The organism is Arenibacter echinorum (assembly GCF_003259375.1).
GTDB classification, from domain to species: Bacteria; Bacteroidota; Bacteroidia; order Flavobacteriales; family Flavobacteriaceae; genus Arenibacter; species Arenibacter echinorum.
Genome location: NZ_QLLN01000012.1, coordinates 1 through 57671 on the forward strand (window position 1 = coordinate 1; position 57671 = coordinate 57671).

The 57671-nt window shown below is 39.0% G+C and carries 61 protein-coding genes and 2 tRNA genes (1 of these 63 running past the window's edge); 31 read left to right on the top strand and 32 right to left on the bottom strand.

The features are described from left to right. Positions 1 to 474 precede the first annotated feature (474 nt). The 4 genes from thrS (at position 475) to rplT (ending at position 3802) form a co-directional block, all read left to right on the top strand. On the top strand, positions 475 to 2415 hold the full coding sequence (gene thrS, locus LV92_RS20990) for a threonine--tRNA ligase (protein ID WP_111625561.1): 1941 nt from the start codon (positions 475 to 477) through the stop codon (positions 2413 to 2415). Between the two features lie 106 nt (positions 2416 to 2521). Continuing rightward, entirely contained in the window at positions 2522 to 3076 is a 555-nt protein-coding gene (gene infC / locus LV92_RS20995; RefSeq protein WP_111625562.1) for a translation initiation factor IF-3, read from the top strand. A 94-nt stretch (positions 3077 to 3170) separates the two neighbouring features. Beyond that, positions 3171 to 3368 carry a 50S ribosomal protein L35 gene (rpmI, locus tag LV92_RS21000; protein WP_031444751.1) on the top strand — a complete coding sequence of 66 codons (198 nt, stop codon included), beginning with the start codon at positions 3171 to 3173 and terminating at the stop codon, positions 3366 to 3368. Positions 3369 to 3457: 89 nt separating this feature from the next. Further along, a complete protein-coding gene (gene rplT / locus LV92_RS21005; protein ID WP_031444752.1) occupies positions 3458 to 3802 on the top strand; it encodes a 50S ribosomal protein L20 in 345 nt (114 codons plus the stop codon). An 82-nt stretch (positions 3803 to 3884) separates the two neighbouring features. On the opposite strand, the gene LV92_RS21010 is transcribed toward rplT, so the two are convergent. Together LV92_RS21010 and LV92_RS21015 are read right to left on the bottom strand one after the other, a co-directional pair. Beyond that, on the bottom strand, positions 3885 to 4157 hold the full coding sequence (locus LV92_RS21010; RefSeq protein WP_111625563.1) for an EF-hand domain-containing protein: 273 nt from the start codon (positions 4155 to 4157) through the stop codon (positions 3885 to 3887). 54 nt (positions 4158 to 4211) lie between these two features. Further along, entirely contained in the window at positions 4212 to 4634 is a 423-nt protein-coding gene (locus LV92_RS21015) for a secondary thiamine-phosphate synthase enzyme YjbQ (RefSeq protein ID WP_111625564.1), read from the bottom strand. 118 nt (positions 4635 to 4752) lie between these two features. Between LV92_RS21015 and LV92_RS21020 the strand changes: the two genes are divergently transcribed. Next, complete coding sequence (locus LV92_RS21020; RefSeq protein WP_111625565.1) at positions 4753 to 5550, top strand: HAD family hydrolase; 798 nt, start codon at positions 4753 to 4755, stop codon at positions 5548 to 5550. Positions 5551 to 5646: 96 nt separating this feature from the next. Here the strand turns inward: LV92_RS21020 and LV92_RS21025 are convergent, their stop codons facing one another. From LV92_RS21025 to tgt, 6 genes are all read right to left on the bottom strand, one after another. Next, positions 5647 to 6912: an asparagine synthetase B gene (locus LV92_RS21025; protein WP_111625566.1), complete on the bottom strand. Its 1266-nt coding sequence runs from the start codon at positions 6910 to 6912 to the stop codon at positions 5647 to 5649. A 179-nt stretch (positions 6913 to 7091) separates the two neighbouring features. Beyond that, positions 7092 to 8639: a replicative DNA helicase gene (dnaB, locus tag LV92_RS21030; RefSeq protein WP_111625567.1), complete on the bottom strand. Its 1548-nt coding sequence runs from the start codon at positions 8637 to 8639 to the stop codon at positions 7092 to 7094. A gap of 156 nt (positions 8640 to 8795) precedes the next feature. Beyond that, the gene (locus tag LV92_RS21035; RefSeq protein ID WP_111625568.1) at positions 8796 to 9749 is read right to left on the bottom strand and encodes an acetyl-CoA carboxylase carboxyltransferase subunit alpha; all 954 of its coding nucleotides are present in this window, start codon (positions 9747 to 9749) and stop codon (positions 8796 to 8798) included. Between the two features lie 43 nt (positions 9750 to 9792). After that, complete coding sequence (locus tag LV92_RS21040) at positions 9793 to 10701, bottom strand: DMT family transporter (protein ID WP_111625569.1); 909 nt, start codon at positions 10699 to 10701, stop codon at positions 9793 to 9795. Further along, positions 10688 to 11767, bottom strand: a complete 1080-nt coding sequence (locus tag LV92_RS21045; protein WP_111625620.1) for an LptF/LptG family permease — start codon at positions 11765 to 11767, stop codon at positions 10688 to 10690. The genes LV92_RS21040 and LV92_RS21045 overlap by 14 nt, the downstream gene beginning before the upstream one ends. Positions 11768 to 11770: 3 nt before the next feature. Beyond that, entirely contained in the window at positions 11771 to 12901 is a 1131-nt protein-coding gene (gene tgt, locus LV92_RS21050) for a tRNA guanosine(34) transglycosylase Tgt (protein WP_111625570.1), read from the bottom strand. 158 nt (positions 12902 to 13059) lie between these two features. Here tgt and LV92_RS21055 point away from each other — a divergent pair, with 158 nt between their 5' ends. From LV92_RS21055 to LV92_RS21065, 3 genes are all read left to right on the top strand, one after another. Continuing rightward, positions 13060 to 13914, top strand: a complete 855-nt coding sequence (locus LV92_RS21055; RefSeq protein ID WP_262511309.1) for a transketolase — start codon at positions 13060 to 13062, stop codon at positions 13912 to 13914. 38 nt (positions 13915 to 13952) lie between these two features. After that, positions 13953 to 14906, top strand: coding sequence for a transketolase family protein (locus LV92_RS21060; RefSeq protein ID WP_111625572.1), 954 nt, complete (start codon positions 13953 to 13955; stop codon positions 14904 to 14906). A 233-nt stretch (positions 14907 to 15139) separates the two neighbouring features. Then, positions 15140 to 15724 carry an outer membrane beta-barrel protein gene (locus LV92_RS21065; RefSeq protein WP_111625573.1) on the top strand — a complete coding sequence of 195 codons (585 nt, stop codon included), beginning with the start codon at positions 15140 to 15142 and terminating at the stop codon, positions 15722 to 15724. Between the two features lie 78 nt (positions 15725 to 15802). Here LV92_RS21065 and LV92_RS21070 read toward each other — a convergent pair whose 3' ends face one another. Beyond that, complete coding sequence (locus LV92_RS21070; protein ID WP_111625574.1) at positions 15803 to 16720, bottom strand: FKBP-type peptidyl-prolyl cis-trans isomerase; 918 nt, start codon at positions 16718 to 16720, stop codon at positions 15803 to 15805. Between the two features lie 151 nt (positions 16721 to 16871). Between LV92_RS21070 and LV92_RS21075 the strand changes: the two genes are divergently transcribed. From LV92_RS21075 to LV92_RS21085, 3 genes are read left to right on the top strand one after another with little or no spacing between them, the layout of a single operon-like run. Further along, positions 16872 to 17246 (top strand): RNA-binding S4 domain-containing protein, encoded by a 375-nt coding sequence (locus LV92_RS21075; RefSeq protein WP_111625575.1) that lies wholly within the window; start codon positions 16872 to 16874, stop codon positions 17244 to 17246. Then, positions 17233 to 17817, top strand: a complete 585-nt coding sequence (locus tag LV92_RS21080; RefSeq protein WP_111625576.1) for a methyltransferase domain-containing protein — start codon at positions 17233 to 17235, stop codon at positions 17815 to 17817. Before LV92_RS21075 ends, LV92_RS21080 begins: the two co-directional genes overlap by 14 nt. Positions 17818 to 17825: 8 nt before the next feature. Further along, positions 17826 to 18326 (top strand): phosphoribosyltransferase family protein, encoded by a 501-nt coding sequence (locus tag LV92_RS21085; protein WP_111625577.1) that lies wholly within the window; start codon positions 17826 to 17828, stop codon positions 18324 to 18326. Here LV92_RS21085 and LV92_RS21090 read toward each other — a convergent pair. Further along, the gene (locus LV92_RS21090; RefSeq protein ID WP_111625578.1) at positions 18315 to 18830 is read right to left on the bottom strand and encodes a shikimate kinase; all 516 of its coding nucleotides are present in this window, start codon (positions 18828 to 18830) and stop codon (positions 18315 to 18317) included. The genes LV92_RS21085 and LV92_RS21090 overlap by 12 nt on opposite strands. Positions 18831 to 18966: 136 nt before the next feature. On the opposite strand from LV92_RS21090, the gene LV92_RS21095 reads away from it, so the two are divergent. From LV92_RS21095 to LV92_RS21115, 5 genes are all read left to right on the top strand, one after another. Next, positions 18967 to 19039: transfer RNA gene (locus LV92_RS21095), tRNA-Lys, on the top strand. A gap of 110 nt (positions 19040 to 19149) precedes the next feature. Continuing rightward, a tRNA-Leu gene (locus tag LV92_RS21100) sits at positions 19150 to 19236 on the top strand. 201 nt (positions 19237 to 19437) lie between these two features. Beyond that, on the top strand, positions 19438 to 20901 hold the full coding sequence (locus LV92_RS21105) for a phytoene desaturase family protein (protein WP_111625579.1): 1464 nt from the start codon (positions 19438 to 19440) through the stop codon (positions 20899 to 20901). Between the two features lie 2 nt (positions 20902 to 20903). Then, entirely contained in the window at positions 20904 to 21743 is an 840-nt protein-coding gene (locus LV92_RS21110) for a phytoene/squalene synthase family protein (protein ID WP_111625580.1), read from the top strand. Between the two features lies 1 nt (position 21744). Then, a complete protein-coding gene (locus LV92_RS21115) occupies positions 21745 to 22203 on the top strand; it encodes a sterol desaturase family protein (RefSeq protein WP_111625581.1) in 459 nt (152 codons plus the stop codon). Between the two features lie 18 nt (positions 22204 to 22221). Here LV92_RS21115 and LV92_RS21120 read toward each other — a convergent pair whose 3' ends face one another. The 6 genes from LV92_RS21120 to LV92_RS21145 all read right to left on the bottom strand — a co-directional run bounded on the left by LV92_RS21120 (position 22222) and on the right by LV92_RS21145 (position 29187). After that, complete coding sequence (locus LV92_RS21120; RefSeq protein ID WP_111625582.1) at positions 22222 to 22785, bottom strand: TlpA family protein disulfide reductase; 564 nt, start codon at positions 22783 to 22785, stop codon at positions 22222 to 22224. A gap of 7 nt (positions 22786 to 22792) precedes the next feature. Further along, positions 22793 to 23353 (bottom strand): TlpA family protein disulfide reductase, encoded by a 561-nt coding sequence (locus tag LV92_RS21125; RefSeq protein WP_111625583.1) that lies wholly within the window; start codon positions 23351 to 23353, stop codon positions 22793 to 22795. Between the two features lie 77 nt (positions 23354 to 23430). Further along, positions 23431 to 25698, bottom strand: a complete 2268-nt coding sequence (locus LV92_RS21130) for an aconitate hydratase (protein ID WP_111625584.1) — start codon at positions 25696 to 25698, stop codon at positions 23431 to 23433. 202 nt (positions 25699 to 25900) lie between these two features. Continuing rightward, entirely contained in the window at positions 25901 to 26854 is a 954-nt protein-coding gene (locus LV92_RS21135) for an AAA family ATPase (RefSeq protein ID WP_111625585.1), read from the bottom strand. Between the two features lie 4 nt (positions 26855 to 26858). Further along, positions 26859 to 28310 carry a peptidylprolyl isomerase gene (locus tag LV92_RS21140; protein WP_111625621.1) on the bottom strand — a complete coding sequence of 484 codons (1452 nt, stop codon included), beginning with the start codon at positions 28308 to 28310 and terminating at the stop codon, positions 26859 to 26861. Beyond that, positions 28294 to 29187, bottom strand: a complete 894-nt coding sequence (locus LV92_RS21145; RefSeq protein WP_111625586.1) for a peptidyl-prolyl cis-trans isomerase — start codon at positions 29185 to 29187, stop codon at positions 28294 to 28296. Before LV92_RS21145 ends, LV92_RS21140 begins: the two co-directional genes overlap by 17 nt. Positions 29188 to 29304: 117 nt before the next feature. On the opposite strand from LV92_RS21145, the gene LV92_RS21150 reads away from it, so the two are divergent. From LV92_RS21150 to LV92_RS21165, 4 genes are all read left to right on the top strand, one after another. Beyond that, complete coding sequence (locus LV92_RS21150) at positions 29305 to 29553, top strand: hypothetical protein (protein WP_111625587.1); 249 nt, start codon at positions 29305 to 29307, stop codon at positions 29551 to 29553. 23 nt (positions 29554 to 29576) lie between these two features. Next, positions 29577 to 30725: a serine hydrolase gene (locus LV92_RS21155; RefSeq protein ID WP_111625588.1), complete on the top strand. Its 1149-nt coding sequence runs from the start codon at positions 29577 to 29579 to the stop codon at positions 30723 to 30725. Beyond that, positions 30722 to 31237: an SRPBCC family protein gene (locus LV92_RS21160; RefSeq protein ID WP_111625589.1), complete on the top strand. Its 516-nt coding sequence runs from the start codon at positions 30722 to 30724 to the stop codon at positions 31235 to 31237. The genes LV92_RS21155 and LV92_RS21160 overlap by 4 nt, the downstream gene beginning before the upstream one ends. Before the next feature lie 86 nt (positions 31238 to 31323). Further along, positions 31324 to 32220, top strand: a complete 897-nt coding sequence (locus LV92_RS21165) for a DMT family transporter (RefSeq protein WP_111625590.1) — start codon at positions 31324 to 31326, stop codon at positions 32218 to 32220. Here the strand turns inward: LV92_RS21165 and LV92_RS21170 are convergent. Both LV92_RS21170 and rimO read right to left on the bottom strand, forming a co-directional pair. Beyond that, entirely contained in the window at positions 32201 to 33145 is a 945-nt protein-coding gene (locus LV92_RS21170) for a sugar phosphate isomerase/epimerase family protein (protein ID WP_111625591.1), read from the bottom strand. The two genes, LV92_RS21165 and LV92_RS21170, sit on opposite strands and share 20 nt — an antisense overlap. A 161-nt stretch (positions 33146 to 33306) precedes the next feature. Further along, positions 33307 to 34614, bottom strand: a complete 1308-nt coding sequence (gene rimO, locus LV92_RS21175; RefSeq protein ID WP_111625592.1) for a 30S ribosomal protein S12 methylthiotransferase RimO — start codon at positions 34612 to 34614, stop codon at positions 33307 to 33309. Between the two features lie 118 nt (positions 34615 to 34732). On the opposite strand from rimO, the gene LV92_RS21180 reads away from it, so the two are divergent. After that, entirely contained in the window at positions 34733 to 35821 is a 1089-nt protein-coding gene (locus tag LV92_RS21180; RefSeq protein WP_111625593.1) for a serine hydrolase domain-containing protein, read from the top strand. Positions 35822 to 35842: 21 nt separating this feature from the next. Here LV92_RS21180 and LV92_RS21185 read toward each other — a convergent pair whose 3' ends face one another. The 12 genes from LV92_RS21185 to LV92_RS21240 all read right to left on the bottom strand — a co-directional run bounded on the left by LV92_RS21185 (position 35843) and on the right by LV92_RS21240 (position 45796). After that, positions 35843 to 36850: an alpha/beta hydrolase gene (locus tag LV92_RS21185; RefSeq protein ID WP_111625594.1), complete on the bottom strand. Its 1008-nt coding sequence runs from the start codon at positions 36848 to 36850 to the stop codon at positions 35843 to 35845. Continuing rightward, complete coding sequence (gene ftsY / locus LV92_RS21190; protein ID WP_111625595.1) at positions 36847 to 37809, bottom strand: signal recognition particle-docking protein FtsY; 963 nt, start codon at positions 37807 to 37809, stop codon at positions 36847 to 36849. Before ftsY ends, LV92_RS21185 begins: the two co-directional genes overlap by 4 nt. Before the next feature lie 90 nt (positions 37810 to 37899). Continuing rightward, positions 37900 to 38052, bottom strand: coding sequence for a DUF4295 domain-containing protein (locus LV92_RS21195; RefSeq protein WP_069859169.1), 153 nt, complete (start codon positions 38050 to 38052; stop codon positions 37900 to 37902). 6 nt (positions 38053 to 38058) lie between these two features. After that, positions 38059 to 38241, bottom strand: coding sequence for a 50S ribosomal protein L33 (gene rpmG / locus LV92_RS21200; protein ID WP_031444791.1), 183 nt, complete (start codon positions 38239 to 38241; stop codon positions 38059 to 38061). A 21-nt stretch (positions 38242 to 38262) separates the two neighbouring features. Then, positions 38263 to 38499 (bottom strand): 50S ribosomal protein L28, encoded by a 237-nt coding sequence (gene rpmB, locus LV92_RS21205; protein ID WP_031444792.1) that lies wholly within the window; start codon positions 38497 to 38499, stop codon positions 38263 to 38265. A gap of 72 nt (positions 38500 to 38571) precedes the next feature. Continuing rightward, positions 38572 to 39819 (bottom strand): competence/damage-inducible protein A, encoded by a 1248-nt coding sequence (locus LV92_RS21210; RefSeq protein ID WP_111625596.1) that lies wholly within the window; start codon positions 39817 to 39819, stop codon positions 38572 to 38574. Next, a complete protein-coding gene (locus tag LV92_RS21215; protein ID WP_111625597.1) occupies positions 39819 to 40157 on the bottom strand; it encodes an Hpt domain-containing protein in 339 nt (112 codons plus the stop codon). Before LV92_RS21215 ends, LV92_RS21210 begins: the two co-directional genes overlap by 1 nt. Further along, positions 40158 to 40769, bottom strand: coding sequence for a fumarylacetoacetate hydrolase family protein (locus LV92_RS21220; protein ID WP_111625598.1), 612 nt, complete (start codon positions 40767 to 40769; stop codon positions 40158 to 40160). 99 nt (positions 40770 to 40868) lie between these two features. Continuing rightward, positions 40869 to 41645 (bottom strand): 3'-5' exonuclease, encoded by a 777-nt coding sequence (locus tag LV92_RS21225; RefSeq protein ID WP_111625599.1) that lies wholly within the window; start codon positions 41643 to 41645, stop codon positions 40869 to 40871. Between the two features lie 205 nt (positions 41646 to 41850). Further along, positions 41851 to 43245: a dihydrolipoamide acetyltransferase family protein gene (locus LV92_RS21230; protein ID WP_111625600.1), complete on the bottom strand. Its 1395-nt coding sequence runs from the start codon at positions 43243 to 43245 to the stop codon at positions 41851 to 41853. 98 nt (positions 43246 to 43343) lie between these two features. Further along, positions 43344 to 43961 carry a recombination mediator RecR gene (gene recR / locus LV92_RS21235; RefSeq protein WP_111625601.1) on the bottom strand — a complete coding sequence of 206 codons (618 nt, stop codon included), beginning with the start codon at positions 43959 to 43961 and terminating at the stop codon, positions 43344 to 43346. Between the two features lie 824 nt (positions 43962 to 44785). Beyond that, entirely contained in the window at positions 44786 to 45796 is a 1011-nt protein-coding gene (locus LV92_RS21240) for a 3-oxoacyl-ACP synthase III family protein (RefSeq protein WP_111625602.1), read from the bottom strand. Positions 45797 to 46067: 271 nt separating this feature from the next. Between LV92_RS21240 and htpG the strand changes: the two genes are divergently transcribed. From htpG to LV92_RS21255, 3 genes are all read left to right on the top strand, one after another. Continuing rightward, positions 46068 to 47954 (top strand): molecular chaperone HtpG, encoded by a 1887-nt coding sequence (gene htpG / locus LV92_RS21245; protein ID WP_111625603.1) that lies wholly within the window; start codon positions 46068 to 46070, stop codon positions 47952 to 47954. Between the two features lie 72 nt (positions 47955 to 48026). Then, positions 48027 to 48386 carry a DoxX family protein gene (locus LV92_RS21250; RefSeq protein WP_111625604.1) on the top strand — a complete coding sequence of 120 codons (360 nt, stop codon included), beginning with the start codon at positions 48027 to 48029 and terminating at the stop codon, positions 48384 to 48386. Positions 48387 to 48516: 130 nt separating this feature from the next. Then, positions 48517 to 49149, top strand: coding sequence for an MOSC domain-containing protein (locus LV92_RS21255; protein ID WP_111625605.1), 633 nt, complete (start codon positions 48517 to 48519; stop codon positions 49147 to 49149). 67 nt (positions 49150 to 49216) lie between these two features. On the opposite strand, the gene LV92_RS21260 is transcribed toward LV92_RS21255, so the two are convergent. Continuing rightward, positions 49217 to 49804 (bottom strand): hypothetical protein, encoded by a 588-nt coding sequence (locus LV92_RS21260; protein ID WP_111625606.1) that lies wholly within the window; start codon positions 49802 to 49804, stop codon positions 49217 to 49219. A gap of 219 nt (positions 49805 to 50023) precedes the next feature. Between LV92_RS21260 and LV92_RS21265 the strand changes: the two genes are divergently transcribed. Both LV92_RS21265 and LV92_RS21270 read left to right on the top strand, forming a co-directional pair. After that, entirely contained in the window at positions 50024 to 50896 is an 873-nt protein-coding gene (locus tag LV92_RS21265; protein WP_111625607.1) for an AraC family transcriptional regulator, read from the top strand. Further along, positions 50893 to 51492, top strand: coding sequence for an alpha-ketoglutarate-dependent dioxygenase AlkB family protein (locus LV92_RS21270; protein ID WP_111625608.1), 600 nt, complete (start codon positions 50893 to 50895; stop codon positions 51490 to 51492). Before LV92_RS21265 ends, LV92_RS21270 begins: the two co-directional genes overlap by 4 nt. Positions 51493 to 51789: 297 nt before the next feature. Here the strand turns inward: LV92_RS21270 and LV92_RS21275 are convergent, their stop codons facing one another. Further along, the gene (locus tag LV92_RS21275; RefSeq protein WP_111625609.1) at positions 51790 to 52563 is read right to left on the bottom strand and encodes a S1/P1 nuclease; all 774 of its coding nucleotides are present in this window, start codon (positions 52561 to 52563) and stop codon (positions 51790 to 51792) included. Between the two features lie 213 nt (positions 52564 to 52776). Here LV92_RS21275 and LV92_RS21280 point away from each other — a divergent pair, with 213 nt between their 5' ends. From LV92_RS21280 to LV92_RS21300, 5 genes are all read left to right on the top strand, one after another. Further along, positions 52777 to 55035, top strand: a complete 2259-nt coding sequence (locus LV92_RS21280) for a penicillin-binding protein 1A (protein WP_111625610.1) — start codon at positions 52777 to 52779, stop codon at positions 55033 to 55035. 87 nt (positions 55036 to 55122) lie between these two features. Further along, positions 55123 to 55980, top strand: a complete 858-nt coding sequence (locus LV92_RS21285) for an SPFH domain-containing protein (RefSeq protein WP_111625611.1) — start codon at positions 55123 to 55125, stop codon at positions 55978 to 55980. A 266-nt stretch (positions 55981 to 56246) separates the two neighbouring features. Continuing rightward, positions 56247 to 56411, top strand: coding sequence for an Arc family DNA-binding protein (locus LV92_RS21290; protein WP_072865552.1), 165 nt, complete (start codon positions 56247 to 56249; stop codon positions 56409 to 56411). A gap of 122 nt (positions 56412 to 56533) precedes the next feature. Continuing rightward, positions 56534 to 57337, top strand: a complete 804-nt coding sequence (locus LV92_RS21295) for a Cof-type HAD-IIB family hydrolase (RefSeq protein WP_111625612.1) — start codon at positions 56534 to 56536, stop codon at positions 57335 to 57337. Positions 57338 to 57381: 44 nt separating this feature from the next. Further along, positions 57382 to 57671 carry the 5' portion of a DUF819 family protein gene (locus tag LV92_RS21300; RefSeq protein ID WP_111625613.1) on the top strand. Its footprint extends 973 nt past the window's final position, so 290 of the gene's 1263 nt are visible here — the first part of the coding sequence; its start codon is at positions 57382 to 57384; the stop codon falls past the right edge of the window.

Here is a 57671-nt window from a genome sequence, read left to right on the forward strand (position 1 = left end):
AAAATATTTTTTCTTTTTTGCCGGACGATATCGGATACAGAACCTTAATGAACGCAGTGCTCCGAACACCCTTTCCGCCGATTCCCGAATTGCTTCGTTAGCGGGGTGCAAATCTACCACCCTTTTTTAAATCCACAAGGATTTTTCAAAACTTTTTTCGCCTTTTTTTTAGGCCCCCGCACAACCCGCTGTCAACAAGCACCTTGCGCACGGAAATTTACCCGAAAAAGGGAAAACAATTTAATACTTTTTCCCATAACCGCAAAACAATGCAACGTTAAAATTGAAGCCCCCCGCGTTAGTGGGCGCAGCGGCATCCCCGAAGCAAAGCAAGGGATACAGCACAGCACACGGCCCGACACAAGGAGGGAACGCCAAACAACTATACTATATATATAAATAAAATCGTACCTATATATATTGCCAACATAAATACTAGATGTTATCTTTGCACACTTATTACGACAAAAAAGCATGATCAAAATAACTTTACCCGACGGGAGCATTAGAGAATATGCCAAAGGAACAACGCCTTTAGAGGTAGCCAAAAGCATAAGTGAAGGTTTAGCACGAAATATTATTTCCGCAAAATTTAATGGCGTCACCGTTGAAACCATAACACCATTAAAGGAAGACGGGTCTCTTATCCTATATAGCTGGAACGACAAAGAAGGAAAAACCGCATTCTGGCATTCTACCTCCCACGTTGTGGCCCAAGCTCTGGAAGAATTATACCCCGGTGTAAAACTAACCATAGGACCAGCCATTGATAACGGATTTTATTATGATGTAGATCTACCTGACGGTACCATTTCCGAAAAGGACTTTCCCGAAATTGAAAAAAAAGCCCTGGAAATTGCCAGGGGAAAACACGATTTTAAGATGCGCTCCGCCACCAAGGCAGAGGCATTGGAACTGTACCAATCCCAAGGGAACCAATATAAGGTAGAACTTATAGAAAATCTTGAAGACGGCACCATTACCTTCTGTGACCATGACACTTTCACCGATCTATGCAGAGGAGGACACATACCTAATACCGGTATTATAAAGGCCATTAAAATATTGAGCGTAGCCGGTGCCTATTGGAGAGGGAACGAAAAAAACAATCAGTTGACCAGGGTTTATGGTATTTCCTTTCCAAAACAGAAAGAACTTACCGAGTACCTGGAACTATTGGAAGAGGCCAAGAAAAGGGACCACAGGAAACTGGGCAAGGAATTGGAACTGTTTACCTTCTCTCAAAAAGTAGGACAAGGCCTCCCCTTATGGCTTCCAAAAGGAGCTGCTTTACGGGAGCGCTTGGAGAATTTCTTAAAGAAAGCACAGAAAAAAGCCGGATACGAGATGGTGGTTACCCCACATATTGGACAAAAGGAACTTTATGTTACCTCTGGCCATTATGAAAAGTATGGAGCAGACAGCTTTCAACCAATAAAAACTCCAAAAGAAGATGAGGAGTTCCTGTTGAAGCCAATGAACTGTCCACATCACTGTGAAATATACAATACCAAGCCCTTTAGCTACAGGGAGCTTCCAAAAAGATATGCGGAGTTCGGAACAGTTTACCGTTATGAACAGAGTGGAGAACTACATGGTCTTACCAGAGTACGTGGCTTTACGCAAGATGATGCCCACATTTTCTGTACCCCTGATCAGTTGGCAGATGAGTTTAAAAACGTAATCGACCTAACCTTATATGTATTGGGATCGTTGGGTTTTGGCAATTTTACGGCCCAAGTATCCGTTAGGGATTTGGAAAAACCCGAGAAATATATTGGCTCCGTAGAAAACTGGGAAAAGGCTGAAAACGCAATAATCAATGCTGCTAAGGAAAAAGGTCTGAATTTTGTGATAGAAAGTGGTGAAGCTGCATTTTATGGCCCAAAGTTAGATTTTATGGTAAAAGATGCACTTGGCAGGAACTGGCAGTTGGGAACTATACAGGTGGATTACAATTTACCAGAGCGATTTGACCTTACCTATAAAGGCAGTGACAATGAACTGCACAGGCCGGTTATGATCCATAGGGCACCTTTCGGAAGTATGGAGCGTTTTATAGCCTTATTACTGGAACACACCGGTGGGAATTTTCCGCTTTGGCTGATGCCGGAGCAGGCTATAATCCTCCCTGTCAGTGAAAAACATGAAATATATGCCCAAAACGTTTTAAATTCCTTAGAAAATAACGATATTCGCGCCCTCATTGACAACCGAAATGAAACGGTAGGCAAGAAAATACGTGAAGCAGAAATGAATAAAATCCCATTTATGCTGATTGTAGGGGAGAATGAAGAAAAAGAGGAAACCATTTCCATTAGGAGACACGGTGGCGAAGATTTAGGAGCCATCTCCGTAAAAGCCTTTACCGACTTGGTAGTAAATGAAATAAACAGTACCTTAAAGTCGTTTTAAAATTGCCTCGCCCGGATTTGTTCAAAAAGCAAATCTAACCTCTCCCAAGGAGCGGAAAATCGGAAAGAGGTTTAAGTAGTAAATGTTTAACTAAAAAGATTACGTCATAGCAATTAGAAAAAGATTTAGACCCCAACCTAGGAGGGAAAATAAAAACCCTCACAACATTAATGAAAGTATTTCATCGCCCAAGGTTAGGTTGGTTGGCGACAATGTCGAAGTAGGTGTATATAGCACCCGTGAAGCCTTGGCCAAAGCGGAAGAACTGGAATTGGACTTAGTGGAGATTTCCCCTAAAGCTGATCCCCCAGTGTGTAAAATTATAGATTACAAGAAATTCCTTTACGAGCAAAAGAAAAGGGAAAAGGTCATGAAGTCCAAAGCCACCAAAGTAATCGTAAAAGAAATAAGGTTTGGCCCTCAAACGGATGACCATGACTACGAGTTTAAGAAGAAACACGCAGAAAAATTCTTAAAAGATGGTGCAAAGCTAAAGGCCTATGTGTTTTTCAAAGGTCGTTCTATTGTTTATAAAGACCAAGGAGAGATATTATTGCTTAAGTTGGCCTCCGAATTGGAAGATTTGGGCAAAGTGGAACAAATGCCTAAACTCGAGGGTAAGCGTATGACAATGTTCATTGCCCCAAAAACTAAAAAATAAACCTAGGCCGTATGGCTATGGTTACCAAAATAAAATGCTAAAAATGTTTTAGCATAAAAATAGTAAGCGAGATAAATTAATAAATAGGAAGAAAATGCCTAAACAGAAAACAAAATCCAGTGCCAAAAAGCGATTTAAGCTTACCGGTAGTGGTAAAATTAAAAGAAAGCACGCCTTTAAGAGCCATATTCTAACGAAGAAGTCTAAAAAGCGTAAGCTAGCGTTAACCCACTCTGGATTAGTTCACGAGGCGGACGTTAACAGTATTAAGGAACAATTGCGTTTAAAGTAATCGTTCCAACGGTAATTATTAACCCTGGAGTTAGGCCATAAAAGTATTCTGCATTAAAGGATCGCCTACTACAAAAAACAATTTAAATTATGCCAAGATCAGTAAATTCAGTTGCTTCCAGAGCCAGAAGAAAAAAGGTAATGAAGCAGGCCAAAGGGTACTTTGGAAGACGTAAAAACGTTTGGACAGTAGCCAAAAATGCGGTTGAAAAAGCAATGTTATATGCTTACAGAGATCGTAGAAACAAGAAAAGAAATTTCCGTTCCTTATGGATTACCCGTATCAATGCTGGTGCCAGATTGCACGGAATGTCCTATTCCCAGTTTATGGGCAAGGTAAAAGCCAACAATATAGAGCTAAACCGTAAGGTATTGGCGGATTTGGCCATGAACCACCCAGAAGCTTTCAAAGCTATTGTGAACAAAGTAAAATAAATTAATAAACTTATCTCGTTTATAAAAACCTGTTCCCTATGGAACAGGTTTTTTTTGTGGCCTATACAAAAGCTAAAATTTGTCAGGTCGTTTTTATTTTGCTGATAGCCTGCTTAAATTCTTCCCAGTCTATCAACTCATCGCCAGATTTATCATAACCTTCAATTAGCTTGGAAGAAACAATTCCCCGCAAAAATCCACTTATTTCCGCCTTTTTCAACAATTCAACAATCTCACTTTTTTTAAGTTTACCATCGCCATCGTGATCAAAAAAGTTATAGGCCTCCTCCGGTGTTTCAAATTTGTTGGTGATCAGGATCTGTATTTTATCCAAAATCATATCTTTTGTAGCCATATCCTATTCTTTAAAATGCATAATACACTAATTTACTAAATAAAACACAGTTGGCTAAACCCCAAAATAGCTTACAACCAAATTCCTGCCACTGGCATTATTCCTGTGTTCGCACAAATAGATACCTTGCCAAATTCCCATATTCAATTTTCCATTGCTAATGGGTATCTGTACAGAGGCCCCCATTAAGGAGGATTTTATATGCGCAGGCATATCGTCCGAACCTTCATAATCATGAAGGTAATAGGTCGCATTTTCCGGAACCATGACATTCATATGACTTTCTAAATCGGACCTAACGGTGGAATCCGCATTTTCATTTATGGTCAAGCTTGCTGAAGTATGCTTTATGAACACCTGTAACATACCTGTTTGAATCCTTTTTATATGTGGAAGGTGTTCAATAATGGTGTCCGTAATTAAATGAAAACCCCTGCTATAAGCTCTTAAACGTAATTCTTTCTGGTAAAACAACATAACTATTGGTATTTGGAATTTATTCAAATTTCGATAAATATTAAGAAATGTGAAACTTTATGTAAGAAGGCCATTAATTAGGTCAATATCAAATACCTTTGCAGCTTAATTTATTTGAATGGATTTATCAAAGGTAAAAATGGTGGTCACCGATATGGATGGCACCCTATTGAACTCCAAGCATGAAGTAAGTAGCAAATTCTTCAAATTATTTGAAGAATTAAAAAAAAGGGACATAAAGTTTGTTGCAGCCAGTGGGCGGCAATATAACAGTATAGTAGACAAATTGGACACCATTAAGGATGATATTATAGTTGTGGCAGAAAATGGAGCTTTTGTAAAAAAGCAGGAGCAGGAATTGCTGGCTACCCCATTGAACCATACTACCATTAAAAGTACTATAGAACTATTAAAGAATGTTGAAGGCATTCATCCTGTGCTATGCGGAAAGAACAATGCCTATATCAATGGAAATTCCGATGATTTTGTAAGCAAATTAAGGGAGTACTATTCCCAGTTTAGCATCTTAAACGACATTGCCTCCTTTGATGGCGAGGTATTAAAAATAGCCATTTACCATTTTGAAAGTTCTGAAAAGTATATTTATCCATTGGTAAATCATTTGGAGTCCGAATTAAAAGTCAAAGTTTCTGGAGAGAATTGGTTGGATATTTCCCATATGAACGCCAATAAAGGTTATGCGCTTCAACATATTCAAGAAAAGTACGGTATTAGCAGACAGGAAACCATGGTGTTTGGGGATTACAATAACGACCTGGAAATGTTGGCAATGGCCGATTTTAGTTTTGCAATGGCCAATGCACATCCCAATGTAACCGCAGCGGCAAATTTTAAGACGAAGAGCAATGACGAATATGGAGTGGAGACTGTTTTGGAACAGTTATTGAGACTATAGATAGCATACTATTTTATGAAGGCGGGTAAGCTACATTAGGGTTCAAAGAGTTTAATTTTCCTAAGACCACAATGTGGTCTTGATCCCTACCTTATATTAGGTTTTTTGTTTCTTTTTCTGGGCAGCAGGAAACAATACATTGTTTAGAATAAGACGATAACCTGGAGATGTAGGATGCAGTTCCAATTCTGTCTTTGGATCCCCTACCCTATGCTGATAGTCTTCCGGATCGTGACCCCCATAAAAAGTAAAGAATCCCTTTCCTTTAATTCCATGAATATATCTGGCCTCCCCATTAATTTTATTTTCCCCCAAAACCAAGACCGTAGGTTTAATCTCTTCCCTGGCGAAAGCGGTAGTCTGCCCCATAAATCCTTTGACCAGGGCAGTATGGTTCTGACATAGCATTGTAGGCACTGGATCCCATTTTGCAGAGAAATCCATCAACGAAAAATAATCCGATTCATTGGGCACATTACCCCGTTTCATCGTCATATCTATGGAAGAAAATTCGTATTGCAACGGATTACGCTCCAAGATAAAATTGGTAAAGGCAAAAGTTTTACTATAATCCAACTTAGCTTGATAATTGGCGTCCGATGGGTCTCCATCGAACATTGGTTCGCATATATCCACCTCGTCCGCAGCCAAGGCTATATCAAAACTATCAGTGGCAGAGCACATAGCAAACATAAACCCTCCCCCTATAACGTAATTTCTTATTTTAAGTGCTACAGCCCGCTTTTCCTCTGAAACTTTATTGAACCCTAATTTTAGGGCCAATGCTTCTGCCTGCTGTTTTCCTTCTATATACCAGGGAGCAGCCCTATAAGCCCCATAAAATTTCCCGTATTGCCCTGTGAAGTCTTCATGGTGCAAATGCAGCCAATCATAGAGCACCAATTTGTCCTCCAAAACTTCCTCGTCATAAATTTTATCATAAGGAATCTCGGCATAGGTAAGTACCATGGTAACAGCATCGTCCCAAGGCGAATTATCCTTAGGTGAATAAACGGCTATTTTTGGGGCTTTCTCCAAAATTACCGCTTCTTGGTTCTGTGAAGGACTTGCAATTTCTTCTAAAATAAGTTGGGTCTGGGAATCCGATACAATCTCAAAAGACACTCCCCTAATCTGACATTCCCGACGGATATTCTCGCCATCCGGCAATAAAAAAGATCCGCCCCTATAATTTAAAAGCCACTGTACTTTTTGCTGTTTGGTCAATACCCAATAGGTGATGCCATAAGCCTTTAAATGGTTTTTCTGACTGTCAGCATCCATAGGAATAAGAATGGACGTAGCTGAAATTTCCAATATAGAAAATAGAATAAAGAAAAGGGAGAAAAAACAATTTCGCATGTACCGATATCTTATGAGCATCTTCCCAAAGATACTGGAAAATTGATGTTTCAGTTTTGAAATAGGGTTAAAATTTTCAAAATGACCTATTGCTTAGAGCATAGCACAAGCAACTATTTGAAAGCCAATTACCAAAAAAACCAAAAGAAAAATCTGTAAGATAAACCAATTTACCCTTGTTAAAAAGGTACATCGCTATCATCCTGCATGGAATCATCATTCATGGAACTGCCAAAGGCTTCGTTGGCATTCGGAAGGTTTTTCGTGATGAAGGGATTATCATCAACCGCATTCATTTTCGATTGAAATTCAAAGGGGGAATCAAAATCATCCAAATTGTCAAATTTACCTAAATGTCCAACGAACTTGAGTCGGATATTCTCCAAACCACCATTTCTATGCTTCGCCACAATAAATTCGGCTTGTCCGGCAGTTGGTGAGCGTTCTTCATCATCCCATTCATCAATCTTATAATACTCCGGTCTATAGATAAAGGAAACAATATCCGCATCCTGCTCAATTGCCCCGGATTCCCTCAAATCCGATAAAATTGGTCGTTTACTACCACCCCTGGTTTCTACAGCTCGTGATAACTGGGAAAGTGCTATTACAGGAACGTTCAATTCTTTGGCCAAGGCCTTTAAGTTCCTGGATATAGTTGATATCTCCTGTTCACGGTTTCCTCCTTTTTGACTTCCTCCCGCTGTCATCAACTGCAAATAATCTATAATGATCATCTTGATATCATGTTGTGAAGCCAAACGCCTAGCCTTTGCCCTAAGGTCGAAAATAGAAAGTGATGGGGTATCGTCAATAAATAAGGGTGCAGTCTCCAAGGCCTTTACCTTAACGTTCAACTGTTCCCATTCATGTTTCTCCAATCTTCCAGTTCTTAATTTTTCGGAAGACAGGCCGGTCTCCGAGGAAATCAACCTTGTAATCAACTGCACGGATGACATTTCCAGGGAAAAGAAGGCCACTCCAATATTGGAATTTACTGCAATATTTCTAGCCATGGACAGGGTAAGGGCTGTTTTACCCATACCTGGACGGGCTGCCACAATAACCAAGTCACTAGGCTGCCATCCAGAAGTTAATTTGTCCAATTTGTCGAAACCTGATGGGATACCACTAAGTCCTTCCTTACCAGCAATTTCCTCTATCCTTTTCTTGGCCTGTATCACCAAATTCTGGGCAGTTTCAGCAGAACGCTTCAAGTTGCCCTGTGTAACATCGTACAATTTGGATTCAGCGGTGTCCAACAAGTCGAACACATCGGTAGAATCCTCATAGGCTTCTTCAATTATTTCATTTGAAATTTTTATAAGACTCCGTTGGATAAATTTCTGAAGGATAATACGTGCATGAAACTCAATATGCGCCGAAGAAGCTACTTTTTGCGTTAATTTTATCAGGTAAAAATCGCCTCCGGCACTCTCCAACCGACCATCCTTCTTCAATTGGGACGAAACGGTTAATAAATCCACCGGTTCAGAATTTTCAAACAACTTAAAAATGGCTTCGTAGATATATCTATGGGCATCCTTATAAAAGGCTTCAGGATGTAGGATATCTATTACTTCATCGACCCCCTTCTTGTCGATCATCATTGCACCGAGCACAACTTCCTCTAAATCAACAGCTTGAGGAGGTATTTTTCCCTTCTCAAGGCTAATGATGGTCGACTTGTCTATTCGATGACCAATAATGGGGTTCGTTTTTTCCATGAGTGCTAAATTATACAAATAAGAATTAAAAAGAGATTTGGGATATTAACAGTTGTTCAACAATATGCCTGTTGATAAGTTACGAAATTTGTTCATAAGCAAAAAAAAACCGGAGAATTTCCGCTCCAGTTTTTTTCACCTTGTCAAAAAGGGATATTATCCATTAAATACACCCATATTGGCATATTTATCCATTCGGTTTTTAACCAATTCTTTTGGTGATAACTTTTTTAATTGCTCATAATGCGAAGAAATTTTATTTTTTACTATCTCAAAAGTCTTATCTCTATTGGCATGGGCTCCCCCTACCGGTTCACGAACAATCTCGTCTATCAACTTCATTTTCTTCATGTCCGTTGCTGTAAGCTTTAAGGCCTCTGCCGCAATTTCTTTGTATTCCCAACTTCTCCAAAGGATGGAAGAACAGGATTCAGGTGAAATAACGGAGTACCAGGTATTTTCCAACATCAATACCTTATCCCCTACACCAATACCCAATGCACCTCCTGAAGCACCTTCACCAATAATTACAACGATAATGGGAACTTTTAGGCGGGTCATTTCCAAGATATTCCTTGCAATTGCCTCCCCTTGGCCTCTTTCTTCTGCCTCAATTCCGGGATATGCCCCTGGAGTGTCTATTAAGCATACTACCGGGATACCGAACTTTTCGGCAGACTTCATTAAGCGCAATGCTTTTCTGTACCCTTCAGGGTTGGCCATTCCAAAATTGCGCAACTGTCTTGTCTTAGTATTATAGCCCTTCTGTTGACCAACAAACATATAACTTTGATCACCAATTTTGCCTAGACCACCGATCATTGCCTTATCATCCTTAACATTGCGATCGCCATGCAGTTCCAAAAAGGTTTCCCCACAAATGGCCCTTATATAATCTAGGGTATAAGGTCTATTAGGATGCCTTGACAATTGCACCCTTTGCCACGCGGTAAGGTTCTTATATATCTCCTTACGCGTCTCAACGAGTTTTTTCTCTATTTGTTTACAAGTCTCAGAAACATCAACTTCACTTTCTTCACCGATAATCATGCACTTATCCAATTGCTCTTCCAGCTCTTTAATTGGCAGTTCAAAATCTAAATACTCCATAGGTTTATTGGTTTAGTCCTTTTCAACCAGCAAATATAAAACTTTAATGGGAAGGTACCCTATTAGTCTTTTTTTTTAATTTTTTTCGATTCTTCAAAATCCCGTTGGCAACCACTGTAGTCAATATCAACAGTGCTCCTACATAAAAAAGCGGATTCATTTTTTCACTTTCGCCCAGAAGGAGAAAGGCCAATATTATTCCATATACGGGTTCCAAGTTAATAGTCAACATTACGGTATAAGGGGAAATATATTTTAGGATCTTAACCGAGGCAATGAAAGCATAAGCCGTACAGACCGATGCAAGGATAAATATATACAACCAATCATTAAAGGACAGCTGAAAAAACTTTTGGTCAAAACTATGGGAAAACGCCAGATAAATAGACAAAAACAGGACACCACTACCTAATTCATAAAACGAAATTATTGACGGTCTTTGCTCCTGAGTTAATTTACCATTGATCAATGAAAAAGTGGCAGATAACAAGGAGGACACCAATGCCAGTAGTATTCCATTTAGGTAACCTGTCTCCACCCTAAACATTATATATAGGCCCAGCATAACAATTAGTCCGAATACCACTTCATAACCAACCATTTTCCGGCCATACCAAAACGGTTCCAACAAGGCTGTAAAAAATGCGCCCGTAGACATCGTTGCCAGGGCAATAGACACATTGGAAACTTTGATGGCCATAAAAAAGGTGACCCAATGCAAGGATACCACGATTCCACCTAAAATTAGCATCAACAGTGTTTTTCGAGATACCTTCAACTTAAATTTCCGTATAAGGATATAGGCCAAAATGATCAAGGAAGCCATCAACATACGATACCAAACCAAAGGAAGAGCATCAATAGTTATCAACTTGCCAAGGACCGCCGTAAAGCCCCAGATAAAAACTATAAAATGTAGGTGAAGATAATTATTGAGCTTAACGTTTGGCATTCTGCAACAAGTAAAAAGCTATGGCCCCAAACATAACATTGGGAATAATCACTGCCCATAAGGGTGAAAATCCAGATTGTTCTGCCAGGGTCCCGAAAACTTTGTCAAAAAAGATGTATATAAATGCCACCCCTATACCGAAGGCCAGATTGACCCCCATACCTCCACGGCGTTTTACAGAGGATACCGCAACCGCTATAACAGTAAGGATAAATGCCGCAATGGGCAGAGCCCATCGCTTATACTTGACCAAGATATAACTATTGATATTGGAGGCACCTTTTCTTTTTTGCGTCTCAATAAATTTATTTAGCTCAAACATATTCTTGGTTTCAGCTATATAGGAAACCGGGGTTAGGTCGTCGATCTTAAAATCGAAAATAGTATCCAATCTTCTTTTTGTTTCCACAATTTCTTGATTATTAACCAGTTTTCGCTTCTCATAGGAAGTAAGCCTATAAATCGTATCCTTCTCTATCCAACGTATGTTGGCCGCCGATATCTTAAAGTCCAAGGTGTTCTCCTCATTAAAACGCTCCATGGTGAAGTTATATCCTATCTGTCTGGCAGGATCAAAACTGCTCACATAGATATAGTCGTTCTCATTAAGTTGATTAAATATATTGGTAGTAACCCTATCCTGTTTTCCCTTTTTTAAATATTTAAAAATAAACTCATTGTATCCCACACTTGCATTGGGTACTATAAACATGCCCATAAAGAACATGATAACGGCAATTATGGAAGCCCCGATTAAATAGGGACGTAGAAATCGCCCATAGGATACTCCAGAACTAAGAATAGCTACAATTTCGGTATTGTTGGCCAATTTAGAGGTAAAGAAAATTACAGATAGAAATAGAAAAATTGGAAATAAGAGATTCCCGATCACAAAAGTGAAATTCAAATAATACATGGCAATTTCTGGGAAAGGGACCTCGTTATCGATCATTTTTCCTACCTGCTCGGCCAAATTTGCCATAATTCCAATGGGAACGAACAGCAGAAGCATCACAAAAAAGGTTGCCAGATAGCGCTTAAGTATGTATTTATCTATTATGGTCAGCACCTATAGTCGTTTATCCATTTGTTTTACCATTACAGATTTCCACTCATAGAAATCCCCTGCTAAAATATGTTTTCTTGCCTCACGAACCAACCACATATAAAATCCTAAATTATGAATGGTGGCGATTTGTTTTCCCAAATACTCGTTCGCGGCGAACAAATGTCTTAGGTAGGCCTTGGAATATTCATGGTCTACAAAAGTAGTCCCCATCTCGTCCAAAGGGGAAAAATCGTCTTCCCACTTCTTATTTTTTATATTGATAGTGCCATGTGCCGTAAACAACATCCCATTTCTAGCATTTCTGGTAGGCATCACACAATCGAACATATCAATCCCCAAGGCAATATTCTCCAAAATATTGATAGGGGTACCGACTCCCATTAAATATCTGGGCTTATCCTCTGGCAGTATTTCACAGACCACCTCTGTCATTGCATACATTTCCTCGGCAGGTTCGCCTACGGAAAGTCCGCCAATGGCATTACCTTCTGCTCCTACCCCTGCAATATATTCGGCCGACTGTTGCCTAAGGTCCTTATAAGTAGAGCCTTGAACGATAGGAAAAAAAGTTTGTTCAAAATCATAGGTAAAAGGAGTTTTTTCCAAATGCTTAATACATCGGTCCAACCACCTATGAGTCATGTGCATGGATCTCTTGGCGTAATTATAATCGCACGGATATGGAGTACATTCATCAAAAGCCATAATGATATCAGCACCGATGACACGCTGAATTTCCATAACGTTCTCTGGGGTAAACACATGATAAGAACCATCTATATGGGACTTGAACTTAACACCTTCTTCCTTTATCTTTCTGTTATCCGATAAGGAATAGACTTGGTAACCCCCACTATCCGTTAAAATATTGCGGTCCCAGTTCATAAACTTATGAAGTCCTCCAGCTTGTTTGAGTATTTCGGTTTTAGGCCTTAAATACAAATGATAGGTATTCCCTAAAATAATGTCCGGATTTATCTCCTCCCTCAATTCCTTTTGGTGCACCCCTTTTACCGAAGCCACTGTACCTACAGGCATAAAAATGGGAGTTTCTATCTTACCGTGGTCCGTAATAAGCTCTGCCGCCCTGGCTTTAGTCCTTGAGTCTGAATGTTGTAAGGTAAATTTCAAAAAAATCTATTTAAAGCCGCAAATATAGTCAACTCAAAGCCATTAAATCCTTAACAAAAAAATAAAGTTCTGTTATTGGCTATGATAGTTGATAAAATATTGTAATTCCTGCTTGTGTACCCAAAAGATTGCCATTACTTTTGAAAAGTTTAAAAAATATAGATAAAATGCCAAAACTTCAAGAATTACAAGATTTGACCGTTCAGGTTCGCAGGGACATTCTAAGAATGGTTCATAAGGTAAACTCCGGGCATCCAGGAGGTTCCCTGGGCTGTACAGAATTTATTGTTGCCCTTTACAATGAAATCATGGAGCTTAAGGACAAATTTGAAATGAACGGAAAAGGAGAAGATCTTTTCTTTTTGTCCAATGGTCACATATCCCCTGTTTTCTACAGTGTTCTGGCTAGAAAAGGTTATTTTCCGATTAAGGAATTAAATACCTTTAGATTAATAGATTCACGTTTGCAGGGTCATCCTACCACTCATGAAGGTTTGCCAGGTGTTCGTATCGCATCAGGTTCATTGGGGCAGGGCATGTCCGTGGCCTTGGGTGCGGCGCAGGCCAAAAAACTCAACAAAGATTCCAAACTGGTCTATACCCTTCACGGTGATGGCGAGTTACAGGAAGGTCAAAATTGGGAGGCCATTATGTATGCTGCAGGCAAGAAAGTGGACAACATTATTGCCACCATAGATTATAACGGCCAACAGATAGACGGGGCTACGGAAGATGTACTTCCTATGGGGGACCTAAAGAAAAAATTTGAAGCTTTTGGATGGGATGTTTTGGATATCAAGGAAGGAAATGATCTGGAAGCCATTTTAAAAGGGATGAAAGAGGCCAAAAGTAGGACCGGAAAAGGAAAACCGGTATGCGTACTATTGCATACCGTAATGGGACACGGGGTAGATTTTATGATGTACACCCACGCATGGCACGGCAAAGCTCCCAACGACGAGCAATTGGCGACCGCTTTGGCGCAGAACCCTGAAACATTAGGGGATTATTAATCCATAACCTTTTCCAACAAAAATTAAAGAAAATACAGATGAAAAAATATATAGATCAAGGTAAAAATGACACAAGGAGTGGTTTTGGTGCGGGATTGGCCGAATTGGGCAGGACCAACCCAAATGTAGTTGCTTTGTGCGCTGATTTGGTAGGTTCCCTTAAGATGGAGAAATTTATAGAGGAAAACCCGGAACGTTTCTTCCAAATAGGTATTGCCGAGGCCAATATGATGGGTATTGCCGCCGGACTCACCATAGGTGGAAAAATTCCCTTTACCGGAACTTTTGCCAACTTTTCCACTGGAAGGGTCTATGATCAAATAAGACAATCTATCGCCTATTCCGATAAGAACGTAAAAATCTGTGCTTCCCATGCAGGCGTTACCTTAGGGGAAGACGGTGCTACACACCAAATATTGGAAGATTTGGGATTGATGAAGATGTTGCCTGGAATGACCGTCATCAACACTTGTGACTACAACCAGACAAAGGCTGCTACCATTGCAATAGCAGAACATCACGGCCCTGTTTACCTAAGGTTTGGGCGACCAAAAGTGGCTAATTTTACTCCTGTTGACCAAAAATTTGAAATAGGCAAAGCCGTAATGCTCAGCGAAGGAACCGATGTTACTATAGTAGCTACAGGGCACTTGGTATGGGAGGCATTGATAGCAGCCGAAAATTTAGAAAAACAAGGTATATCTGCCGAAGTAATAAACATACATACCATTAAGCCCCTTGACGGGGAAGCAGTGTTAAAATCTGTTAAAAAAACAGGTTGTATAGTTACTGCGGAAGAGCACAATTATCTAGGCGGACTTGGCGAAAGTATCTCTGGATTCCTTGCTACCACGCTGCCTACTCCACAGGAGTTTGTTGCCACCAAAGATACTTTTGGCGAAAGTGGCACACCTGAGCAATTAATGGATAAATACGGATTAAACAATAAAGCTATAGTGAACGCCGTTGTGAGTGTGTTAAAAAGAAAATAATCAGATCCCCTTTAGGGAGATGAGGATTCTTAACATGGAAAATGGCGAAAACTATGGAACAGAACTCAATTAAACTGCTAAAACTACCCACTAAATAAAGGTAGAATTTAGTGGTTTTTTTATGCCATTCCCTCACCTTTTCGTGTCAAGATAAATTCTTTTTAGGTTAAACAATTAAAGACGTTGTGCTTAATATTGCACAATGTATTCTAATTTTAAAAGAACACATTATGATGAAGAAAACAGTTTTATTAGCAGCTATAGCCCTAATGGGTATTACTGCACATGCGCAAAAAGGTTCAGGATTCGGAATCAAAGGCGGACTTAACTATGGCGCCAATGGCGATTATTTCGAATCTGCCGAAAACGCCTACAAAAACCCTAAAGGAAATGTGGGATACCACATTGGAATCTTTGGCATAATCGGGGATAAAATCTACCTTAGGCCTGAATTGGTCTATACCAAAACAAAATCAGACTACGACAACAACAGTCTGAACATGAGTAAATTGGACATGCCTATTCTGCTTGGCGTAAATTTGATTGGCCCTTTAAACCTATTTGCAGGACCTGCCTTCCAATATATTTTGGACACGGATTATGAAGGAATTACCTTAAGTGACGCTGAAAATGATTTTACAGTAGGACTAAACATCGGTGCCGGACTTTCTTTTGGCAAGTTTGGAATAGACCTAAGATATGAAAGAGGTTTTAGTGAAAATGAAGTAACGGTTATTTCAAACAATGGGGTAACTCCAGGTGACAGAATTGACACCAGGCCCGACCAATTAATTTTGAGCTTGGCCCTAAAACTTTAATAGCATTTTAAATACAGAAACTAAAAATGCCCCCGCAATTGCGGGGGCATTTTTTATTTATTGGACTAAATTTAAACTTTAAATATTTTTGTCCAAATAATCGGGAACACCATCGTTATTGGAATCCCCTAATTCGTCTTCGGTAAGTATACCATCCCCATCGTCATCAGTGTCCAAATAATTTGGAAGGCCATCCTCATCGGTATCATCATTATAAAGATTACCGTCCCCATCCAAATCTTCAAGAATGGTATTTACCCCATCCCCATCATGATCGGCAGTATTGGCAGCCAATAAGTTTACTTCAAACATTAAAGGCGCATAGGTTGCCCCAGGGGCACTTCCGCTGAAATAAGCAATACCAGATGGCATAAAAATTAAACCTACCCCACTTCCGGTGACGGTAAATGTACCATCGCCATTTTCAATTATATCACCCCCCGATTTAAATTTGGGCATTCCTTCCTTAAATCCTTTTATAACGCCAGAATTACCGGAAACTCCGGATCCCTGCATATCGAACCAGACAGGAGATCCTAGTCTGCTGTCGAAAATAGTTCCATCCAAACGCATACCCTGGTACTTTAAATATACAGAATCTACGGGGGTAGGGTTTTCACCTACTCCTTCCCTAGCCACTATATAGTATAAAGTATGTGGAATATCAACTTCTTCCGCATCCAGTCCCAAATCACTTGAAGATACGTTTATCACCTGTGTTAAGGCATCTTCGAACAGGGATTTCTTGTCTGCATTGGCCCCGGCAATGGTATCGATCCTAATCCTTAGGTCGAAACTTTCATCTATTGGTTCCTCAAAATCTTCATAGTTATAAAAATGAGTTTTTAAATAAGCCTGAATTTCAGCATCATTTTCAACTATAACCTCACTTAGCAGTCTGGGGGGTATCACTTCAAAGTCATCCCCATCGTCCTTTTTACAGGACCAGATAGTCAAAAAAATTAAAGCAAGTAAAAGAAATCTCTTTATATTCATCAGTTTATTTTTATTGTCTTTTAATTACAGGATGCAACCCAGTGATTATTATAATAACCATTTTGGCTTCATTGATTTCTTAATTAAAGGGCGCAAGATACAATTTTCAACTATTTTTGTGGAGGACGTTAACAAAGATTTTCAATAGTTTATGCGAATTGACAAATACCTATGGAGCACCCGCTATTTCAAAACGCGAAACATAGCTACGGAGGCGTGTAAAAAGGGACATATAAGAATCAATGAACAAGTAGTAAAACCATCAAGGGAAGTATACCCCTTGGATAAAGTTGTGGTAAGGAAAAACCAGATCAATTATGAATTTACCGTACTGGATGTTCCCGAGAGCAGGGTAGGCGCCAAATTAGTGGACATCTACCGTAAGGATACCACTCCAAAAGAAGCCTTTGAACACAATGAGCTGTTAAAATTTTCCAAGGACTATTATCGGAAAAAGGGCGCTGGAAGACCTACAAAAAAAGACCGAAGGGATATAGATGGATACTTGGATGATGAAGCTGAATAAAGAATTTTGGGAACAAAAGTATGAGAATGGAGAAATGGGATGGGACATAGGTTACATTTCCAGCCCATTAAAGGAATACATTGACCAGCTTATAGATAAGAGCTTAAAAATCCTAATTCCAGGTGCAGGCAATGCGCACGAGCTCCTTTATCTAGTGGAGAAGGGGTTTTCCAATGTTTTTGTTATAGACATCGCTAGACAGCCATTGGAGAACATAAAAAAAAGGATTCCAAATTTTCCGGAGCATCAACTCCTGGAGGGCAATTTTTTTGATTTGGCATTAAATAATTTTGATTTGATCCTGGAACAAACTTTTTTTTGTGCCTTGGACCCAAGCTTAAGGAAGGATTATGTAACAAAAATGAAACAACTGCTAAAACCCTATGGCAAACTGACCGGGCTGCTGTTTAATTTCCCCTTAACGGATTCAGGACCGCCTTTTGGAGGTAGCCTAGGCGAATATATGTCCCTCTTTAAAGAGCATTTTAAAATCAAAACTCTGGAAACCGCATACAATTCCATAAAACCGAGAGCGGATAAGGAACTCTTTTTTATATTTGAATCTAAATAAAAACAACTATGTCCAATAGAATTTTATCCCATGAGCAAATACAGCATAAAATAAAGCGCATTGCTTACCAGATATACGAGACCAACGTTGATGAACCCGAAATTATTATTGCCGGGATTGAAGGAGGGGGATTAAACTTTGCCAAAAAAATACAGGCCGTACTTCAGAAGATCACCGAAGCCAACATTGTTTTGTGCAAAGTAATCATGGACAAGTCCAACCCTTTGGCCAGTGGCGTCAAAACCTCCCTTCCAGAATCTGAATACACCAATAAATCCGTGGTCTTGGTAGACGATGTGCTCAATTCCGGGACCACATTGATCTACGGAGTACATCATTTTCTACGCGTCCCATTAAAACAACTTAAAACTGCCGTATTGGTGAACAGGAATCACAAGAAATATCCTGTTAAGGCAGATTATAAAGGAATCTCCCTTTCCACATCACTTCAAGAACACATCAATGTTGAATTTAAGGCCAAAAGCGATTCGGTGTATCTAAGCGAGTAATTGCTCTATTTCCGCAACTAAGGATTCGGGGTCCTTATCATCGCAATCGATAATATGATTCGCTTTAAGGTAGAAATTATTGCGCTCGAACAAATGCTTGCCGATAAACTCCGGCAGGTCTTCATCCTCTATGTTTTTGATCAAGGGTCTATGTTCTTTTTCCAATAATAACCTTTTTACGAGTCCAGGAATGGAAACTTTTAAATAGAAAACATGATCAGCTAGGGTCAACATCGTCTCCATATTTCCAGAATAACACGGAGTTCCTCCACCCGTGGATAGTATAAAGTTGTTTTTTTTGGACAAAACATTATTTAAATATTCATGTTCTTTTTTCCGAAAAAAAATTTCGCCCTTCCCCATAAAAATGTTGGGAATGGAATCTTCCAAACCTTCCTCAATAACTTCATCCAAGTCTAAAAAACTAATTTTCAATTTCTTAGCCAACAATTTACCTAAGGTGGACTTACCACTTCCCATATACCCTACCAATACTATTTTCACGCTGTAATTTTTTGTAAAATTGGTCTAATTTAATGGTAAATCAAAAAAAATTAAAAAATTCTCAAAAAGGCCTTGCAAAACAAACAAATGATATTATATTTGCACCCGCAAACAGCAATAGTTTGTAACACATTTTGACCTGGTAGCTCAGTTGGTAGAGCATCTCCCTTTTAAGGAGAGGGTCCTGGGTTCGAGCCCCAGCCCGGTCACAAAAAAGTTAAGTCTCGTACTTAACTTTTTTTGTTTAAAATAGTTTTCATTTCCTTAAATTTAGAGACTATTTAAACATCCCTAAAAGTCCTTTAACAAGACTTTTTAAGCCCACGTGGTGAAATTGGTAGACACGCCACCTTGAGGGGGTGGTGTTCGCAAGGACGTGCTAGTTCGAATCTAGTCGTGGGCACCAAAAACCGCTAACTTCTTGAATGAGGTTGGCGGTTTTTTTATTCCTTTATCTTATTCTTTTTCAGTCAATAATAAAACCGGAAAAGAAATCCCTATAAATGGTTAATTAAAATAATTGCCTTACATATTTAGAAAATAAGCCTTATTTTCATAATCGGGCATTTCGTAAAATTGAAGTGCCACAAATTATATATAAATACCTATGGGCAATAGAGTTATTATCATCGGATCTGGGTTTGCATCCCTTTCTGCGTCCTGTTATTTGGCAAAACAGGGATACGATGTGTCTATTTACGAGAAAAATAAGACCGTTGGGGGCCGAGCAAGGCAATTTGTCCGGGATGGTTTCACTTTTGACATGGGGCCAAGTTGGTATTGGATGCCCGACATATTTGAAAGTTTTTTCAATGATTTCGGAAAAAAAACATCCGATTACTATCAACTGGATAAATTGGATCCTGCCTATAACATTTTCTTTTCCGACGATGTTATTACCATAGGGGATAGTATGGACAAAATTTGCAAAGAATTTGAACGAATTGAAAAAGGCAGTGCAGAACCTTTGCGCAAATTCATTAAAAAAGCACAAGACAATTATGAAATCGCCATTCACAAGATAGTACTTCGCCCGGGCCTTTCCCCTTTGGAATTGGTAAGCAAAGATACCATAGTACGTCTGGACCAGTTCTTTAAATCTATAAGTGACGAGGTCCGCAAACGTTTTAAAAACCCAAAACTAATTTCTACTTTAGAATTTCCTGTACTTTTCTTAGGGGCCAAACCTAGCAAAACCCCATCCTTTTATAGCTTTATGAATTTTGCCGATTTTGGACTGGGCACTTGGCACCCCAAAGGCGGAATGTACCAAGTAATTAGGGCCATGGAGCTTTTGGCATTGGAATTGGGAGTCAAAATTCACACAGATCACTCAGTAACTAAGATTGAAGTATCCAAAGGCATGGCCACCGGTATTAAAGTTAATGGAAACACCATTAAAGCAGATTTTGTCCTGAGCGGTGCCGATTATCACCATTCAGAAACATTGTTGGACCAGCAATTTCGCCAATATTCCGAGGCATATTGGGACAAAAAGACCTTTGCCCCCTCGTCCTTATTATTTTATGTGGGGTTTGATAAAAAATTACAGAACGTATCCCACCATAACTTATTTTTCGACACCAGTTTTGAGCAACACGCCAAAGAGATATATGATGACCCCAAATGGCCGGAAGCTCCGCTCTTCTATGCCAACTTTCCGTCCATTACAGATTCCAGTATGGCCCCCGAAGGTTGTGAAACAGGCTTTTTCTTAATTCCCATTGCCCCGGATTTAGAAGACACCCAACAACTGCGAAATAAGTATTTTGAAATTATTATAAACAGGTTTCAAAAACTTACCGGTCAAAAAGTAGAAAATAGTATTCTTTTCAAGGAGGACTTCTGTGTAAATGATTTTATTGACCAATACAATTCCTATAAGGGAAATGCATATGGCATGGCCAATACCCTTTTGCAAACAGCCTTTCTTAGACCCAAATTACACAGTAAAAAAGTAGATAATCTATTTTTTACCGGCCAGCTTACCGTTCCTGGTCCCGGGGTACCACCGGCCCTAATTTCTGGGAAATTGGTTTCAGAACTTATTGTTAAACATCAAAAAACTTAATTATGAAGTCAATTTTTGATACAGTTTCCCTAGATTGCAGTAGGCTCGTTACCCAACACTATAGCACCTCCTTTTCCTTGGCCACCAAAATGTTGGCTCCTTCCATTAGAGGGGATATATACAATATTTATGGCTTTGTCCGATTTGCCGATGAAATTGTGGACAGTTTTCACGATTATGATAAGTTGTTTTTATTGAATAAATTTGAGAAGGATTTGCAGGACGCTTTGGAACAAAAAATAAGTCTTAATCCCATTCTAAATTCTTTTCAACATACGTTCCACAAATATGACATTCCACGGCATTTGGTAACTTCATTCTTGAAGAGTATGCGGATGGACTTGGAAAAAAGGATCCGTCTTACGGATAGCCAGTATAAGGAGTACATTTATGGCTCCGCTGATGTAGTCGGTTTAATGTGCCTAAGGGTATTTGTAAAGGGAGACGAAATAGCGTACGAAAAGCTGAAACCCTCCGCTATGGCCTTGGGATCTGCTTTTCAAAAAGTGAATTTTTTAAGGGACTTAAAAAACGATTTTGAAGATTTGAACAGAACTTATTTCCCCAACACCAATCTCCAGAATCTGACAGAGGAAGACAAAAATAAAATTGTTGATGAAATAAAAGCGGATTTTAAATTGGGATATTCCGGGATATTACAATTGCCCCGAGAAGCTAAATTTGGGGTATATACAGCATATAGGTATTATTTTAAGTTGCTGAAAAAATTACAGGACACGCCTTCAGCGAAGATTATGATTACTAGAATACGGGTTTCCAATCTACACAAATTTAGATTATTGGTTAAATCGTATATTAACTATAAATTAAAACTGGTTTAGAATGAAAATGTTGATTTGGATTTTAATTTTCTTCGCTACTTTTTCCTTTATGGAGTTTATGGCCTGGTTTACCCATAAATACATTATGCATGGTTTATTATGGTCACTGCACAAGGATCACCATAAAAAGGACCACGATTCATGGTTTGAAAGAAACGATGCATTTTTTTTGTTCTACGCTGCGGTCAGCATGACTTTCTTTTGGCTGGGTTCCCAAACCGACTTTTGGTACGGATGGCCTTTAGGGTTCGGTATATTGGCTTATGGAGCCGCTTACTTCTTGGTTCATGATATTTTTATACACCAAAGGTTTAAATTGTTCAGAAATGCAAATAATTGGTATGCCAAAGGGGTAAGGAGAGCGCACAAAATGCATCATAAACATTTGGGAAAAGAGGACGGGGAATGCTTTGGTATGTTAATGGTACCCTTTAAGTATTTCCAAAAAAAAGAAAAATAGCAATAGGGCTTTTTAATATTACTGACTCAAAAGGCCATCTATAAGCGTCCTTGTTTTGTTACTGTTCCAATCTGCAGCACCAGTCTCCGCTACAACAATTTTACCTTCCTTGTCAATAATATATGTAGTTGGAAGGAGTTTGGATTTAAGTGTTTCAGGTGTTTCGGAAGCAGGATAATAAACGGGAAGATCGAAATTCTTTTTTTTTAAAAAGTTCTCCACTTTTTGACGGTCGTCGGAAGTAACGAACATAAACGTAACCTTATCACCATAATCATTATAAAGATCCTGCATACTTGGCATTTCAGCTACACACGGAGGACACCAAGTAGCCCAAAAATTCACAAGTATTACCCTTCCTCTCTGATTTTCAAAATCGAAGGATCGATTTTCCAAATCGGTCAATTTCCATTGATAGGAACCCAAAGGAACCTGCATCCCCTCCTTTACCATAGCTGCGCTAGTGGATAACAATTTACTGGCTAAAACCTTTACTTTAAATCCTACCGGAGTAAATATCAACACCAGCACAGCTAGTATAAAAACACCGTTAAGAATCCACTTCTTGTTAGGTACTATCATATTGCATCTATTTACTAATAAGATCGTCCAAAATGGCTTTTACCTTGTCATTGTCCCAATCGGCCACCCCTTCCTTACTAATCACGATCCTTCCCTCCTTATCCAACAAATAGGATCTAGGCGGTTTAGAACCGTCCACAGGCATGGGATCACCTACTATGGAATAAGTTACCGGAAAGGTAAAACCATGATCCGCCATAAATTTCTCTACAGGTTCCCTTTCCTCATTGGTAATGATATAAAAATCTATTTTATCCTTATAATCGTCATATAACTTTTGGATACTTTCCACTTCAGCCTCACTTGGAATATTCCAAGACCTCCAAAAATTGATAAAGACAACACGACCTTTTGACTTCTTAAAACTGAAAAAATTCCAATTGGCATCTTTTAGCTTCCAATCGTAATCCTTAATCTGTCCCCTATTGATTTCTTTGGTCACTTCTGGCGAAAAGGAGAACCATTTATTTAACAAAACCTTGCTATAATCGCCCAAGGGCGTCACAAAAAAAGATAGAATTAAAGCCATTAAGGCGATGTTCAAAACAGTTTTTTTACGAATTTTCATTTAATTTATCCTTTTGTCAAAACTAAAAAACTCCTGATGAATATCAGGAGTTTTTGTAAAGTATTTACAGCACAAAATTAAGCCGCGTTCTCCCTTTTTATAACGTTAAGGGCAGAACCTTCATTAAACCATTCAATCTGCGATTGGTTATAGGTATGGTTCAATTTAATAGTGTCCTTAGTTCCATCTTTATGCACCAATTCCAAGGTAATTTGCTTTTCTGGTGCAAAATCTTTTATATCAACAAAGTTGAAGGTATCATCCTCTTGAATCAAGTCATAATCACTTTCATTTGCGAAGGTTAGCCCCAACATACCTTGTTTCTTAAGGTTGGTTTCATGGATACGTGCAAAAGACTTAACGATTACCACTGCAACACCCAAATGTCTTGGCTGCATAGCGGCGTGCTCACGAGACGATCCTTCTCCATAGTTATGATCTCCCACAACTACTGTTTTTATTCCTGCCGCCTTATAAGCCCTTTGTGCATCAGGAACACCACCATACTCTCCAGTAAGCTGATTCTTTACAAAATTTGTCTTTTTATTGAAGGCATTTACCGCTCCAATCAGGGTATTATTGGCAATGTTGTCCAAATGACCTCTAAAACGCAACCAAGGACCAGCCATGGAAATGTGGTCTGTAGTACATTTTCCAAAGGCTTTGATCAATAATTTAGCTCCTTGAAGACTTTCTGGCTTAATAGGAGTAAAGGGTTCCAACAATTGCAAACGCTCTGATTTGGGATCTACCTTTACCTCAACACCTGAACCATCTTCCATTGGCGCCAAGTAACCTGCATCTTCCACTTCAAATCCCTTTGGAGGCAATTCAATCCCCAACGGCTCGTCCAATTTAACTTCTTGTCCGTCTTCATTCAGAAGGGTATCGTTCATTGGATCAAAATCCAATCTACCAGATATTGCTATGGCCGCTACCATTTCCGGGGAACCTACAAAAGCGTGGGTATTTGGATTTCCATCCGCCCTTTTGGAAAAGTTACGGTTAAAAGAATGTACTATGGTATTCTTCTCATCGCCTTTTAGATCACTACGATCCCATTGTCCTATACAGGGACCACAGGCATTGGTAAATACCGTTGCCCCTAAATTTTCGAATATCTGCAACAAACCATCACGTTCCGCTGTAAATCTGATCTGTTCAGACCCAGGGTTGATACCAAAATCTGATTTTGGTTTTATGTTTTTATCAACGGCCTGTTTAGCAATAGAGGCAGCCCTGGTCAAATCCTCATAAGAAGAATTGGTACAGGACCCTATTAGGCCCCAATCCACTTTTAAAGGCCATCCGTTAGCTTTCGCCTTCTCTCCCAACTGCCCTACTGGAGTAGCTAAATCAGGGGTAAACGGACCATTAAGATGTGGCTTAAGGGTGTTCAAATCTATTTCTATAATTTCATCAAAATATCTCTCAGGGTTGGCATACACCTCAGGGTCTGCCGTTAAGTAATCCTTAACTGCATTTGCTGCATCCGCAACATCATTTCTATCCGTAGCCCTTAAGTATCTTTCCATAGAAGCATCATAACCGAAGGTAGATGTGGTAGCACCAACTTCAGCACCCATATTACATATGGTTCCTTTACCGGTACAGGAAAGATTTTTAGCCCCTTCGCCAAAATATTCTATAATGGCCCCTGTACCACCTTTTACAGTCAATATACCAGCCACTTTAAGAATAACATCCTTGGCAGATGTCCAGCCAGAGATATTACCCGTTAATTTTACTCCTATCAATTTTGGAAACTTAAGTTCCCAGGCCATTCCGGCCATAACATCCACAGCATCGGCACCACCAACACCTATGGCAACCATTCCAAGACCCCCGGCGTTTACCGTATGGGAATCGGTCCCTATCATCATTCCTCCAGGAAAGGCATAGTTTTCCAAAACCACTTGGTGAATAATACCTGCACCTGGTTTCCAAAAACCAATTCCGTACTTATTGGAAACGGATTCCAAAAAATTAAAGACTTCGGCACTAGAAGTATTGGCCACTTTCAAATCTGCCACAGCTCCACTTTTTGCCTGTATAAGGTGATCGCAATGAACTGTAGTTGGTACAGCTACTTTTGGTTTTCCAGCCTGCATAAATTGCAACAATGCCATTTGCGCAGTAGCATCTTGACAAGCGATTCGATCGGGTGCAAAATCAACATAGTCCTTACCTCTTTTAAATGCCTTGTTGGGTGTGCCGTCCCACAAGTGGGAATACAAAATTTTCTCTGAAAGGGTTAAAGGTTTTCCAACAATTTCACGTGCCTTATCAACACGTTCGGACATGTTGGCATACACCTTTTTAATCATATCAATATCGAATGCCATTATCTATAAATTTTTAGTTTAAGTTATTCTCCAAAATTAAGAAAATACCTTACGTTTATAAAACTTTTAAACTAAGAATACGGCAAGAATACGCCAATTTTATGTAATTATAAAAAAGATTACCATTATAGGAATGTAAATGCAATAAATTTCATTTTTTTAAGCCTATAAAAATCGAGCAGTTCTTGTTCATTATTCCCTACTATAAAAGCTTTTGAATAATATCCTCTACGGAAATTCCTTCGGCCTCAGCCTTATAATTTTTAATAATCCGATGTCTCAGGATTCCCAAGGACACCGCTTTGACATCTTCAATATCAGGAGAAAATTTACCGTTCACGGCGGCATGGGCCTTAGCTCCCAATATTAGATTTTGGGAAGCCCTAGGTCCTGCTCCCCAATCTATGAACTGTTTTACAAATTCCGAAGCATTTTCTTGATTCGGTCTTGTGCTGTTCACTAATTTCACTGCATATTCCACCACATTGTCGGGAACTGGAATTCTACGTACCAAATGTTGTATATCCATTATTTCCCCAGGGGTAAACAAGGGAACAATTTCATGCTTAAAATCGGAAGTGGTTTCCTTTACTACCTTAATCTCCTCTGCGATAGATGGATATTTCAATTCTATGGCGAACATAAACCTATCTAACTGCGCCTCGGGCAATGGGTAAGTACCTTCTTGCTCTATTGGGTTCTGGGTTGCCAAAACATAATAGGGAAGATCCAATTTATATTGATTGCCAGCTATGGTCACAGCTCGTTCCTGCATGGCCTCCAACAGTGCCGCTTGGGTTTTGGGCGGGGTACGGTTTATTTCGTCGGCCAGTATAATATTCGAAAAAATGGGCCCTTTTATGAACTTGAAGTTCCTATTTTGATCCAACACTTCACTACCTAAAATATCACTTGGCATGAGATCAGGTGTAAACTGAATCCTTTTAAAGCCCAATCCCAAAGCAGAGGCAATTGTATTTACCATGAGGGTCTTGGCCAAACCAGGTACTCCAATAAGTAAGGAGTGCCCTCCTGTATAAATAGAAAGTAGTATTTGATCTACCACTTCCTCCTGCCCAATAATAATTTTGGCTATTTCTTGTTTAAGAACTTTATTTTTTTCAACTAGAGCCTTAATTGCAGCTACGTCTGACATGCATTTATTCCTTTACCCAATTATTTGCAAAATCACAATCTTTATTCGCGGAATTAACACTCACATAAGTATCTTCGATATGCTCGTCCATCCATTTTTTAATGGCATTATACTGCTTTTCCCTAAGTGCTAATTCCTGAATCTTTATGTAATCCTTTGCAAAATCGGCAACATGTTCGTCATAACGATTGGTGATTTTCATGATTTTGTACTTGGGGGCACCTCCCCTGGGATCATTCTCCAGAATAGGCATGGAAATCTCATTGTCCTTTATGTCCCTCACTTGGTTATAAAGCGATGGTTCCATTTTGGTAAGCTCAAATCGGGAGCTATAATCCTGTGGGTTTCTTAACAAACCTCCATCAAATTTGGTTTCCTTTTCATCGGAAAAATTCAAAGCTGCAGCGGCAAAGGTAAATTTACTATCCAATACCCCTTTTCTTATGCTATCCAATTCCTTCTTTGCATCATCCAATTCCTTTTGGGATATCTCCGGGGTTATCAGAATGTGTCTTAGATCCAGCTCACGGCCCCTAATTTTTTCAACATATATAATGTGGTAACCAAAATCGGTTTCGAACGGATCAGAAATCTCTCCTTCCCTTAAACTAAAAGCCACATCCTTAAACTCTTTAACAAATGGGGTCTCCCGGGTCATACTATAAAATCCACCCTTGGATTTGGATCCAGGATCTTGGGAATACAAAATAGCCTTCACACTAAAGCTAGCATCATTTTCCTCAATATCTGCCTTTATCTCGTTTAGTTTATCTATTACCTTTTGCTTTTCTTCATCGGAAGCCTTGGGTTGCTTTACAATTTGGGCAATTTCCAACTCCGCACCAAAAACGGGTCTTTCATCTGCTGGAATCTTATTAAAGAACTGTCTAACTTCCTCTGGGGTAATCTCTATTTCCGAAACAATTTTGTTTTGCATTTTTTCGGAAAGCATTCTCAGCTTGTTGATTTTGTAAAGTTCCTCACGAAAACTGGCCTCATCATCCTTTTTATAATAATTTAGCACCTTTTCCATAGAACCGATCTGGGACACCAGTTGTTGTAACTGTCGATCCCCTTGGGCATTTACCTCATCATCCGAAACCAAAATACTGTCTTGAACGGCCTGATGTGCATATAAACGATCTTCCATTAACTTGCCCAAAAGACCACATCTTGTAACATCGGCAGTGGAAGCTCCTTGGCTTTTAAGATCTATCAAAGTTTTTTCTATATCCGATTCCAAGATTACATAGTCGCCCACCACAGCAGCTATCCCATCCAATTTTATTCTTTCAAAATTGTTGACAGAATCGTTCTTAGATATCATTGATTCCTCTACAATTACCTCTTGTGGTTCTACCTGAGTATCAGGAAGATTTTCTAGTTCCTGTGCGCTCGTAATCCCTGTCAACAATAAAATAGAAAGGGAAAAACCTGTTTTAATTACCTTGTTCATAAACTTCAAATTCTTTTTCTTTAATAGCTTCATCCATTACCTCTACTTCCAATTTTTTCATATAATCCAGCTTCCTTCTATTTAAAAGCAGCTGTTTAATAGTAGGTTCAATATAAGTAAGGGGAGCAATATCGTTGATTTCCAACATATCGTTTACCTTCGCCAAATATACCCCTAAAGAGTCCTGTAATTCAAAAAATTGTGATTTTTTTAAGTACTTGTCCTGATTTTCAGCAGTTAACGGAGTAATTTCTTCCATGACACGGTAAACATTTACCCAAATGGAATCGTTAAAATTGACCTTGCTAAACTGCACACTTATAGAATCCAAATAGCGCTTATCTGCCTCCTTAAAATCCCTTAATTTCTTGGCAACCAAATCCTTGTCCAAATATTGTATGGGCAACTCCACAAACCTCAACTGTATTATCCGTTCCTTTAGTTTAAAATTTTCCTTTTCACGCTCATAAAACTCGGTGAGCTGAGTATGGGTTATAGCAGTATCATGGGATTGTAGGACCAATGCTTCCTTATAGGCCCCTGTGTACAAATCTGTTCTGTAATTGGAGACCAATTGCTCAAAATACTCTAGCTTCTCCTCAGGTAGATTTATTTTGGCCTTGGAAAGCAACAATTGTTTATAAGCCCAATTATTAATATAATTATTGACCAAAGAGGTACTGTCCTCCTTGGACATATTGGTCAAAAGCAGCTCTTTTAAGTCCTCCTTGTACAAATAAGTTTCCCCAACCCTGGCCACAGGAATTTTGTCTTCTTTCTTATTAAAAAGAGAATCACAGGATATAAAAGTGCATAGCAATACTATACTCACTAAAAATATTGAGACTTTTTCCAGCTTTATTTCACAAAAATCCATTCCGCAAATTTAGTAATTAAGAAGCATTATGCAAGTCCTCATTTCCCAATAAAATTCCATACTATTTATCGGAAGGTTTACTGCCTATGTTATTCCTTTTATTATTAATTTTATTCCATGGAGGACAGACAAATAAAACTAATTTGGGATTTTAGGGGTGAATCGGCCCAGAATACAGCGAAGCATCATAAAATACATCTTGAAGAATATGTATTGTCGCAAAATTTGACCTTGAACATTACAGGAAATACGGACTTAAATAATATGCACTCCATAGCATATCTAGTTGTAAGCGAATCCGAAATGATTGTCGTTAGGGATGCCTTAAAACCGCATCGAGGTGAAGTCTACACCCCAATAGACTAGCCAAAATATAAGAAACAAAACCCATGGGCAGAAGATTCTTTTTTTTCATTATCGCCATATCGACCCTGCTTTGTTCATGCGCTACACAAACTGAAGACCCTGATTTATTGAAAATGGCCCTGGCCTCCGACAATTCAAAAATACGGAACGTTATGGATAGCCTGGCCCAATATGAGATTCAAGTAAGGTATACGCAAATCGACAGGATCAAGGACAGCATAATTTTTAGGGACTACAATTTTCAGGTCAACGATAGCAACTACTTCTACCCGGCCAGCACAGTTAAAATCCTAACGGCCGTTCTAGCCTTAGAAAAATTGAACGAAATGGATTCCTTGGACCTATACACCCAATTTTATGTAGAAGGTGATTCTTTGGAAACAACATTTGCCAACGAAATCTCCAAGATTTTTGCAGTAAGCGACAATGAGGCCAATAATCGACTTCTGGAATTTTTAGGGCAAGACCGAATAAACCAAAGTTTGAAGGACAAGGGTATTGTACCTGTACGAATCTCCCATCGACTTTCAACAGAAAATGCTTTAGAGGTAACTACAAGGCCACTTATTGTTTACTTAAACGACACCACAATAAGCTGGTTAAAACCAAGTGTGAACAAACCCCCAGTACCCTTGGCTCTGAACAGGATTAAAAAAGGAACGGCTTATTACGAAGAGAACACCTTAATTAATGAACCATTCGATTTTAGCTTAAAAAATTATTTTCCCCTTAGCACCCAGAACGAAGTCTTAAAAAGGATAATTTTCCCAGAACAATTCCCGATAAATGAACGATTTAACCTTAGTCCCGACCAACATAGTTTTCTGTTAAGGACAATGAGTGACCTTCCCAAAAATATAGGGTACGATGAAATGGATTATTACGACGGTTATTGTAAGTTTTTCATGTTCGGGGATACCAGGGATACCATTCCAGAATATCTGAAAATATATAATAAGGTGGGCAATGCCTACGGCACAATTACGGATTGTGCCTACATTGTAGACCATAAATATGATGTGGAATTTATGCTTACCGCAACGCTTTTAGCCAATAAGAATGGGGTTTTCAACGATAACACCTATGAGTACGAAGAAATCGGACTTCCCTTTTTAGCGCAATTGGGAAGAGAGATCTACAATCTGGAAATAGCAAAAAAACAACAAAAATGACAGCATTAAGTTTTGATACCTTTACTAAAAAAATATATATCAAAGCCAATATGGAAAAAATTTATTGGGCCTGGTGTACGGCAGAAGGAATTACCACATGGTTTTTGAGCAAGGCTACTTATATTTCGCCTGATGGGCAACCCAAGGCAGCACAGGACAAGATTGCAGAAGGGGATACCTATATTTGGGAATGGCACAACTGGGATGGTCAGGAAAAAGGGATAATAACAAAGGCAAACGGGAAGGATTTTTTTGAAATCACCTTTGCCAATGTTTGTAAGGTTTCGGTTTCTCTTAAAGACTCTGGTAATGACATACTGTTAACCTTAAAACAATACGATATACCAACGGACGACAGTAGCAAATTAAATATCCATTATGGCTGCAGTAACGGATGGACGTTTTGGCTGGCAAATCTTAAAGCCTATTTGGAACATGGCATTTTGTTGAACGAAACAATAAATGATCTTAGAAAGATACCCAGTGCAGGATTTGAATTTGTGAATATTTAAAAAGAACAACAGTATTTTAAGACATAAATTTGTCACATGAAAAGCGACAGGTCTTCTTATTTCCTATTTTTGTCCATTTTTTAGAAATGATAACAAAACCTCGTATCGCCCTTATTATTGGAATAATCTGTATTTCCATATTTCCTGTATTGGTGAAACTAAATTATACTCCCGGACTAATTTCCGCCTTCTATCGAATGACCATCGCCCTAGGCATTATCTTGCCTTATGCCCTATATACAAAACAATTAAAAATCCCGGAAACCAGAACATTTATTCTTGCCGTTCTTTGCGGAATATGTTTTGGATCTGATGTGGCGGTATGGAATATTGCTATTCAAGAATCTACGGCAACGCAAGCATCATTTTTGACAAACCTGTCCCCAGTTTGGGTTGGGATAGGTACATTTTTCTTTTTAAAACCCAAACCCTCCGTTAATTTTTGGATAGGTACTGTTATTGCCGTCCTAGGAATGATCACCCTGGTAGGATTTAAATTCTTTGCCCTGCTTTCTTTTGATATTGGCTTTAGTTTTGGACTGCTGTCCGGAGTATTCTATGCCACCTACATTCTGATAAGTAAAGAAGTGCTCGCCAAGATATCTATAGTAAACTTTATGACCTTAAGCCTAATTTCTTCTTCCCTCTTTTTAGGGATCTTATCCTATGTCCTAGGGGAGCCTTTTAACGGCTTCTCGAATATTGGGTGGTTTGTACTTTTTATCCAAGGATTGGTCTGCCAATTACTGGCCTGGTTGTCCATTAGCTATTCCACCCAACATATGCGGGCCACAAGAGTCTCCTTAAGTCTATTGGCACAGGCCATCTTGGCAACAATATTGGCTTGGGTATTTCTCAACGAGCTAATTACCCCACAAATGATTCTTGGAGGTATTATCCTTCTTTTTGGAATACGACTTACTTTTTACGACAAGCCACTAGTTATACCGGTCAGGACAAAGGCTAAACTCCCGCCTCTTTAATTACCTTCAAGGTCTTTTGCAGTCCGGTCTTGGCTACCTCCAGCAAATCCATACTGTGGTACTCAGGGTTGTACAGCTCCAAGGATACGCATCCTTTGAAGCCCGTGATTTTAAGGTCTTTTAAAATCTGTGGCAGCGGCAGGATTCCGTCACCTGGAAAAACCCTATGCTTATCCTCCATATCGGCTATTTCCATTCCTTTGGGCGCATCGTTAAATTGAAAAATTGCAAAGATATCCCCATTCAAAAGTCTTAACCCTTCAAATCCACCTTCCGAAATATACATATGATATACATCGGGTATTATCTTGGCTTTAGGGTGATTGGCATCCAAGGCCACAGCCGTTGCCTGCCCCATAGTCTTTAACGGAAACATCTTGACAAACACCATTGCCGGTATTACATTATACTCTTTTATTCCAATTTCCAATAATCTGCGGTAGCAAGAGGCTACAAAGGCAACATCATAATTCTCCCCAACCTGATTGGGTATGGCCTGTACATAGGTACAACCTATTTCCGATGCCATCCTCATTCTATTTTTGGTAGCTGGCAAGGAATTTTGAAATTCTTCCTCATTCTTGGGAATGCACCCCCATAGCCCTATCATACTGGGCACGAACAATCCGGCTTCCTTTATTTTAGCACCTAATTTCTTAAGATCGCCCCCGTCTTTCTCGTATTCTGCCAAATCGCTGTCCCAAGGCTCAATGGCATCGTAGCCAGCCGCTATGGCAATCTCTACCTTTTTTTCCAAGCCCTTTGCAGGTCTTATGGTCGCCGTATCCAAACAGATGGGCCATGGACTCTGTCCGTTTTGATATCTTTTTTCTTTCTTTGGATTTTCCGCCGGCAAGGTATTGGCCAATGAGATTGTTGCAACACTAGCAGTGGCTGCACCTGCAATAAAGGATCTGCGATTCATATTAATATCTGTTATTCGACTAAAATATGAAAAAAAGTGAAGCATATTCCACTTAGGGACAAGAACCGAAGGTTCAAGATTTAAAATACAACCAATAGGTTACCAAAAGAGCCACTGCTCTTTTAGCCTATGCCCGGAAAGTTAAATTAAAATTTAATTGATTATCCCTGAATGGGCTCCCCATAAAGATCAAAGTCCGCAGCTTCAAAAATATGAAGATCAACAAATTCCCCTACTTTCAGATAATGCTTTGCTGCATCCACCAAGACTTCATTATCTACATCGGGAGAATCGAACTCCGATCGACCCACAAAATACTTACCCTCTTTACGGTCTATAATACAGCGCAAAGTTTTACCCACTTTTTCTTGATTCAACTCCCATGAAATCTGTGACTGAAGTTCCATGATCTCCGAAGCCCTTTGTTGTTTTACCTCCTCAGGAACATCGTCTACCAAATTATAAGCGTGCGTATTTTCTTCATGGCTATAGGTAAAGCATCCCAATCTTTCAAAACGCATTTCCTCTACCCAGCTTTTCAAGGTTTGAAAATCTTCCTCCGTCTCCCCGGGATAACCAACAATCAACGTGGTCCTTATGGTCATTTCTGGAACCGCAGCCCTGAAATCATGCAACAATTTTGTTGTTTTGGCCTGAGTTGTTCCCCTCCGCATACTCTTTAATATGGCATCTGAAATGTGCTGCAATGGAATATCCAGGTAATTACAAACCTTGGGTTCTCGTTTCATCACTTCCAGAACATCCATAGGAAATCCGGTAGGGAAAGCATAATGCAATCGGATCCATTCAATGCCGTCCACCTTCACCAACTCGTTCAGCAATTCTGCCAAATTCCTTTTCTTATAAAGGTCCAATCCATAATAGGTAAGGTCTTGAGCAATAAGGATCAATTCCTTGACCCCTTTGGCGGCCAATTTGTTGGCTTCCGTCACCAAATCTTCTATAGGAGTACTCTTATGTTTGCCCCGCATTATGGGTATGGCACAGAAGGAACATGGACGATCACATCCTTCAGCAATTTTCAGATAGGCGTAATTTTTTGGAGTGGTCGTTAGCCGCTCCCCTATAAGTTCGTGCTTGTAATCGGCCCCAAGGGCCTTTAATAAATTAGGCAATTCACTGGTTCCAAAATACTCATCCACATTAGGGATCTCTTTTTGCAGGTCTGGTTTATATCGCTCACTTAAGCAACCTGTAACAAATACCTTGTCTACTTCCCCTGCTTCCTTTTTTTGAACGTATTCCAAAATAGTATTGACACTCTCTTCCTTGGCATTGGCAATAAAACCACAAGTGTTTATCACTACCACATTCCCTTCCTCCTCATGCACGACTTCCTTGTTGTTGGCCCTTAATTGACCCATCAACACTTCTGAATCGTATACATTCTTGGAACAACCCAAGGTTACTACATTGATCCTATTCTTCTTAAGTGACTTAGTACGCATATTTTCAAATAAAGTGCAAAAGTACAACTTGAAAAAAGATTGTAGTCCCAATATATCTTTTTTTATTCTTTTAACGTTAAACCTTTATAACCGATTGAACTCTAATTCATAAAGCTCTATGAAAACCCAATTTCTTATTTCTGGTTTATTCTTTATTTGTTGTTTGATTGGATGCTCCAAAGGGAATGATGACCAAGCGCCAATTCCACCTGAGGAAGCGATGTATTTCCCACCATTAAATTCTGACGAATGGGAAACAGTGTCCATTGAGGAACTCCAATGGAGTTCAAGTGCCGAGCAACCACTATATGACTTCCTGGAAGCAAATAAAACGGAAGCTTTTATACTTTTGAAGGATGGAAAAATTGTTTTGGAAAAATATTTTGGAAGCTTTAATGCTACCAAGAATCATACTTGGAACTCGGCAGCCAAAACTCTGACCGCCTTTACCGTGGGAATTGCCCAAAAGGAAAGATTTCTATCTATAGACAATGCCTCGTCCGACTATATGGGAACGGGCTGGTCCTCCCTTACACCTGAACAAGAAGCGCAGATTACCGTAAAAAATCATCTTACCATGACGTCAGGCTTGGATTTCACTGGTGAAAATAGTTTTTGCACCGATGTGGAATGTTTGATATACAAAGATGAGCCCAACAGCTTTTGGTATTACCATAATGCAGCCTATACCTTATTGGACAATATTATAAGCGGTGCAGTTGGTCAAGAATATAAAGAATACTTTAATGAAAAGGTACGTGACAAAATTGGGATGCAGGGATCTTGGATAAAGACAGGATATCTTAATCTTTATTTTAGCAATGCCCGAAGTATGGCCCGGTTTGGACTATTGAACCTCAACAAAGGTACCTGGGACGAGACCCCAATTCTGGATGACCCCAACTACTTTACCGACATGACCACTACTTCACAAGAACTGAACAAGTCCTATGGCTATCTCTGGTGGTTAAATGGAAAAGGTAGTTATAGAATACCTGGTTCTGAAGAACTGTTCCCCGGAAAATTAATACCCAATGCTCCGGACGACCTAATAGCAGGACTCGGTGCCTTTGACCAAAAACTATATGTTGTGCCTAGTAAAGGAATGGTAATTATACGAATGGGCGATTCTGCCAATGAAGATGAATTGGGCCCAACTACTTTCGATAATGACTTTTGGGAAAAATTAAATGACTTGATTAACTAAAATACGAGGGTATCAAAAGCACTAATTCACAGGTTGAAGATGAACCACATCTTCCAAGAATCCTATGGTTTCTCTTTTTACAGATTCTAAATCCTTTGAAGTAATATAGGAGGTCATTACATGGTTGCCTACCTCCGGAAACGCAACTTTACGTTTTAAGTCGCTCTTTACACCCAGTTCATCGAACATTTCTAACAGGGCAGGAACCGAGACCACCTTATCCTGTTCTTCCTCGTTTTTATAGTAATATCCTAAAAAAGTAGGTTGATCTATGTGCTGAAAGACTTCTGGTTTCATTGTTACATCCAACAAGGCCTGTAGCTGTGTCAATGCCTCTACCCTGTATCTTGTAGTCCAATAACTCTGTTTTAAAGAATCCGCTTCAGATTCATAAAAATCGCTATCCATAATGGTTTTGGCAATCTCCAAACCCCATGGACCCGACAATAACACTGCAGTGGGGTCATAAATCCTTACATTCGGGGAATACAAAAGAAGACCTGCAATATCCTCGTCCCCTTGGGCCAAATAAAGAGCTAGGGTACCTCCTGTGGAAGTGCCCATAACAATAACCTTTTTTCCAATTTGTTTTGCTATCGCCAAAGCCTCTTTTGCGGATTCGAAGTAGTCCGTTGCCGTTAATTGAAGCATTGCTTGTTCTTCCTGTACGCCGTGACCTTCCAAACGGGGCAAGTATACATTGGCGCCATATCTCTGTCCCAATTCCCTGTGCAGTGGTGCGCCTTCCTCATGACTAGCGGACCAACCATGAAGATAAAGAATAGAATATTCGGTTTTGCCTGGTATAGAATCGTACCATAGAATTTGTGATTCGTTATTGGCCTTAATTTTGGTATTTACCTTTTCCCTCTCTGATACCCTATTTTGAAGTTTGATCAAATCGGCTTCCATTGCAGGAAGTTCCATGGTCAATAGAGGTTTATCTACCTTGGGACCCAAAAAATAGACTATCAGCAATAATAGAAGTAAAAAAAATACTGCTTTAAATAATCGACTGATTATCTTCATTCTTTTCCACTAAAAAATGAATCCACAAACTCGATCTTATTAAAGACCTGCAAATCATCCATTCCTTCCCCTACCCCTATATACTTTACTGGAATCTGGAATTGATCTGAAATACCAATAACTACACCACCTTTAGCAGTGCCATCCAATTTTGTAACTGCCAAGGAAGTTACTTCTGTAGCCTTGGTAAACTGTTTTGCCTGCTCAAAGGCATTCTGGCCTGTAGAACCGTCCAAAACCAAGAGAACTTCATCGGGAGTACCCTCCACTACCTTTTGCATTACGCGCTTCACTTTGGTCAATTCATTCATCAAATTAACCTTGTTATGCAATCTTCCGGCGGTATCTATAATTACCACGTCTGCATTCTGCTTAAGGGCCGAACTGAGGGTGTCAAAGGCCACAGAGGCGGGATCACTTCCCATACTTTGTTTTACGATAGGCACGTCTACCCGATCTGCCCATACCTGAAGTTGGTCTATTGCAGCTGCCCTAAACGTATCGGCCGCTCCGAGCACTACTTTTAAACCTTGCTTTTTAAATTGATATGCCAATTTACCAATTGTGGTGGTCTTACCTACCCCGTTCACCCCAACCACCATGATAACGTAAGGCTTTCTCACCAAGGGTACCGTGAATTCCGTTTCACTGCCGGAATTGGTTTCGGACAGCAATCCCGCTATTTCCTCCCTTAATATTGCATTAAGCTCGTCCACCCCTAAGTATTTATCCTTGGATACACGCGCCTCTATACGGTCTATAATCTTTAAGGTGGTATTTACACCCACATCGGAGGAAACCAATACCTCCTCCAAATTATCCAAAACATCATCGTCTACCTTGGATTTTCCAACTACCGCCTTACTAAGTTTGGATAAAAAATTGGTCTTGGTCTTTTCCAGACCCTTGTCCAAAGTTTCCTTCTTTTGTGTGGAAAATATTTTTTTAAATAAACTCATATTTTTGGCATGTTCCTTTTCATCAAAGATATAAAAATAAAAAAGCTACTTTCATCAGAAAGTAGCTTTATAACCAATAAATTTAGGTTATTAATTTTTTTTCAACCAGTCGTTTACCATTTCTGGACTCATAACAGACTCCATAAAAGTGTAAGCACCTGTTTTAGGAGACTTTACCATTTTAATGGCCTTGGTCAATCTTTTTGAACTTGTTTGTAAACTCGCTACCGTTTTCTTTGCCATGACGTATTATTTAATTTCTTTATGAACTGTCATTCTCTTTAGAATAGGATTGAATTTCTTAATTTCCATCCTATCTGGAGTGTTCTTTTTGTTCTTAGTGGTTATGTACCTTGAAGTACCTGGCATGCCAGATTCTTTATGCTCTGTACACTCCAAAATAACCTGAATTCTGTTACCTTTCTTTGCCATTATTATCTTAGTATTTCAGGATTATTTAATTAACCCTTTTTCCTTTGCTTCTTTTAAAACAACGGAAATTCCTTTTTTATTTATACTCTTTAGAGCCTTAGCGGAAACCTTTAAGGTTACCCAACGATCTTCTTCTGGAATATAGAAACGCTTTTTAGAAAGATTTACATCAAATCTTCTTCTGGTTTTATTAATCGAGAAGGACACATTGTTCCCAAACATGGCTCTCTTTCCAGTAACATCACAAACTTTTGACATCTCTCTACTTTTATTTTGTTATAAACAGGGTGCAAATTTAAATTAATTTTATGGGACGGACAAAATTCTTTGTCAGAATTTTAAAATTTCTTTTTGAAGCATTTCAAAAGCCTTATTTACAGTCTTTTGCACTATTCTTTCGCGCTGACTTCCCATACGATATTTTTCTACCACTGTAGCTTTAGGTGAAACAACCGCTATAAACACGGTCCCTACCTCTGCATCAGAGTCACCTTTAGTTGGACCTGCGTTCCCGGTAGTGGCTATGGCAAAATCCGTCTTTAACATTTTTCGCAGATTGGTGGCCATTTCAACGGCAACTTCAGCACTTACTACAGAAAACTCATCAATTGTCGTTTTTGACACTTTAAGCACCTCTATTTTGGTTTCGGTGGCATAACTCACAATACTCCCCTTAAAATAAGCCGATGCACCTGGTATACTTGTAATCTGTTGGGCTATTTTACCTCCGGTACAACTCTCCGCCGTACCCAAGGTCATCCCTTTTTTTGTCAATAATTGCGCAATTACAGATTCTATGGGCTCGTCCCCTGCCTCTCCAAGAACAATGTCGCCCAAGAGATTTTTAATTTTTTCGGCCTCTATATCGACCATGGCATTCAACTGCTCACTGTTGTTTCCTTTTGCAGAAAGCCTTAGCCTTACGGAGCCAAGACTTGGAAGATAGGCTAATTTCACCATACTGGGCAGGTTGTCCTCCACAGAGGATATCCGATCTGCCAGAGAACTTTCCCCTATACCGTAGGTAATGATGGTCTTATGTACAATATAAGGCCTCTTAAACTCTTGTATAATTCTCGGAATCACCTTGGAAGTTATTAGATTCTTCATCTCGAAAGGCACCCCTGGCAACGAAACAAAGACTTTTCCATCTCTTTTTATCCACATTCCGGGAGCTGTACCATATTCATTATGGAGCACATCTGCCTTGGACGGCACCAAAGCTTGATTTTTGTTCACCTCCAACAAGGGTATTCCCAGATGTTTTTTAAAGATAGCCTCAACATGGACCAACACTTCCTTATTTTCTATCAAAGTATCATTGAAATACTCGCAAAGCGTATGTTTGGTGATATCATCTTTGGTAGGACCTAGTCCACCGGTTATAAGAATAACGTTGGCCCTGGCCTCCGCTTCCTTAAGAGCTTCCAAAATATGGAGTCTTTCATCCTGTACCGAAGAAATCTGGTACACGGAAACCCCGATCTTATTTAGTTCTTGGGCAATGAAGGCAGAGTTTGTATCTATAATTTGACCAATGAGAATCTCATCGCCAATAGTTATGATTTCAGCAAACATTAAATCTTAAAATCGTTTTTCAGTTCTGAAACCACTTGATCTACGTCCTTTTTAAGTAATGGCACCAATCGCTCGATTTCTTCCGTGTTTTCTTCCTTTTTTCCCAAAGTTTCTATCTGAAGGGCTATGGCACGGGTCTGCTCCATGCCCAGCAAGTCTACATTAGGTTTAATTTTATGTGCCAATTTATATACAGTATCATAATTTTTTACCCCTAAGGCTTTCTCAAGTTCATCCAAATCTTGGGGAACTTCTTCCAAAAAAACAGCAACGACAGATTTAATGAATTCATCATCACCATCTGCCATTTCATTTATCTTGTCCAGACTATAAATCATCTATTTTATATTTAATGAGAACATTTGTTCATTCTCCAAAGTACCCGAAAGATAATCATTTGCACTTATTCTACCAACACCGGCAGGGGTACCTGTAAAAATAATGTCTCCTTTTTTCAACGTAAAAAAACGAGAAACATAGGAAATTATTTCATCTATCTTCCAAAGCATTAAACTTGTATTCCCTTCCTGAACAACCTCATTGTTCTGCTTAAGTTGGAAGTTTAAATTATTTACATCATCAAAACTAGATTTTGGCAACCATTTACCTATTACCGCGGCCCCATCAAAACCCTTGGCCTTTTCCCAAGGTAATCCCTTTTCCTTTAATTGGGACTGAAGGTCCCTAGCCGTAAAATCTATTCCCAAACCAATTTCATCATAATAGGTATGGGAAAACTGGGTTTCTATATGTTTGCCCACTTTTTTTATTTTCACCAACACTTCCACTTCGTAGTGTACGTCTTTGGAAAAATCCGGTATATAGAAATCCTGTTCTTTTGGCAAAACAGCGGAGTCCGGCTTAATAAACAGTACCGGATCTGTAGGTCTCTCGTTGTTCAATTCCTTTATGTGATCCACATAATTGCGCCCAATACAAATAATCTTCATACTAAATAGAAATGTTTAACAATTGGCTTTGGGAATCGGAATCGTGGAAGTATAAAAACCAAAACGTTCAACGATCGACAATTACTTTTATTCAAGCCGCTAACCCAGTTTGTTGTTCAACTTGCTCAATTTTATTTGGGTCAAAACTTTTTTTGTGTACAATGGAAAATCGGCGTTCAGGATCCACCCAAAATAACCAGGTTCATTTTCCAAAACGGCATTCACCTTTTTACCCTTATGCTTACCAAAAGAGAAAATTTCCTCCCCCTCTTCATCCAACACTATAAATCCTGCAAAATCCACCGATTGTTTTCTGGTTGTAAATTCCGAAAGCTTCTTAATATTGTTTTCCAATTCGGGATAACGGTCCAATTGCGATAATAGCACTTCATAGGTAGCCAAGGTATCCGCCTCTGCACTATGGGCATCTATAAGATTTTTATCGCAATAAAATTTATAGGCCGCCTCCAAGGTTCTTTTCTCCATTTTATGAAAAATGGTCTGCACGTCCACGGAAACGGTATTCTTCATATCAAAATCTATTTCCGCCCTGAGCATCTCTTCTGCCAACAGTGGAATATCAAATCGATCCGAATTGTAGCCTCCCAAATCACTATCCTTGATCATTTTATAAATCTCCTTGGATAGTTGTTTAAATGTAGGTTCGTTGGCTACTTTCTCATTGGAAATGCCATGAATAGCGACCACATTGGCAGGGATTTCCATTTCAGGATTAACCAACCATGTTTTACTCTCCCTATTCCCATTTGGATACACTTTCAGAATAGCTATTTCTACTATTCTATCCTTGGCAACATTAGTACCTGTGGTCTCTAAATCGAAAAAACAAATTGGCCTTGTAAGCTTTAATTGCATGTTGTAGGTTCTTTATGCAAATATAGTTTTTACAAAGGTTTTGGCTAAAAATAGACTCATAAATTGCAAAAAATCCTTTTAAGTGCAAGGAAATCCACAAATACTGCCCGAATTAAAAATGCAGACTCCAGACTATCCCAACAAACCATGGAACAAAACCATGACTTAAATCCACTTTAGGATTAAACAAAACGGGAAGGACTTACTAAATTTCCCTATTCACGTCCCAAGCCTCCAGGTGATCGGCTACGGCCTTTACGAACATACCGCCCAAGGCCCCGTTTACCACCCTGTGATCATAACTATGGGATAAATACATCTTACTTCTGATAGCAATAAAATCGCCCTCTTTGGTTTCGACAACCGCGGGCATTTTACGTATAGCCCCCAAGGCCAAGATACCCACTTGGGGCTGATTGATGATTGGCGTTCCAAAAACACTACCAAAGGTGCCCACATTGGTTACGGTATAGGTGCCGTCCTTTACCTCATCTGGCTTTAATGCATTGTTCCTGGCCCTCTTGGCCAAATCGTTAACTGCTTTGGCCATGCCCACCAAGTTCAATTGATCGGCATTTTTAATCACCGGAACAATCAAATTTCCATCGGCCAAGGCCGCTGCCATACCAATGTTTATATTCTTTTTCTTTATAATGGTATCTCCGTCGAGGGATATATTGACCATTGGATACTTTTTCAAAGCAATGGCCACAGCTTCCATAAAGATTGGGGTAAAAGTAAGTTTCTCGCCTTCCCTTTTTTCAAAGGCATCCTTGACCTTATTTCTCCAATTGACTACGTTGGTTACATCTACCTCAACAAAACTTTGCACGTGCGCCGAGGTAGCAACACTTGCATTCATGTGTTGGACTATCAATTTGCCCATTCGGGTCAAAGGAATATACTCGTCCCCATTACTGGGCTGTTCCTTCTCCAAAGCCGGTTTAACTTCTTCCTGTTTTGCTTCCTCTTTTTTAACAGGAACTGGTATGGTTAGCTGCTCTACTTTTTCGACAACAGGCGTTACATCCTCTTCCTTTTTTTCCACAACAGGTTGTCCCCCGTTTGCCTTTCCGGAAGCAACATAGTCCAAAATATCATTTTTGGTCACCCTGCCTTCACTTCCCGTACCACTTATGGTGTCCAACTCGGCCAAGGTAATACCTTCCTGCTTCGCTATATTCTTTACCAAGGGGGAATAGAACCTATCGGTTCCACTATAATCTATTACCGGAGCGGCAGCACTTTCCTTAGCACTCAACACCGCAACCTCCAATTCCTCGACCGCTTTGTTAGGGGCCTCATCTTTTACAGAAGTGACATGACTTTCTTGATCATGATCAGACTCATAACTACTTCCGTTTATTTCTATAATGGCGACGGTTTGGCCCACCTTAACAACATCATCTATATTGAATAATTTCTCAACCAAAATGCCATCTACCTCGCTAGGAACTTCGGAATCAACCTTATCCGTGGCAATTTCAAAAACAGCTTCGTCCATTTCTATGGTATCGCCAACTTCCTTCAGCCATGTGGTAAGTGTAGCCTCTGCAACACTTTCTCCCATTTGTGGTAATTTTAGCTCAAATTTTGACATATCCTTATTTAATACACTTATAATGATTAATAATTTGCAAAACTAACAAATAAAAGAGCATATTTTTGACTTTTATTCATACTTTTTACTGATGATAATTACACTTTTAACGAATTTTCAAACGGAATTCTGTTGAGAATACTCCTTCCCAATGTGACTTCATCTGCATACTCCAGTTCATCCCCCACAGCAATGCCCCTTGCAATGGTCGAAGTTTTTACGCCCAAACCTTCCAATTGCCTATATATATAAAAGTTGGTGGTATCTCCCTCCATAGTAGAGCTTAAGGCGAATATTAATTCTTTTATCTTCCCTTGCTTCACTTTGTCCACTAAAGAGTAAATAGTTAAATCCTGAGGGCCAACACCTTCCATAGGAGAAATTTTCCCGCCCAGGACATGGTATAACCCTAAAAACTGGCCAGTATTCTCAATGGCCATCACATCCCTAATATCCTCTACCACACAAACAAGACTTTCATCCCTCCGCGGGTTTGAACAAATTTCACAAACCTCAACATCGGAAATATTATGGCAATTTTTACAGAATTTAATATTGTCTTTTAGATTGACCAACGCATTGGCCAATCTGGCAGTTTGCTCTTTTGGCTGTTTTAAGAGATGCAGGACCAACCTCAGTGCCGTGCGTTTTCCTATGCCCGGTAATTGGGACATCTCATAGACCGCATTTTCCAATAATTTAGATGAAAATTCCATATCCACAAAATTACAATTTTATAACATTATATTAAGGCATTCCCCCTAAAAGTAAATTTCAAGCGATATCACAAAGGTTCAGCAATTAAACATTGCCCAAGATTACATTATTGAATATTCCCAACCAAATAGACGTTGACAAATTGCATTCCCAACCAATCAATAATGCAATGCTATTCCTTTCCCAATGACTACTTACCATTTACCGAAACAAATAACCTTTTATCGACAGACCTGCTTTGTCTATTTCAATTGATTTTCAATCTTAAAATCCTCCAGAAATGAGGCATTATTTTTAAAGGATGTGATGCGCCCATTTGAACAGAATTAAAGAATAAAGCACATTATATATTGATTTACAGTAATTTAAACACACCCGCCAAAACATATTTTTCGCGTTTTACCCTCTTGCAAATATTATCCAAAGCAGTGGATCCAATATAATTAAAGTGGCTTTTCAGGAAATTAAGATAAAGTTATGAGTGGTATATTTTGATAATAAAATAATTAACCCTTATTTTGCCCTAGGCATAGTTCCCCCAGTCCTATAGCCGCAATGCAATTAAAGTTTATTGGTTTATTTATTTAAAGGAACGGCACCCAAATATTGGTGTTAATACTCTACTATTTCGTAGTTAAAGTGTGTTAATACTTATAAGCAGGTAATAGATTATTCGTACTTTAAGGTATATATAAAGATTTTGGTCATTGATAACGCTATATATTTATAGTTAATGGTTAGTGTTTAGTATAGTCTATCAATGAAAGAAACCCGGAACATTTGTTCCGGGTTTTGTTTTTATAGCACTATAACTCTCATTTCTTTACCATCTTATTATGGCGCTGCCCCAAGTAAATCCACTGCCGAAGGCGGCGAGCACCACCAAATCTCCGGACTTAATTTTTCCCTGCTCCCAGGCTTCGGTCAAAGCAATGGGTATAGAGGCTGCAGTTGTATTTCCATACTTCATTATATTATTGAACACCTGATCATCCCCTAGGCCAAACTTATTTTGGATGTATTGGGATATCCTTAGATTAGCTTGATGAGGCACCAACATATCTATTTCCTCTGCCTTAAGATTGTTAGCTTTTAACCCTTCTATGATTACTTCACTGAAACGGACAACAGCGTTCTTAAAAACAAACGGACCGTTCATATAAGGCAAATAAGACTCATCGTTGGGATCATTATCCTCCAAAATGTCATTGACCCAGCGTTTTCCCATGCCCGGTGCTATAAGGGACAATTCCTCTGCGTGTTGTCCTTCGGAATGCAAATGGGTGGAAAGAATGCCTTTTTTTGCATCTTCCTCCCTGCTAACAATTGCAGCTCCGGCACCATCACCAAAAATCACTGAAACTCCCCTACCCCTGGTAGTCATATCAAGTCCATGGGAATGTAGTTCGGATCCGATAACCAAAACATTTTTATACATCCCTGTTTTTATAAATTGATCTGCAACGGACAAGGCATATATAAATCCCGAACATTGGTTGCGTACATCCAAGGCACCAACCGTCTTTATATCCAAATCCCGTTGGACCAAGACTCCTGGACCTGGAAAATAATAATCGGGACTCAAGGTGGCAAATACGATAAAGTCTATATCATTTTTATCTATTCCAGAGCGCTCTACAGCAATTTTTGCTGCCTTCACCCCCATGGTGGTAGTGGTATCCCCGTCACCTTTTATAACATGCCGTCTTTCCTGGATACCGGTACGCTCCTGAATCCAAGCATCATTAGTCTCCATTAATTTCGACAAATCATCGTTGGTAACCACATTTTTAGGTACATAGTAACCTAGACCCGTTATTTTTGAATTGAACATCTTTTGGAAAATTAAGTTTTTGGTAAGCCTCCGCCCCCGTTTTTTCTATTACAAAATCTAAAATATGAGAAATAAATTTAGTTACATCCAATTTAAATAAAAATATATACGAATATGATGATATTGGTCATACGGCCATTGAAGGAATTTAAATACACACAATGACATAAGGCGCATTTTATACCCTTTAAAAAATGTCAGTTTGTCACTTTCGCTAACAATGGTATTTTTTTTGACAGTGTTAAGTCGTTAAACTAAAAAAATTAGAAGTATGGCCACAGGCAAGATCAATGTTTCCGTAGAGAACATATTTCCGCTCATAAAAAAATTCTTATACAGCGACCATGAAATATTTTTACGGGAGCTCATTTCGAACGCAACAGATGCAACTTTAAAATTAAAGCACCTTACCACTATAGGGGAAGTCAAGGTAGAATATGGAAATCCATTTATTGAGGTAAAGATAGATAAGGAAGGAAAGAAAATACATATCATTGATCAAGGTGTAGGTATGACCGAGGAGGAAGTACAGAAATACATCAATGAAATTGCGTTTTCAGGGGCTGAAGAATTCTTGGACAAATACAAAGATTCTGCCAAGGACTCAGGTATCATTGGACATTTTGGACTAGGGTTCTATTCTGCGTTCATGGTTGCAGCTAAAGTAGAAATTATAACAAAGAGCTATAAAGACGAGCCTGCAGCACATTGGACCTGCGATGGATCGCCTAATTTCACCCTAAAAAAGGCCAAGAAAACTACCCGTGGTACGGAAATAATTCTCCACATCGCAGATGATTCCACAGAATTTTTGGAAGAAGGCAAAATTGGTACCCTGCTTAGAAAGTATAACAAGTTTATGCCTATCCCCATAAAGTTTGGGACAACAACAGAAACACTTCCAAAACCGGAAGGTGCAAAAGAAGAGGATCCTGCACCTACAAAGGAGGTAGACAACATAATTAACAATCCCAATCCTGCCTGGACCAAACAGCCAACAGAATTAACGGATGAAGATTATAAAGGATTCTACAGGGAACTCTATCCTATGCAATTTGAGGAGCCTTTGTTCCACATACACTTAAACGTAGATTATCCTTTTAATCTAACCGGGATTTTGTATTTCCCGAAGCTTACAAATGATTTAAATACCCAAAAGGATAGGATTCAATTATACCAAAATCAGGTTTTTGTCACTGACAACGTGGAAGGAATTGTTCCTGAGTTTTTGACCATGTTGAGAGGAGTTATAGATTCTCCGGATATTCCATTGAACGTTAGCAGATCTTATTTACAGGCCGATGGTGCGGTTAAGAAAATTTCAACCTATATCACCCGTAAAGTTGCCGATAAATTGAGTTCTCTATTTAAAAATAATAGAGAAGACTTTGAAGCAAAATGGAACGATATCAAAATCGTTATTGAATATGGAATGCTTTCCGAAGACAAATTCTTTGAAAAAGCGGACAAATTTGCATTGTACCCCAGTATAGACGGTGCCTATTATACTTTTGAGGAACTACAGGAAAAATTAAAGCCCAATCAAACGGACAAGGACGATAAATTAGTAATCCTTTATGCCTCCAACAAGGAAGAGCAGCACAGTTATATAGAAGCTGCCAAGGCCAAAGGATTTGAGGTTTTATTGTTGGATTCGCCCATAGTATCGCACTTAATGCAAAAACTGGAAACCTCCAAGGAGAAAATTTCCTTTGCTAGAGTAGACGCCGATCATTTGGACAATCTCATCAAAAAAGAGGATACCCAAATCTCTAAGTTGTCCGATGAGGAAAAAGAGGCCTTAAAAACCGATATTGAGACTGCCATTAACAATAAAAGCTATACCGTTCAATTGGAAGCTATGGATAGTAGCTCTTCTCCGTTCATTATTACCGAACCGGAGTTTATGCGTCGTATGAAAGAAATGCAGCAATCCGGCGGTGGTGGGATGTTCGGCATGGGGAATATGCCGGAGATGTACAATTTAGTGGTGAACACCAATCATGAATTGGTTTCCGAAATTTTAAACACAAAAACAGCCAAAAAGAAAGAGCGACTTATTAACCAATCGCTTGATCTGGCGCGTTTGTCCAAAGGACTGTTGAAGGGGGAGGAACTTACCAGGTTCATTAAGAGAAGTTATGAAATGGTGAAATAATCATTTTACGATAATTCTAAGAAGCTGAATTGCCTTGTGCAATTCAGCTTCTTTTATTTATACCTTTACCAAATGGACTACCCTTGGCACCTCTACCTTTTGGCATCTATTTATGTATTGGCCGGTATACTGCATTTTATTGTCCCAAAAATATATTTGCGCATAATGCCCAGGTACTTGCCCAATCATAAGCTATTGGTATCCCTTAGTGGTGTGGCTGAAATTATCTTGGGTCTGGGATTGTGCCTCCCTGCAACTAAAAATTATTCCATCATCGGTATCATTTTAATGCTTACCGTATTTCTTTTGGTACACTTTTATATGTTAAGTGGCGAAAAAGAATCGGCAGGAATCCCAAAATGGATACTAATCCTTAGAATTCCTCTTCAATTTGTTCTTATATACTGGGCATATTCCTATTTAGGCCTATAAATTGCCCTTAATACCAACCAAATCTGCAGTATCCTTTCCATAAATCCTTGCCATAGAATTGGATTAAAATTTACTATTATTTTTTTTCCCACCATCAATATTATATTTGGGGTATTTCTATCTTTATGATATGAAAATCATCTCCACAAATATTGGAAAAGCAACTACCTTTCTTTGGAATGGAAGGGAAGAGCAAACAGGGATATTTAAATATCCTACGGACCAACCACTTTTTCTAAGTAAAATGGATGTTCTTAAGGATACCGTTATAGATAGGGTGCATCATGCAGGAATCAACAAAGCCTGTTATCTATTTGCTTCAGATCACTATCCGTATTGGAAAGGAATGTATCCTGAATTAAATTGGGATTGGGGAATGTTCGGAGAAAATCTTACCGTAGAAGGTTTGGATGAATCTACAATGAGAATTGGCGATATCTATAAAATTGGAAACGTGTTGGTTCAGGTCTCACAACCCAGGGAACCTTGTTACAAACTGGGCGTTCGCTTTGGCAATCCCAAAATATTAAAGGAATTTATAGATTATGGGTATTCCGGAACCTACGTTCGTATATTGGAGGAAGGCCTGGTAAAAAATGGAGATGAGCTTATTCTGCAGGAAAAATCCGAAAACACCCTAACCGTAAAAGAATGTTTTCAAATTATTCTTGCAAAGGAAAAAGACCCAATATTACTTCAAAAAGCGATCAATAACCCTTCGCTACCTGAATATAAACGAGATCGACTTAAAAAATACGTATAGCCGGAAATAAAATAGGGGCCGATTGGCCCCTATTTTTTACTTTTAATAATATTTACTTTTACATAAATTAATTCACCGAAATAGTTTCGTAATAAGTATTGGTACCTTCGCTTACAGATACTGTATAGTCATCCTTTACAGCTTTGGTAAAGTTGAATACCTTTCCAACAACCAATTCTTTGTCTAGTTTTTGAGTAAACACAACCCTGTTGGCACTGTCTACAACGTTAATAACTACAGGACTTAGCTTTTGGTTCAAATAGTTGATATAAAGAACATCACCATTTTTTCTAAAGAATGGTTTTGTTATCTCGTCGCGAGCTATAACATTTACCTCAGAATCCTCTACACTTATAGTAAATTCTACAGTGCGTGTAAGGCTTTCCATCTTTAAAAAGTAAAGACCTTCATCCAATTTGGACAAGTCGAACTTTTTGGTGTAATCTTCATCTTCCTTAATATTCTCCATGAATATTTGATGCTTCTCAGTATCGGTCAAAGTCAATGTAGAAGATTCAGTTTGCTTATTTAATTTAAGAACCAATCTTTTTGCTTCTTTAACTGTTGTCAAGTACATTCCTGGGTCGTTGGCCATTGCTATAGTACTACTAAGTAATAAGGCTGCCACTGCTGTTAATTTTAAAACTGCTTTCATAACATTTAGGATTTAATATTAATAAATCATTTATAGGGCAAATGTAGACCAGGAATTCCCTTCCCACTACTCCAGAATTCTCCAGTTTCTATTCTATTTTACCATCATGGTATATTAAATAATTGTTAAGAGGTTAATTTTAGACACATTTAGGTTAAATTTGCACAGAATTGTCCAAAATAGCTGTATTACCTTTACTTAACCTAATGAAATTAACATATGATACCTAAACCTACATTTGAGGTCATAGAACCCGATTTCGGTCATTCTTATACCTATCAACAGTTTGATGAACACAACCCTAATAAAAATGGGGTATGGCACTATCACCCTGAAATTGAACTTGTTTATGTGAATGGGGGTTCCGGAAAGCGACAAATCGGTAGCCACGTGTCCTATTATACGGACGGCGACCTTATTTTGATTGGATCTAACCTACCACACTGCGGATTCACGGATGTGCTTACAGGCAACAAAAATGAAAGTGTAGTACAAATGAAAACGGATTTTTTAGGCAACGACTTTTTCAACATTCCAGAAATGAGAAAAATTCAAAGCCTTTTTCAAATTGCAAGTGGTGGTGTGGCCTTCACAGGCAGTACCAAGAAAAAAATTGGCGAAAAAATTGAAATCATGGAATATCAGACAGATTTTCAACGTCTGCTGTCCATTTTAAACATACTGAATGAACTGGGGAACTCCAAAGAATATCAAGTATTGAACGCCCAAGGTTTTTCACTTCAAACGGAAGTGAAGGATAATGACAGGATAAACGTTGTCTTCAATTACGTAAAATCAAACTTTAAGGAGGAAATAACCTTAGAAGAGATTTCTGATTTGGTGAGTATGACAGTACCGTCGTTCTGCAGATATTTTAAAAAAATAACAAATAAGACCTTCGTACAGTTTGTTAACGAGTGTAGATTGGTACATGCCTCAAAATTATTGGCAGAAAAGCCCATTAGCATAACAGAGGTATGTTTTGAAAGTGGATTTAACAATTTCTCGCATTTCAACAAGTCCTTTAAAGCATTTACTGGACAGAATCCTTCCGAATACAGAAACGAGCTGAAAAGTGTACTTCAATCGTGAACCCGCTATTTACCCAAAAAATAGAGCTTCAACTTCCAGATAGTGATATCATCTATTATCCCAATTTTTTAAGTGCAGCTGAAGCGCATCATTATTTTAAGGTATTTAAAGAAACGACCCCTTGGCAGCAGGATGATATTACCATATTTGGAAAAACACACCCCCAGCCCAGGTTAACCGCCTTATTTGGGGAGAACAGCAAACCCTACTCCTATTCCAATATTACAATGCATCCACATGAATTTACAACCGAATTACTGGAGTTGAGGAATAAGCTGCAAAGGGAAATTGGCATACACTTTACAAGCTGCCTGTTAAACCTATATAGAGACGGTAAGGATAGTAATGGCTGGCATGCAGATGATGAGAAGGCCTTGGGGAAAAATCCCGCAATTGCATCCATAAGCCTTGGACAAGAACGCTACTTTCACCTAAAACATAAATTGAAAAAGGATTTAAAGCAAAAATTATTATTGGAACACGGGAGTTTACTTCTTATGAAAGGGGAAACCCAGCATTGTTGGTATCACCAAATTCCAAAAACTGCCAGACCAATACAGGAACGCATCAATATTACCTTTAGGGTCATTAAATAAAAAAATCGGTTACGAAAACCGATTTTTTTATGCCTTTGTTATTTCCGTTGGATACTGCCCCTAACCTACCAGGCATTTACGTTAGTCTCCTCACACCCAACTTCAATAACAATAACTCAACTTCTTTACCAATTAATATAAAAATTGGTCAAAAGCTATGTTTTTTTCGATAATAGGGCCAAGACAATCAAAATCATCATAAGATATTGATCTTAAGGAATCTATATTAATATAATATAAGACTAGCTCTGCAGGGTGAAAGGCTAGTAACTTTTAAATAAGATCTATAAGAACTACTTAAGAAAAAAGCTCGTTCAATACCTTGGCCAAGCGTAAACCTCCCTTTTGCAGTTGTTTCTCTACGGTAGCCCAATACTTATAATCATAGGCATAGCCCAATTTTTCGCCTGCCTCTACCGAACCATAAAGTTCATTGGCTATATCCTGGGATTCCTCTACCCAGTCATATATATTGCCCTGCTGAATAATTTTAATTTGACCCTTGCTCAGCTCCGGTAAATTATTTGCCAATTCCGAATAGCTCATGCCATAGTCATCTATCATATTGGAGTCCCATAATCTATGGAGGTTGGTACCTCTTCCAAACCATTGCAATTGGATATCATTGCCCCCTTTATCCTCTAACCTCCCCACATGCATAGGTTGGTGCAGATCCCCAACCAAATGGATCAACATTTTTAAATAAAATACTTTATCTTCTTCCGTACTGTTCTTATCCTTAACTATTTCTATGCACTTTTCAATTCCTATAATTATATCCCCCTCTTCACTAGGTGGAACCTCTGTATATTTTTTGTCCGCTGGGTAATTTACATAATGCCATGGTCCAAATTTGGAAAAGCTACGATCTGCCTTTATTTCATCTGCATAATTTGAAACCAAAGCCAGACTTTGCCCATTTAAAAGTTTCTTTAAGGCCTTTTTGGCCTTGCCCGACAAATGTTGCTGCGCAACCTCCCCTATGGTTCTGTGTCCGGTCTTGGACCATTCCATATCGTTGCCATAGCTTAGTTGAAATATAAGTAGGCACAGCACTGTAATTTTTTTCATATTACTATATGTTGTTTGCTATATCAATACCAAACGTATCAAAAACTAGCTAATATTTAAAACCTGGATAATAACCTTTGAAAAAATTCAAGGAAACTCTATAAATCTAAATCTTGAGGGAGCTCAAAATTAATGAATTGAAGTATAACTAATTGTTAAGAAGTCAATCCTTTTGATTTTTTAATTTAATCTTGCAGTTCTTAATTGTAAAAGATGATGTTGAAGAATATAAAAAATCCCTTTCTAAGGATTGGAATAATTTCTTTACTGGTAATAGGTAGCTCCGTTCTTTTATTGGTACTGAGCATATATATGGGGGCATGGGGAAAACTTCCCGGCAAGAAGGAACTTTCGGATTTCAAGTACCAAAGAGCTTCCGAAGTCTATTCTGCAGACAGTGTCCTTATAGGTAAGTATTTTCTGTTCGACAGGCAGCCCGTACAATATGAGGATGTACCCAAAAATTTAATAGAGGCCTTGGTGGCTATTGAGGATGAGCGCTTTTATGATCATTCTGGAATAGATTACAAGAGTCTTGTACGCGTGGCCTTCAAGACCATCCTAATGCAGGATCAATCGGCAGGGGGCGGAAGCACCATTAGCCAACAACTTGCCAAGAATTTATATCCAAGGGAAAAATCCGGAAAATTCAATCTGGCCATATCAAAATTTAAGGAAATGATAATAGCTTCCCGTTTGGAATCCATGTACTCCAAGGAAGAGATTCTGATGTTTTATTTGAATACCGTTTCATTTGGCGACAACACTTTCGGAATAGAAAGTGCTTCGTTAAAATTCTTCAATAAATCGGCAAAGGATCTTGAGCTGCAAGAAAGCGCAACGCTGGTAGGCATGTTAAAGGCAACCTACGGTTATAACCCCCGTGTTTTTCCAAAAAACAGCTTAAACAGGCGTAATTTGGTTATACAGTCCATGTATTCCAATGATTTTCTATCCCAAAAAGAGGTGGATAGCCTTAAACTACTTCCATTAAAACTTGATTATAGGGACTACGATTACAATGAGGGCATAGCTCCCTATTTTAGGGAAGAAGTAAGAAAACAAATGCTAAGCTGGGCCAAGGTGCAAAGGGAGAAGGGACTGGATTACAACATTTATACTTCCGGACTTAAAATTTATACCACACTGGATTCCAAAATGCAGGTATTGGCAGAAGAAGCAATGGGGCAGCATATGAAAGCACTCCAAAACAGCTTTGAAAAAGGCTACGGCAAGCGAGCGCCTTGGATAAAGGACCAAAAACTTATTGATAAAATAATACAAACTTCAGAACCCTATAAAAAATGGAAGAATGCAGGGCTCAACGAGAAGGCAATAATGGACTCGATGAACCTAAAAAAAGAAATGCAGTTGAGGGATTGGAATCAGGATGAAATGCGCTCTGCCAGTACCATTGATAGTTTATTGCACTATCTTAAATTCTTAAATACCGGATCTATATCCATGGATCCCAAAACCGGGGCCGTTAAAACATGGCTGGGCGGAATAAATTTTAAACACTTTAAATACGATCATATCTCACAGAGCAAGCGTCAGGTAGGCTCTGCTTTTAAGCCCATTGTCTATACCGCTGCCCTTGAGAATGGTATATCTCCCTGTACCTACTTTTCTGCCCAGGAAGTGGCCTATGAAAACATGGAAGGTTGGTCTCCCAGTAATTCAGGAAAGAAAGATGAGGCCTATCTAAATTACTCTATGGAAGAGGCCCTGAGCAACTCTGTTAATACCGTGGCGGTTAAGGTATTGGAAAAAACAGGTATTCCCAAGGTGATAGAACAAGCAAAGAAAATGGGTATTGAAACCCCATTGCCCTCACTACCGTCATTGGCATTGGGCACAGCCGAGATAAAGATCAATGAACTGGCAGGAGCCTATGCCAGTTTTCTGAACAATGGCAAATCTGTCACCCCATTTTTGATCCACAGAATTACCAACGAAAAGGACTCCATAATTGAGACCTTTAAGCCAGTTGTAGCCGAAAAAAGAGCCTTTTCCGAAGAAACGGGCCAAATCATGTTAGAAATGATGAAGGCAACAGTGAATAGCGGTACTGCCGCCCGTATTCGTTCTACCTACGGAATTAAAAATGACATTGCCGGAAAAACCGGGACTACACAAAACAATAAAGATGCCTGGTTCGTAGCCTTGACCCCTAAGCTACTTAATATAACCTGGGTAGGATTGGACAATCATGAAATTGGCTTTAGCAGTACTAGCTTGGGACAGGGCGCTAATGCGGCATTGCCCATTTTTGCTCTATGGATACAAAAGCTAAATGCGGACAAATCGTTTGATTATATTACCAAAGCCAGATTTTCCAGTCCAAGCTCGGCTGTGATGAACCAACTGGATTGCGACCCCGTAAAAAGGGATGGATTTTTTAAACGACTTTTCAAAAATCCAAAAAAGAAGAAAACAAAGGATTTTAATACCGGCAGTAAAAAAACTTAAAACAAAATTATTTGTGTCGTGGTAAAGGTTTAAATTATTTTTATATCTTTATGATATCATTTTAATATCACTTTAAATAACACTACCATGACACAAGAAAAAAATATTACTCCCGCCAATGGCTATTTAGTCCTTTTGTCCCTATTGGGGCTACTTATTTTCGCTATTGTACTAGTAGTTGGTGGCGTTCCACTGGCATTACCGATCTTTTTCATATTTATTATTTCGCTACGAGGGTTTGTTCTGGTGAATCCTAATGGATCCAGGGTACTTCTACTTTTCGGAAAATACATGGGTACCATTAAAAAAAATGGCCTTTTCTGGGTCAATCCCTTTTATAGCAAAAATAAAATTTCCCTGAGGGCCAGTAATTTTGACAGTGAGCGCCTAAAGGTCAATGATAAGCTTGGAAATCCAATCATGATCAGTACCATTTTGGTATGGAGAGTTACCGATACTTATAAGGCTGCCTTTGAAGTGGACGACTATAAGAATTTCGTCCGAGTACAAACAGATGCCGCTGTACGCAAATTGGCCAGTATGTATCCTTATGACAATTTTGCGGATGAGGGCCATACAGAGGATATTACCTTGCGATCCAGTGTAAATGAAGTAAGCGAAGCCTTGGAAAAAGAGGTTCAGGAAAGATTGGCCATGGCAGGCATAGAAGTATTGGAAGCCAGAATTGGATATCTGGCCTATGCCCAAGAAATTGCCAATGCCATGTTAAAAAGGCAACAGGCCACGGCAATTGTAGCTGCGAGACATAAAATAGTGGAAGGTGCGGTAAGCATGGTAGAAATGGCGCTGGATCAATTAGGAAAGAAGGAAATAATTGACTTGGACGAGGAACGTAAAGCGGCTATGGTGAGCAATCTAATGGTGGTCCTTTGCTCGGATAAGGATGCATCGCCAATCGTCAATGCCGGGACACTTAACCATTAACCATTACAAGGTAATATTATACACCCGTTATGGTCTGGTTTTTATGGTCAACATACCGTTGGTTGTCTTTGGCAATAGACCTATGTACCCTTATCTTTGCCAATATATAGTGCAGAACCTTGTTAAAAAAATCGAAGTATAATATTGGATTCCAAGTTTGAAAACGAAGCGAACACCTAGGCCAAGGAATATTGAAGAGTGAAATAAATCTTTCAGGACCCTCTTTAAAGTTTTTAAAATAATTTAAAGTGGTAAAAACTGATCATATGAGTAAAAAGAAAGCTTTTGCATTGCGGTTAAATGAAGATATGCTGAAAGCCATTGAGAAATGGGCCTCGGACGAATTTCGTAGTGTAAATGGCCAAATAGAATGGATGTTGATGAAGGAACTTAAAGAGGCCAAACGTGCCCCCAAACAAAAAGAGGATTAATTTTTAAACATATTTCAGAATGGTGTAATAATACCATTGAAACAACTACACTACCTATTTTGTACTTAAACCATATCTTTGACTGCAAATTAATTCCAAAAAACTAAACCCAATTCCCCAATATGGATTTCAAAATTTTATGTTCCGATTTGGACGGCACTTTATTAACCTTTAAGGATAATGTCTCCGATTTTACAATTTCGGAAATAAAAAGAATAAAGGAACATCTAAGGATTATACTGGTTTCGGCCAGAATGCCCCAGTCCATGACCTATATTCAAAAAAACCTGGGCATAGAAAATGAGCCCATCATATGTTACAATGGGGCGTTGGTGCTACACGGTTCAAGAGAATTGTTCTCCACCTTTATCAATATAGACCAAATAGCCTCAATTTATGAAATGGCCAACAAGGTTGGAATTCAGCTGGGCCTATATTCAAAAAGTGAATGGTATGTTGAAATGGACTCCGAGCGGGTACAAAAAGAAATAAAATACACAAAAACCCTTCCTACCTTTAGGGACACCAAAACAACCATTGAGGACTGGAGGGATAGAAAAATGGGTGCCCATAAAATTATGTTGATGGGAAACAAAGAAAATACCGACGGTCTTTTCCCCATACTCCAGAAAAACTTCAATCAGACCCTGAACCTGTATCGTTCCAACGACACCCTGATCGAAATTGCCCCTAAATCGGTTTCCAAATTAACCGCTATTAAACTGCTGCTGGAAGAGCAAGAAAGTTTAAACGACGTCATTGCCTTTGGTGACAATTACAACGATATTGAAATGCTTCAAAATGTGGGTCGTGGAATAGCAGTGGCCAATGCCCGTGAAGAAGTAAAAAATATTGCCAGCGACCTTGCCCTGAAAAACTCGGAGGACGGGGTGGCCCATTATATAAAACAGCATATTTTAATTTGATTATATTTGGCGCAAATGAAAAGTCCATTTGAACTGATTTTTATATGAACGAACCAATTATTACCAATGATACCGTTGTATTTGGACTACTTACCCTTTGTTTGGGATTTATATTTTATACCTCTTCCATAAAAACCGGTTTCTGGAGTAAATTTTATAATATAGTACCGGCTGTTCTAATGTGCTATGTACTGCCTTCTATATTGGCCAGTAGTGGTTTAATATCGGACGAGACCTCCGGTCTATATTTTATGGCCAGTAGATATTTGCTGCCGGCGGCGCTGATTTTAATGACCTTGAGTATTGATCTTAAGGCCATAGCCAATTTGGGATC

Coding starts and splice junctions, on each gene's coding strand:
- thrS (WP_111625561.1), top strand. CDS start 475: ATGATCAAAATAACTTTACCCGACGGGAGCATTAGAGAATATGCCAAA.
- rpmI (WP_031444751.1), top strand. CDS start 3,171: ATGCCTAAACAGAAAACAAAATCCAGTGCCAAAAAGCGATTTAAGCTT.
- rplT (WP_031444752.1), top strand. CDS start 3,458: ATGCCAAGATCAGTAAATTCAGTTGCTTCCAGAGCCAGAAGAAAAAAG.
- LV92_RS21010 (WP_111625563.1), bottom strand. CDS start 4,157: ATGGCTACAAAAGATATGATTTTGGATAAAATACAGATCCTGATCACC.
- LV92_RS21015 (WP_111625564.1), bottom strand. CDS start 4,634: ATGTTGTTTTACCAGAAAGAATTACGTTTAAGAGCTTATAGCAGGGGT.
- LV92_RS21020 (WP_111625565.1), top strand. CDS start 4,753: ATGGATTTATCAAAGGTAAAAATGGTGGTCACCGATATGGATGGCACC.
- LV92_RS21025 (WP_111625566.1), bottom strand. CDS start 6,912: ATGCGAAATTGTTTTTTCTCCCTTTTCTTTATTCTATTTTCTATATTG.
- dnaB (WP_111625567.1), bottom strand. CDS start 8,639: ATGGAAAAAACGAACCCCATTATTGGTCATCGAATAGACAAGTCGACC.
- LV92_RS21035 (WP_111625568.1), bottom strand. CDS start 9,749: ATGGAGTATTTAGATTTTGAACTGCCAATTAAAGAGCTGGAAGAGCAA.
- LV92_RS21040 (WP_111625569.1), bottom strand. CDS start 10,701: ATGCCAAACGTTAAGCTCAATAATTATCTTCACCTACATTTTATAGTT.
- LV92_RS21060 (WP_111625572.1), top strand. CDS start 13,953: ATGAAAAAATATATAGATCAAGGTAAAAATGACACAAGGAGTGGTTTT.
- LV92_RS21065 (WP_111625573.1), top strand. CDS start 15,140: ATGAAGAAAACAGTTTTATTAGCAGCTATAGCCCTAATGGGTATTACT.
- LV92_RS21070 (WP_111625574.1), bottom strand. CDS start 16,720: ATGAATATAAAGAGATTTCTTTTACTTGCTTTAATTTTTTTGACTATC.
- LV92_RS21075 (WP_111625575.1), top strand. CDS start 16,872: ATGCGAATTGACAAATACCTATGGAGCACCCGCTATTTCAAAACGCGA.
- LV92_RS21080 (WP_111625576.1), top strand. CDS start 17,233: ATGAAGCTGAATAAAGAATTTTGGGAACAAAAGTATGAGAATGGAGAA.
- LV92_RS21085 (WP_111625577.1), top strand. CDS start 17,826: ATGTCCAATAGAATTTTATCCCATGAGCAAATACAGCATAAAATAAAG.
- LV92_RS21105 (WP_111625579.1), top strand. CDS start 19,438: ATGGGCAATAGAGTTATTATCATCGGATCTGGGTTTGCATCCCTTTCT.
- LV92_RS21110 (WP_111625580.1), top strand. CDS start 20,904: ATGAAGTCAATTTTTGATACAGTTTCCCTAGATTGCAGTAGGCTCGTT.
- LV92_RS21115 (WP_111625581.1), top strand. CDS start 21,745: ATGAAAATGTTGATTTGGATTTTAATTTTCTTCGCTACTTTTTCCTTT.
- LV92_RS21120 (WP_111625582.1), bottom strand. CDS start 22,785: ATGATAGTACCTAACAAGAAGTGGATTCTTAACGGTGTTTTTATACTA.
- LV92_RS21125 (WP_111625583.1), bottom strand. CDS start 23,353: ATGAAAATTCGTAAAAAAACTGTTTTGAACATCGCCTTAATGGCTTTA.
- LV92_RS21130 (WP_111625584.1), bottom strand. CDS start 25,698: ATGGCATTCGATATTGATATGATTAAAAAGGTGTATGCCAACATGTCC.
- LV92_RS21135 (WP_111625585.1), bottom strand. CDS start 26,854: ATGTCAGACGTAGCTGCAATTAAGGCTCTAGTTGAAAAAAATAAAGTT.
- LV92_RS21140 (WP_111625621.1), bottom strand. CDS start 28,310: ATGAACAAGGTAATTAAAACAGGTTTTTCCCTTTCTATTTTATTGTTG.
- LV92_RS21145 (WP_111625586.1), bottom strand. CDS start 29,187: ATGGATTTTTGTGAAATAAAGCTGGAAAAAGTCTCAATATTTTTAGTG.
- LV92_RS21150 (WP_111625587.1), top strand. CDS start 29,305: ATGGAGGACAGACAAATAAAACTAATTTGGGATTTTAGGGGTGAATCG.
- LV92_RS21155 (WP_111625588.1), top strand. CDS start 29,577: ATGGGCAGAAGATTCTTTTTTTTCATTATCGCCATATCGACCCTGCTT.
- LV92_RS21160 (WP_111625589.1), top strand. CDS start 30,722: ATGACAGCATTAAGTTTTGATACCTTTACTAAAAAAATATATATCAAA.
- LV92_RS21165 (WP_111625590.1), top strand. CDS start 31,324: ATGATAACAAAACCTCGTATCGCCCTTATTATTGGAATAATCTGTATT.
- LV92_RS21170 (WP_111625591.1), bottom strand. CDS start 33,145: ATGAATCGCAGATCCTTTATTGCAGGTGCAGCCACTGCTAGTGTTGCA.
- rimO (WP_111625592.1), bottom strand. CDS start 34,614: ATGCGTACTAAGTCACTTAAGAAGAATAGGATCAATGTAGTAACCTTG.
- LV92_RS21180 (WP_111625593.1), top strand. CDS start 34,733: ATGAAAACCCAATTTCTTATTTCTGGTTTATTCTTTATTTGTTGTTTG.
- LV92_RS21185 (WP_111625594.1), bottom strand. CDS start 36,850: ATGAAGATAATCAGTCGATTATTTAAAGCAGTATTTTTTTTACTTCTA.
- ftsY (WP_111625595.1), bottom strand. CDS start 37,809: ATGAGTTTATTTAAAAAAATATTTTCCACACAAAAGAAGGAAACTTTG.
- LV92_RS21195 (WP_069859169.1), bottom strand. CDS start 38,052: ATGGCAAAGAAAACGGTAGCGAGTTTACAAACAAGTTCAAAAAGATTG.
- rpmG (WP_031444791.1), bottom strand. CDS start 38,241: ATGGCAAAGAAAGGTAACAGAATTCAGGTTATTTTGGAGTGTACAGAG.
- rpmB (WP_031444792.1), bottom strand. CDS start 38,499: ATGTCAAAAGTTTGTGATGTTACTGGAAAGAGAGCCATGTTTGGGAAC.
- LV92_RS21210 (WP_111625596.1), bottom strand. CDS start 39,819: ATGTTTGCTGAAATCATAACTATTGGCGATGAGATTCTCATTGGTCAA.
- LV92_RS21215 (WP_111625597.1), bottom strand. CDS start 40,157: ATGATTTATAGTCTGGACAAGATAAATGAAATGGCAGATGGTGATGAT.
- LV92_RS21220 (WP_111625598.1), bottom strand. CDS start 40,769: ATGAAGATTATTTGTATTGGGCGCAATTATGTGGATCACATAAAGGAA.
- LV92_RS21225 (WP_111625599.1), bottom strand. CDS start 41,645: ATGCAATTAAAGCTTACAAGGCCAATTTGTTTTTTCGATTTAGAGACC.
- LV92_RS21230 (WP_111625600.1), bottom strand. CDS start 43,245: ATGTCAAAATTTGAGCTAAAATTACCACAAATGGGAGAAAGTGTTGCA.
- recR (WP_111625601.1), bottom strand. CDS start 43,961: ATGGAATTTTCATCTAAATTATTGGAAAATGCGGTCTATGAGATGTCC.
- LV92_RS21240 (WP_111625602.1), bottom strand. CDS start 45,796: ATGTTCAATTCAAAAATAACGGGTCTAGGTTACTATGTACCTAAAAAT.
- htpG (WP_111625603.1), top strand. CDS start 46,068: ATGGCCACAGGCAAGATCAATGTTTCCGTAGAGAACATATTTCCGCTC.
- LV92_RS21250 (WP_111625604.1), top strand. CDS start 48,027: ATGGACTACCCTTGGCACCTCTACCTTTTGGCATCTATTTATGTATTG.
- LV92_RS21255 (WP_111625605.1), top strand. CDS start 48,517: ATGAAAATCATCTCCACAAATATTGGAAAAGCAACTACCTTTCTTTGG.
- LV92_RS21260 (WP_111625606.1), bottom strand. CDS start 49,804: ATGAAAGCAGTTTTAAAATTAACAGCAGTGGCAGCCTTATTACTTAGT.
- LV92_RS21265 (WP_111625607.1), top strand. CDS start 50,024: ATGATACCTAAACCTACATTTGAGGTCATAGAACCCGATTTCGGTCAT.
- LV92_RS21275 (WP_111625609.1), bottom strand. CDS start 52,563: ATGAAAAAAATTACAGTGCTGTGCCTACTTATATTTCAACTAAGCTAT.
- LV92_RS21280 (WP_111625610.1), top strand. CDS start 52,777: ATGATGTTGAAGAATATAAAAAATCCCTTTCTAAGGATTGGAATAATT.
- LV92_RS21285 (WP_111625611.1), top strand. CDS start 55,123: ATGACACAAGAAAAAAATATTACTCCCGCCAATGGCTATTTAGTCCTT.
- LV92_RS21290 (WP_072865552.1), top strand. CDS start 56,247: ATGAGTAAAAAGAAAGCTTTTGCATTGCGGTTAAATGAAGATATGCTG.
- LV92_RS21295 (WP_111625612.1), top strand. CDS start 56,534: ATGGATTTCAAAATTTTATGTTCCGATTTGGACGGCACTTTATTAACC.